57 protein-coding genes and 1 pseudogene (2 of these 58 running past the window's edge) are annotated in these 56638 nt (G+C 67.5%); 28 read left to right on the forward strand and 30 right to left on the reverse strand.

The annotated features are described in order from the left end of the window. Window positions 1-289, forward strand: the final stretch of a protein-coding gene (locus tag ACWDUN_RS07270) for an enoyl-CoA hydratase (protein ID WP_449926622.1). Its footprint begins 506 nt before the window's first position; 289 of the gene's 795 nt are visible here — the last part of the coding sequence; its start codon lies off the left edge, out of view; it ends in the stop codon at window positions 287-289. 41 nt (window positions 290-330) lie between these two features. After that, window positions 331-1593: a tetracycline efflux MFS transporter Tet(V) gene (gene tet(V), locus ACWDUN_RS07275; protein ID WP_449926624.1), complete on the forward strand. Its 1263-nt coding sequence runs from the start codon at window positions 331-333 to the stop codon at window positions 1591-1593. A 3-nt stretch (window positions 1594-1596) separates the two neighbouring features. Here tet(V) and ACWDUN_RS07280 read toward each other — a convergent pair whose 3' ends face one another. Genes ACWDUN_RS07280 through ACWDUN_RS07290 form a run of 3 tightly spaced genes read right to left on the reverse strand, consistent with a single transcriptional unit; the run spans window position 1597 to window position 4002 of the window. Then, complete coding sequence (locus ACWDUN_RS07280) at window positions 1597-2307, reverse strand: CPBP family intramembrane glutamic endopeptidase (RefSeq protein ID WP_449926626.1); 711 nt, start codon at window positions 2305-2307, stop codon at window positions 1597-1599. A 7-nt stretch (window positions 2308-2314) separates the two neighbouring features. Next, window positions 2315-3442 (reverse strand): NAD(P)H-binding protein, encoded by a 1128-nt coding sequence (locus ACWDUN_RS07285; RefSeq protein ID WP_449926629.1) that lies wholly within the window; start codon window positions 3440-3442, stop codon window positions 2315-2317. A 38-nt stretch (window positions 3443-3480) separates the two neighbouring features. Further along, the gene (locus ACWDUN_RS07290; protein ID WP_449926632.1) at window positions 3481-4002 is read right to left on the reverse strand and encodes a gamma carbonic anhydrase family protein; all 522 of its coding nucleotides are present in this window, start codon (window positions 4000-4002) and stop codon (window positions 3481-3483) included. Between the two features lie 26 nt (window positions 4003-4028). On the opposite strand from ACWDUN_RS07290, the gene ACWDUN_RS07295 reads away from it, so the two are divergent. Next, on the forward strand, window positions 4029-4169 hold the full coding sequence (locus tag ACWDUN_RS07295; RefSeq protein ID WP_449926635.1) for a hypothetical protein: 141 nt from the start codon (window positions 4029-4031) through the stop codon (window positions 4167-4169). A 162-nt stretch (window positions 4170-4331) separates the two neighbouring features. Next, on the forward strand, window positions 4332-5093 hold the full coding sequence (locus ACWDUN_RS07300) for a fasciclin domain-containing protein (RefSeq protein WP_449926637.1): 762 nt from the start codon (window positions 4332-4334) through the stop codon (window positions 5091-5093). A 68-nt stretch (window positions 5094-5161) separates the two neighbouring features. Here ACWDUN_RS07300 and ACWDUN_RS07305 read toward each other — a convergent pair whose 3' ends face one another. From ACWDUN_RS07305 to ACWDUN_RS07315, 3 genes are read right to left on the reverse strand one after another with little or no spacing between them, the layout of a single operon-like run. Next, window positions 5162-6304 carry an acyl-CoA dehydrogenase family protein gene (locus ACWDUN_RS07305; protein ID WP_449926640.1) on the reverse strand — a complete coding sequence of 381 codons (1143 nt, stop codon included), beginning with the start codon at window positions 6302-6304 and terminating at the stop codon, window positions 5162-5164. A 2-nt stretch (window positions 6305-6306) separates the two neighbouring features. Continuing rightward, window positions 6307-7101 (reverse strand): crotonase/enoyl-CoA hydratase family protein, encoded by a 795-nt coding sequence (locus ACWDUN_RS07310; protein ID WP_449926643.1) that lies wholly within the window; start codon window positions 7099-7101, stop codon window positions 6307-6309. Further along, complete coding sequence (locus ACWDUN_RS07315) at window positions 7098-8246, reverse strand: thiolase family protein (protein ID WP_449926646.1); 1149 nt, start codon at window positions 8244-8246, stop codon at window positions 7098-7100. Before ACWDUN_RS07315 ends, ACWDUN_RS07310 begins: the two co-directional genes overlap by 4 nt. A gap of 235 nt (window positions 8247-8481) precedes the next feature. On the opposite strand from ACWDUN_RS07315, the gene ACWDUN_RS07320 reads away from it, so the two are divergent. Continuing rightward, window positions 8482-9279: a FadR/GntR family transcriptional regulator gene (locus ACWDUN_RS07320; protein ID WP_449926648.1), complete on the forward strand. Its 798-nt coding sequence runs from the start codon at window positions 8482-8484 to the stop codon at window positions 9277-9279. A 5-nt stretch (window positions 9280-9284) separates the two neighbouring features. On the opposite strand, the gene ACWDUN_RS07325 is transcribed toward ACWDUN_RS07320, so the two are convergent. The 3 genes from ACWDUN_RS07325 to ACWDUN_RS07335 form a co-directional block, all read right to left on the reverse strand. Then, on the reverse strand, window positions 9285-11048 hold the full coding sequence (locus ACWDUN_RS07325) for a DUF3556 domain-containing protein (protein WP_449926651.1): 1764 nt from the start codon (window positions 11046-11048) through the stop codon (window positions 9285-9287). 102 nt (window positions 11049-11150) lie between these two features. Next, window positions 11151-11657 carry a DoxX family protein gene (locus ACWDUN_RS07330; RefSeq protein ID WP_449926654.1) on the reverse strand — a complete coding sequence of 169 codons (507 nt, stop codon included), beginning with the start codon at window positions 11655-11657 and terminating at the stop codon, window positions 11151-11153. 22 nt (window positions 11658-11679) lie between these two features. Then, window positions 11680-12429 carry an SDR family NAD(P)-dependent oxidoreductase gene (locus ACWDUN_RS07335; protein WP_449926657.1) on the reverse strand — a complete coding sequence of 250 codons (750 nt, stop codon included), beginning with the start codon at window positions 12427-12429 and terminating at the stop codon, window positions 11680-11682. A 24-nt stretch (window positions 12430-12453) separates the two neighbouring features. On the opposite strand from ACWDUN_RS07335, the gene ACWDUN_RS07340 reads away from it, so the two are divergent. Beyond that, a complete protein-coding gene (locus tag ACWDUN_RS07340) occupies window positions 12454-13059 on the forward strand; it encodes a TetR/AcrR family transcriptional regulator (RefSeq protein WP_449926660.1) in 606 nt (201 codons plus the stop codon). A 76-nt stretch (window positions 13060-13135) separates the two neighbouring features. On the opposite strand, the gene ACWDUN_RS07345 is transcribed toward ACWDUN_RS07340, so the two are convergent. From ACWDUN_RS07345 to ACWDUN_RS07405, 13 genes are all read right to left on the reverse strand, one after another. Then, window positions 13136-14374, reverse strand: coding sequence for a WS/DGAT domain-containing protein (locus tag ACWDUN_RS07345; protein ID WP_449926663.1), 1239 nt, complete (start codon window positions 14372-14374; stop codon window positions 13136-13138). 4 nt (window positions 14375-14378) lie between these two features. Then, window positions 14379-15287 carry an alpha/beta fold hydrolase gene (locus ACWDUN_RS07350; protein ID WP_449926666.1) on the reverse strand — a complete coding sequence of 303 codons (909 nt, stop codon included), beginning with the start codon at window positions 15285-15287 and terminating at the stop codon, window positions 14379-14381. Between the two features lie 3 nt (window positions 15288-15290). Next, the gene (locus tag ACWDUN_RS07355) at window positions 15291-15908 is read right to left on the reverse strand and encodes a hypothetical protein (RefSeq protein WP_449926669.1); all 618 of its coding nucleotides are present in this window, start codon (window positions 15906-15908) and stop codon (window positions 15291-15293) included. Continuing rightward, window positions 15905-16549: an Mce protein gene (locus ACWDUN_RS07360; protein WP_449926672.1), complete on the reverse strand. Its 645-nt coding sequence runs from the start codon at window positions 16547-16549 to the stop codon at window positions 15905-15907. The genes ACWDUN_RS07355 and ACWDUN_RS07360 overlap by 4 nt, the downstream gene beginning before the upstream one ends. After that, window positions 16513-17988: an MCE family protein gene (locus tag ACWDUN_RS07365; protein WP_449926675.1), complete on the reverse strand. Its 1476-nt coding sequence runs from the start codon at window positions 17986-17988 to the stop codon at window positions 16513-16515. Before ACWDUN_RS07365 ends, ACWDUN_RS07360 begins: the two co-directional genes overlap by 37 nt. 1 nt (window position 17989) lies before the next feature. After that, a complete protein-coding gene (locus ACWDUN_RS07370; RefSeq protein ID WP_449926678.1) occupies window positions 17990-19114 on the reverse strand; it encodes an MCE family protein in 1125 nt (374 codons plus the stop codon). After that, window positions 19111-20451, reverse strand: coding sequence for an MCE family protein (locus tag ACWDUN_RS07375; protein WP_449926681.1), 1341 nt, complete (start codon window positions 20449-20451; stop codon window positions 19111-19113). Before ACWDUN_RS07375 ends, ACWDUN_RS07370 begins: the two co-directional genes overlap by 4 nt. Continuing rightward, the gene (locus ACWDUN_RS07380; RefSeq protein ID WP_449926684.1) at window positions 20448-21812 is read right to left on the reverse strand and encodes an MCE family protein; all 1365 of its coding nucleotides are present in this window, start codon (window positions 21810-21812) and stop codon (window positions 20448-20450) included. Before ACWDUN_RS07380 ends, ACWDUN_RS07375 begins: the two co-directional genes overlap by 4 nt. Beyond that, window positions 21809-22840: a virulence factor Mce family protein gene (locus ACWDUN_RS07385; protein WP_449926687.1), complete on the reverse strand. Its 1032-nt coding sequence runs from the start codon at window positions 22838-22840 to the stop codon at window positions 21809-21811. The genes ACWDUN_RS07380 and ACWDUN_RS07385 overlap by 4 nt, the downstream gene beginning before the upstream one ends. Before the next feature lie 34 nt (window positions 22841-22874). Beyond that, the gene (locus ACWDUN_RS07390; RefSeq protein WP_449926690.1) at window positions 22875-24347 is read right to left on the reverse strand and encodes an MCE family protein; all 1473 of its coding nucleotides are present in this window, start codon (window positions 24345-24347) and stop codon (window positions 22875-22877) included. Window position 24348: 1 nt separating this feature from the next. Then, the gene (locus ACWDUN_RS07395; RefSeq protein WP_449927771.1) at window positions 24349-25182 is read right to left on the reverse strand and encodes an MlaE family ABC transporter permease; all 834 of its coding nucleotides are present in this window, start codon (window positions 25180-25182) and stop codon (window positions 24349-24351) included. Between the two features lie 5 nt (window positions 25183-25187). Then, window positions 25188-25967, reverse strand: a complete 780-nt coding sequence (locus ACWDUN_RS07400) for an MlaE family ABC transporter permease (RefSeq protein WP_449927773.1) — start codon at window positions 25965-25967, stop codon at window positions 25188-25190. A gap of 193 nt (window positions 25968-26160) precedes the next feature. Then, on the reverse strand, window positions 26161-26772 hold the full coding sequence (locus ACWDUN_RS07405; RefSeq protein ID WP_449926693.1) for a TetR/AcrR family transcriptional regulator: 612 nt from the start codon (window positions 26770-26772) through the stop codon (window positions 26161-26163). Between the two features lie 89 nt (window positions 26773-26861). Between ACWDUN_RS07405 and ACWDUN_RS07410 the strand changes: the two genes are divergently transcribed. Together ACWDUN_RS07410 and ACWDUN_RS07415 are read left to right on the forward strand one after the other, a co-directional pair. After that, window positions 26862-27725, forward strand: coding sequence for an alpha/beta fold hydrolase (locus ACWDUN_RS07410; protein WP_449926696.1), 864 nt, complete (start codon window positions 26862-26864; stop codon window positions 27723-27725). 5 nt (window positions 27726-27730) lie between these two features. Further along, complete coding sequence (locus tag ACWDUN_RS07415; protein ID WP_449926699.1) at window positions 27731-30607, forward strand: aminotransferase; 2877 nt, start codon at window positions 27731-27733, stop codon at window positions 30605-30607. Between the two features lie 76 nt (window positions 30608-30683). On the opposite strand, the gene ACWDUN_RS07420 is transcribed toward ACWDUN_RS07415, so the two are convergent. Continuing rightward, window positions 30684-30842, reverse strand: a complete 159-nt coding sequence (locus tag ACWDUN_RS07420; protein ID WP_449926702.1) for a hypothetical protein — start codon at window positions 30840-30842, stop codon at window positions 30684-30686. 26 nt (window positions 30843-30868) lie between these two features. Between ACWDUN_RS07420 and ACWDUN_RS07425 the strand changes: the two genes are divergently transcribed. The 3 genes from ACWDUN_RS07425 to ACWDUN_RS07435 are packed head-to-tail and all read left to right on the forward strand — an operon-like array spanning window position 30869 to window position 33042. Then, window positions 30869-31600, forward strand: coding sequence for a guanylate cyclase (locus tag ACWDUN_RS07425; RefSeq protein WP_449926705.1), 732 nt, complete (start codon window positions 30869-30871; stop codon window positions 31598-31600). 60 nt (window positions 31601-31660) lie between these two features. Beyond that, complete coding sequence (locus ACWDUN_RS07430; RefSeq protein WP_449926707.1) at window positions 31661-32314, forward strand: UdgX family uracil-DNA binding protein; 654 nt, start codon at window positions 31661-31663, stop codon at window positions 32312-32314. Then, window positions 32311-33042, forward strand: coding sequence for a DUF72 domain-containing protein (locus ACWDUN_RS07435; RefSeq protein ID WP_449926710.1), 732 nt, complete (start codon window positions 32311-32313; stop codon window positions 33040-33042). Before ACWDUN_RS07430 ends, ACWDUN_RS07435 begins: the two co-directional genes overlap by 4 nt. Here the strand turns inward: ACWDUN_RS07435 and ACWDUN_RS07440 are convergent. Next, window positions 33029-33976 (reverse strand): DUF1214 domain-containing protein, encoded by a 948-nt coding sequence (locus ACWDUN_RS07440; RefSeq protein ID WP_449926713.1) that lies wholly within the window; start codon window positions 33974-33976, stop codon window positions 33029-33031. The two genes, ACWDUN_RS07435 and ACWDUN_RS07440, sit on opposite strands and share 14 nt — an antisense overlap. A 91-nt stretch (window positions 33977-34067) precedes the next feature. On the opposite strand from ACWDUN_RS07440, the gene ACWDUN_RS07445 reads away from it, so the two are divergent. Continuing rightward, window positions 34068-34562: a nitroreductase/quinone reductase family protein gene (locus tag ACWDUN_RS07445; RefSeq protein ID WP_449926714.1), complete on the forward strand. Its 495-nt coding sequence runs from the start codon at window positions 34068-34070 to the stop codon at window positions 34560-34562. A gap of 12 nt (window positions 34563-34574) precedes the next feature. On the opposite strand, the gene ACWDUN_RS07450 is transcribed toward ACWDUN_RS07445, so the two are convergent. Continuing rightward, window positions 34575-35789 (reverse strand): cytochrome P450, encoded by a 1215-nt coding sequence (locus ACWDUN_RS07450; RefSeq protein WP_449926717.1) that lies wholly within the window; start codon window positions 35787-35789, stop codon window positions 34575-34577. A gap of 162 nt (window positions 35790-35951) precedes the next feature. Here ACWDUN_RS07450 and ACWDUN_RS07455 point away from each other — a divergent pair, with 162 nt between their 5' ends. Further along, the gene (locus ACWDUN_RS07455) at window positions 35952-36524 is read left to right on the forward strand and encodes a TetR/AcrR family transcriptional regulator (protein ID WP_449926720.1); all 573 of its coding nucleotides are present in this window, start codon (window positions 35952-35954) and stop codon (window positions 36522-36524) included. 81 nt (window positions 36525-36605) lie between these two features. On the opposite strand, the gene ychF is transcribed toward ACWDUN_RS07455, so the two are convergent. Beyond that, the gene (gene ychF / locus ACWDUN_RS07460; RefSeq protein ID WP_449926722.1) at window positions 36606-37679 is read right to left on the reverse strand and encodes a redox-regulated ATPase YchF; all 1074 of its coding nucleotides are present in this window, start codon (window positions 37677-37679) and stop codon (window positions 36606-36608) included. A gap of 83 nt (window positions 37680-37762) precedes the next feature. On the opposite strand from ychF, the gene ACWDUN_RS07465 reads away from it, so the two are divergent. Next, on the forward strand, window positions 37763-38836 hold the full coding sequence (locus tag ACWDUN_RS07465) for a DUF6542 domain-containing protein (RefSeq protein WP_449926724.1): 1074 nt from the start codon (window positions 37763-37765) through the stop codon (window positions 38834-38836). Between the two features lie 15 nt (window positions 38837-38851). Here ACWDUN_RS07465 and ACWDUN_RS07470 read toward each other — a convergent pair whose 3' ends face one another. Together ACWDUN_RS07470 and ACWDUN_RS07475 are read right to left on the reverse strand one after the other, a co-directional pair. Continuing rightward, on the reverse strand, window positions 38852-40612 hold the full coding sequence (locus ACWDUN_RS07470) for a penicillin-binding transpeptidase domain-containing protein (protein WP_449926727.1): 1761 nt from the start codon (window positions 40610-40612) through the stop codon (window positions 38852-38854). A 19-nt stretch (window positions 40613-40631) separates the two neighbouring features. After that, complete coding sequence (locus tag ACWDUN_RS07475) at window positions 40632-41633, reverse strand: 4-hydroxy-3-methylbut-2-enyl diphosphate reductase (protein ID WP_449926729.1); 1002 nt, start codon at window positions 41631-41633, stop codon at window positions 40632-40634. A gap of 52 nt (window positions 41634-41685) precedes the next feature. Between ACWDUN_RS07475 and ACWDUN_RS07480 the strand changes: the two genes are divergently transcribed. The 5 genes from ACWDUN_RS07480 (at window position 41686) to ACWDUN_RS07500 (ending at window position 45591) form a co-directional block, all read left to right on the forward strand. Beyond that, entirely contained in the window at window positions 41686-42261 is a 576-nt protein-coding gene (locus ACWDUN_RS07480) for a lipid droplet-associated protein (RefSeq protein ID WP_449926732.1), read from the forward strand. Beyond that, window positions 42258-43487 carry an exodeoxyribonuclease VII large subunit gene (gene xseA / locus ACWDUN_RS07485; protein WP_449926734.1) on the forward strand — a complete coding sequence of 410 codons (1230 nt, stop codon included), beginning with the start codon at window positions 42258-42260 and terminating at the stop codon, window positions 43485-43487. The genes ACWDUN_RS07480 and xseA overlap by 4 nt, the downstream gene beginning before the upstream one ends. Beyond that, window positions 43474-43686 carry an exodeoxyribonuclease VII small subunit gene (locus ACWDUN_RS07490; protein ID WP_449926737.1) on the forward strand — a complete coding sequence of 71 codons (213 nt, stop codon included), beginning with the start codon at window positions 43474-43476 and terminating at the stop codon, window positions 43684-43686. Before xseA ends, ACWDUN_RS07490 begins: the two co-directional genes overlap by 14 nt. A gap of 73 nt (window positions 43687-43759) precedes the next feature. Then, window positions 43760-44866, forward strand: a complete 1107-nt coding sequence (locus ACWDUN_RS07495) for a 3-beta-hydroxysteroid dehydrogenase (RefSeq protein WP_449926740.1) — start codon at window positions 43760-43762, stop codon at window positions 44864-44866. Then, window positions 44866-45591: an alpha/beta fold hydrolase gene (locus tag ACWDUN_RS07500; RefSeq protein ID WP_449926743.1), complete on the forward strand. Its 726-nt coding sequence runs from the start codon at window positions 44866-44868 to the stop codon at window positions 45589-45591. Before ACWDUN_RS07495 ends, ACWDUN_RS07500 begins: the two co-directional genes overlap by 1 nt. A 125-nt stretch (window positions 45592-45716) precedes the next feature. On the opposite strand, the gene ACWDUN_RS07505 is transcribed toward ACWDUN_RS07500, so the two are convergent. Continuing rightward, on the reverse strand, window positions 45717-46163 hold the full coding sequence (locus ACWDUN_RS07505; RefSeq protein WP_449926745.1) for a DUF5994 family protein: 447 nt from the start codon (window positions 46161-46163) through the stop codon (window positions 45717-45719). 259 nt (window positions 46164-46422) lie between these two features. Between ACWDUN_RS07505 and ACWDUN_RS07510 the strand changes: the two genes are divergently transcribed. The 7 genes and pseudogenes from ACWDUN_RS07510 (at window position 46423) to ACWDUN_RS07540 (ending at window position 54621) form a co-directional block, all read left to right on the forward strand. Beyond that, the gene (locus tag ACWDUN_RS07510) at window positions 46423-47964 is read left to right on the forward strand and encodes an arylsulfatase (RefSeq protein WP_449926748.1); all 1542 of its coding nucleotides are present in this window, start codon (window positions 46423-46425) and stop codon (window positions 47962-47964) included. Between the two features lie 81 nt (window positions 47965-48045). Continuing rightward, window positions 48046-49590, forward strand: a complete 1545-nt coding sequence (locus ACWDUN_RS07515; RefSeq protein WP_449926750.1) for an arylsulfatase — start codon at window positions 48046-48048, stop codon at window positions 49588-49590. Next, entirely contained in the window at window positions 49590-50486 is an 897-nt protein-coding gene (locus tag ACWDUN_RS07520; protein WP_449926753.1) for an HAD family hydrolase, read from the forward strand. The genes ACWDUN_RS07515 and ACWDUN_RS07520 overlap by 1 nt, the downstream gene beginning before the upstream one ends. A gap of 79 nt (window positions 50487-50565) precedes the next feature. After that, a pseudogene (locus ACWDUN_RS07525) lies at window positions 50566-51420 on the forward strand (formylglycine-generating enzyme family protein); the annotation flags it as partial. Between the two features lie 145 nt (window positions 51421-51565). Further along, entirely contained in the window at window positions 51566-52636 is a 1071-nt protein-coding gene (locus tag ACWDUN_RS07530) for an NAD-dependent epimerase/dehydratase family protein (protein ID WP_449926755.1), read from the forward strand. Beyond that, a complete protein-coding gene (locus ACWDUN_RS07535) occupies window positions 52633-53382 on the forward strand; it encodes an SDR family NAD(P)-dependent oxidoreductase (protein WP_449926758.1) in 750 nt (249 codons plus the stop codon). The genes ACWDUN_RS07530 and ACWDUN_RS07535 overlap by 4 nt, the downstream gene beginning before the upstream one ends. Before the next feature lie 21 nt (window positions 53383-53403). Next, window positions 53404-54621 (forward strand): AI-2E family transporter, encoded by a 1218-nt coding sequence (locus tag ACWDUN_RS07540; protein ID WP_449926761.1) that lies wholly within the window; start codon window positions 53404-53406, stop codon window positions 54619-54621. A gap of 33 nt (window positions 54622-54654) precedes the next feature. On the opposite strand, the gene ACWDUN_RS07545 is transcribed toward ACWDUN_RS07540, so the two are convergent. After that, the gene (locus tag ACWDUN_RS07545; RefSeq protein WP_449926764.1) at window positions 54655-55314 is read right to left on the reverse strand and encodes a DUF4245 domain-containing protein; all 660 of its coding nucleotides are present in this window, start codon (window positions 55312-55314) and stop codon (window positions 54655-54657) included. Between the two features lie 56 nt (window positions 55315-55370). Here ACWDUN_RS07545 and glpX point away from each other — a divergent pair, with 56 nt between their 5' ends. Further along, the gene (glpX, locus tag ACWDUN_RS07550; protein ID WP_449926767.1) at window positions 55371-56399 is read left to right on the forward strand and encodes a class II fructose-bisphosphatase; all 1029 of its coding nucleotides are present in this window, start codon (window positions 55371-55373) and stop codon (window positions 56397-56399) included. Between the two features lie 30 nt (window positions 56400-56429). Further along, window positions 56430-56638, forward strand: the start of a protein-coding gene (locus tag ACWDUN_RS07555; RefSeq protein WP_449926770.1) for a class II fumarate hydratase. Its footprint extends 1198 nt past the window's final position; the window shows 209 of its 1407 coding nt (coding positions 1-209); the start codon lies at window positions 56430-56432; its stop codon lies beyond the right edge, outside the window.

Here is a 56638-nt window from a genome sequence, read left to right on the forward strand (position 1 = left end):
CGAGCGGATCACCGCCGCCGAGGCCTACGACTGGGGTCTGGTCACCTCGGTGCACGCTCCCGACGAACTGGATGCCGCGGTCGACAAGGTGCTCGGCACGCTGGCCAACGGCCCGGCCGTCGCACTGCGCAAGACCAAGCAGGCCGTCAACGACGCCACCCTGACCGAACTGGAGGCGGCGATCGGGCGCGAGCGCGAGGGCCAGCTGATCCTGCTGACCTCCAAGGATTTCGCCGAGGGCACCAAGGCCTTCCAGGAAGGGCGCGCCGCGAAGTTCAGCGACGCATAATTCGGTGGACTGAGTGCCGCCGCTGCGCGACCATCGATTGCGTGAGTACGCAATTGGGCGGCGGTGGCTGGCGCGTACTCGCCCCCTTCCGGATCCGCGAGTACCGGCTGCTGATCGCGGCGGTGTCGCTGTCCATCTTCGCCGAGGGCATGTGGGCCGTGGTGATGGCGCTGCAGGTCATCGAGCTCGACAACGATCCGACCTCGTTGTCGATCGTCGCGACCTGCCTGGGCGTCGGTCTGGTGAGCTTCGTGCTGATCGGCGGTATCGCCGCCGACCGGCTCGACCAGCGCCGCATCATCATCGCCGTCGAGACGGTCAACGTCATCGCGGTCTCGGTGGTGGCGACGCTCAGTTCGCTTGACCTGCTTAAGGTTTGGCATTTGGCGGTGGCGGCCGGCACGCTCGGCATCGCGGCGGCCTTCTTCTTCCCGGCCTACAGCGCGATCCTGCCGCGCATCCTGCCGCCCGAACAGCTGCTGGCCGCCAATGGTGTCGAGGGCGTGGTGCGCCCGGTGTTCCAGCGGGCGGTCGGACCGGCAGTCGCGGGCATCGTGGTGGGCGCGACCATGCCCTCGGTCGGTGCCGTCGTGGTCGCCGTGCTGTTCGCGATCGGTCTGGCACTGCTGCTGGCCACCCGATCACCGGCCGAACCCGCCGACCCCGATGTCGAGCGCCCGCATGTGCTGCGCGATCTGCGCGACGGATGCGCCTTCGTGGTGCGCACGCCGTGGGTGTTGGCGACGCTACTGTTCGCCAGCGTCTTCGTGCTGGTGGTGCTGGGGCCCATCGAGGTGCTGCTGCCCTTCATCGCCCAGGAGCGGTTCTCCGACGGTGCCCGCAGTTACGGATTCATCCTGGCGTTCTTCGGTGTCGGCAGCGCCGTCGGTGCGCTGGTGGTGTCCTCGCGCCGACTGCCGCGGCGCTACCTGACGGTGATGATGGCGATGTGGGGACTCGGCTCGCTGCCGCTGGTGATCATCGGCACCACATGGTCATTCGGCTGGATGGCGCTGGCATCGTTCGCCGTGGGCATCACCGACGGCGCCGGCATGGTCATCTGGGGCACACTGCTGCAACGACGGGTGCCGCGCGCGATGCTGGGACGGGTGTCCAGCCTGGACTTCTTTGTCTCCCTAGCCTTCATGCCGGTGTCGTTCGCGATCGTCGGCCCGCTGTCGAAGGTGGTGTCGATGGAGGCCATCTTCATCGTCGCCGGCGTGGTGCCCGCGGTGATCGGGACGGTGGCGTGGGCCGCGGCGAAGATGCCCCGCGACGAGATCGCGCATCCGCTCGACCAGTAGCGCTCAGACGCCGAAGATCGGCGGCAACGCCAGCACCATTACCAGTCCCCAGAAGAAGTGGACCAGCATGGACGCCAGCACCCCGCCGGTGGCACGGCGCAGGAACGCACACACCGAACCCAGGATGATCGCGGCGAAACCGAGCATCGGGTTACCCGTGGTGGCCGCGGTGGCGATCACGTACAACACCGTCGACGTCAGCACGGGACGGTGCCGCAGCAGCGCCGTGTACACCGAGCCGCGGAAGAACATCTCCTCGGCGAGTCCGTTGATCACAGTGATGAACACGATCAGATACAGCGGCCCGGCGTTGGAGTACTGCAACACGTCCCGGATGTAGTCGTTGACCCCCGGGATCTCGCGCGCCACCAAGCCGCCCACCACGAACGCCGCGCCGAGGCCCAGCCCGATCGCGGTCCCGGTGATGACGGGACGTCTGGCGCGTCCGTGGAAATCGACCCGACCCATGTGCAATGGGCCGGACAGGTATGCGCCCAGGGCCCACACCCCGGCCAGCGCGAGGGTGAGCCAGATGAACGTGTCGTCTCCGGGCGGTCGACTCAACGAGTAGCCGAGCAACGCCGCGCCGACCAGCAGGACGGCGGCGACCACGAACTTCCTTCTGCCGACCACCGCGGGAGTCTCCTCGGAGGGTGGCGCCTTCCTGGCCGCGATCCTGCGCAGCTCGCCGGTCCAGCCCGTCGGAGAAGTCACGCCGGGATCACCTCGGATCGACCTTCGCCGCGAGATCGGCCAGCACGTCCATCCCGTCGCGCACCGCCGCCCGTGCGGGACCGGGCAGGGGGTTCAGCATGGTCAGCGCCGGCCGCGCGATCCACGGTGTCAGCTGCCGGATACGCGCGGTGTCCCCACCCGCCCAATCCGGATCGGTATCGGCGAGATGATGGGTATCCGCGAGCCGGTTCACCGGGCGGCGCGGATGCATGGCCAACGTCCGCAGCATCGCGTCCTCGACGGTGAGCAGCCCACCCTCGGGATCGGGCACCAGGTCCCGCAGCCCGTCATCGCTGGCCGTCATCGGATAGTCAAGGGAAGCAGTGAGATCCGCGGTCAATCCGCCCGGCACCGGCAGCACGGCCGCCGACACCATCGACACCAGGCCGGTGGGCACGTCGCCGACCGGGATCTCGAACTGGCGGTTACCGCTCAGCCGCGCGTAGGTGGCCAGCAGGTCCCGGTACGTGGTGGTCTCCGGTCCGCTGATGTCATAGGACCCGGCGGGCACCTGCTGCGGATCGGCCGCCGCGACCAGGTAGTGCAGCACATCGCGAATCGAGATCGGATCGATCGGGTTGGACATCCAACTCGGCAGCGGCAGCACCGGGAACCGGTCGCTGACGTAGCGCAGGATCTCGAACGATGTCGACCCCGCGCCGATGATCAGCGCCGCACCCAGCCAGACGACCTCGGCACCGCCGTCGACGTGCAGCGCCTCGGCGACCTCGGCGCGCCCGGCCAGATGGTCGGACAGGGTTTGCGCACCCGGCACGAACCCGCCCAGGTAGACGATGCGGCGCACACCCGCGTCGCGGGCCGCCTCGGCGACGTTGGCCGCGGCGCGGTTGTCGGATTCCCGGAAGCCCGATTCGCCGATACCGTGCAGCAGGTAATACACCACGTCGATCTGACCCGCGGAGGCGAAAGCGGCTGTCACGGAATCGGATTCCTTGGCATCCATCGTGATTGCCGTCACATCGCCGAACCACCCGTAGGCCGCCAGCCGGTTGGGATCTCGGCTGGTCACCAGCACCTGATGGCCGGCTTCGAGGAGTTCGGCGACGAGGCGTGAACCGATATAGCCGGTGGCACCCGTCAGCAGGATCCGCATAGCCCCAACGTACCCACGGCCTCGGCGATGAAAACGGCCTAGCGGTGCAGCTCGATCAGCCCCTGATACACCTGGGCATTCAGCGCGTTGCCCGCCTTCTCCTCATCGCTGAGCTCACGGCGCACCTTGCCCGGCACGCCCGCCACCAACGACCCGGGCGGCACGACAGTGCCCTGCGGCACCACTGCACCGGCCCCGACCAGGGACCCCGCGCCGATGACGGCACCGTTGAGCACGATGGCGCCCATCCCGATCAGGCAGTCGTCCTCGATGGTGCAGCCGTGCAGCACGGCGTTGTGGCCGACACTGACGCCCGAGCCGATGCGGGCCGGAAATCCCGGGTCGACGTGCACCGTGACGCCGTCCTGCAGATTCGAGCCGAACCCCACCTCGATCGGTTCGAACTCGGCACGCAGGGTGGCGTTGTACCAGACGCTGGCCTTCGCGGCGAGGGTCACCTGTCCGATGACGCTGGCGTTGGGCGCCACCCAGGATTCGGCGTGCAATTGCGGGGCACGGCCCTGGATGGGGATGATCAGCGGTTCAGGCATGGGCGTCATCGTAAACGCCGCGGTCAGGTTCCTTGATGCTGACGGCGGCGGGCGCCGGGTGGATCCGCGATCTTCAGGGCGAGTACGACCTGGCGTTTTACCTGGCGGCCGGGCTTTGCCTGCGCGCCATGGTCCTGTGCGCCGCCGTCCGCCACCCGGCGCAGCATTTGGCCTGACCGGCGCCGCCGCATACCATTCAACCGGCGCTGCGGGGACGCCACGACCAGTACACATTCGGTCAGCTGACGGTGAGCAACGCTGAACAAGCCGCGTTCCCGATGATGCGCGCCGAGCAACCCAGGGCACCAGACACCCTGTCTTGAGCGGAGGAAGAACACGTGCACGCTCGCACCGGAAAGATCTTCGGCGTCGCCGTCGCTTCGGCGGCCATCGTCTTCGCGGGAACCGCGGTCACGGCACAGGCCGAGGAGCCGACGACGCCGAACATGGTGATCCCGGAACCCAAGGGACCGGCCTGCGAGGCGGTCAAGTCCGTGCCGTCGGGCCCCGGATCGCTGGCCGTGCTGTCCAAGGCGCAGTCCTCGGTCGCGCTGGCCAACATCCCCGAGATCTCGACGTTCAGCCAGCTCGTGTCGGGGCAGTTGAACCCGGCCGTGAACGTGGCCGCGGTGCTCGACAACGGCCCGTACATCGTGTTCGCGCCCAGCAACGAGGCATTCGCCAAGCTCACCCCCGAGCAGCTGGAGACGCTGAAGACCGATCCGGTCAAGGCCACCGCGACGGTGTACTACCACATGGCGCTCGGCATCCTGACCCCCAACGACATCGAGGGCATCATCTATACCCAGCAGGGTAAGCCGGTGGCCGTCGAGGGCGATGAGAACAACCTGACGGTCAACGAGCAGGCCAAGGTGACGTGCGGCGGGATCGGTGCCGATCACATGCGCGTCTACATCATCGACACCGTGCTCGACCCGGACACCGCGCCGGCGAGCATCACCCCCTCGGGTACCTCGAGCACCTCGACGACGTCGACCACCGCGACGACCTCGGCCGAGAGCACGACCGCCGCACCGCCGAGCCCGGGCGCTGCGGAGACCCCGGTGACCGTCACGGTCACCGAGACCGCGGCCGGCTAGGCCTCACCGCTGCACGAAAACGGCGCCCACTCCCCCGAGTTGGGCGCCGTTCTCGTTGTGCCGGAAGCCTAGAGACCCAGATCGCGGCCGATGATCTCCTTCATGATCTCGGTGGTGCCACCGTAGATCGTCTGGATGCGGACATCGACGTAGTCCTTGGCGACCCGGTACTCGTTCATGTAGCCGTAGCCACCGTGCAGCTGCAGGCACTGGTCGATGACCTTCTTGCCCAACTCGGTGCACCACCACTTGGCCTTGGAGGCCTGCACCGCGGTGAGCTCGCCGTCGACCACGGCGCGCAGACAGCGGTCCACGTACTGCTCGGCGATGTCTAGTTCGGTGTCCAGCTCGGCCATGGTGAAGCGGCTGTTCTGGAAGCTGCCGATCGGCTGCCCGAACGCCTTGCGATCCTTGACGTACTGCAGCGTCTCGTTGAAGGTGGCGCGCGCTCCGGCGACACCGGCGATGGCGATCGACAACCGCTCCGAGGGCAGGTTCTCCATCAGGTGATAGAAACCGCGGCCCTCCTTGCCCAGCAGGTTGGCCGCGGGCACCCGGACATCCTCGAAGTGCAGTTCGGCGGTGTCGGCGGCATGCTGGCCCATCTTGTCCAGCTTGCGGCCGCGGCTGAAGCCCGGCATATCGCGCTCGACGACCAGCAGCGAGAAGCCCTTGTGGCCGGCTTCCGGATCGGTGCGGGCCACCACGACCACCAGGTCGGAGTTGATACCGGCCGAGATGAAGGTCTTGGAGCCGTTGATGATCCAGTCGTCGCCGTCGCGCACCGCGGTGGTGCGGATACCGGCCAGGTCGCTACCGGCGCCCGGCTCGCTCATCGCGATGGCCCCGATCAGCTCGCCGCTGGCAAAGCCCGGCATCCAGCGCTCGAGCTGCTCCTTGGTGGCCAGGTGCTTGAAGTACGGGCCGACGATGTCGTTCTGCAGGCTCACGCCCGGGCAGGCCAGGCCGAACTTGGAGAACTCCTCGACGATGACGGCGTTGAAGCGGAAGTCGTCGACCCCGCCGCCGCCGTACTCCTCGGGCATGTTGAACCCGATCAGCCCGTAATTGCCCGCCGCCACATAGGCTTCCCGGTCGACCAGACGGTTGGCCTCCCACTTCTCGACGTTGGGCAGGCACTCCTTTTCCAGGAACTGCTTGGCGGTCTCCCGGAGCTGCTCGTGCTCGGTTTCGAAAACCAGTCTCTTCACTCTTATTTCGCTTTCCAGACAGGCTCGCGCTTCTGCGCGAAGGCCAACGGTCCCTCTTGGGCGTCCTCGGTCTTGAGCAGCGTGGAGAACTCCCCGAACGTCTGCTTCCAGAACGGCTCGTCGGCGGCGACGACACCGTCGATGGCGCCATAGGACACCCGCTTGCTGGCCCGAACGGCCAACGGCGCGTTGACCGCAATGCGTTCGGCCAGCTCCAGCGCCGCGTCGACGACGGTGCCGTCGGGCACCACCTTGTTGATCAGGCCCCACTTGAGCGCATCCGCCGAGGACAGCGGCTCACCGGTGTACACCAGCTCCAGGGCCAGCTTCTGCGGCAGCTGCTGCACGATGCGGAACACCCCGCCCGCGCCGGCGATCAGACCGCGCTTCACCTCGGGCAGACCGAACTTCGCGCGCTCCTCGGCGACGACGAGGTCGCTGGCCAGGGCCAGTTCGGTACCGCCGCCGAGCGCGGTGCCGTTGACCGCTGCGATGGTCGGCTTGTCGACGAAGTGGCGCACGTAGCCGGCGAAACCCCATTCCGGGTGATCCGGGTGGAAGAGGTTCTCACCGCGCGAGATCGCCTTGAGATCGGCTCCGGCGCAGAACGATTTGTCGCCCGAACCGGTCAGCACGATGGCCCGGACCTCCGGGTCGTCCTGCGCGGACTGCAGGGCGTCGCCCACACCGATGGACACCGACGCGTTGACCGCATTCCGCGCCTCGGGCCGGTTGATCGTGATGATCAGTACGTTGCCGCGCTTCTCGGTGAGCGCGCCGGGCTGCTCGTCGCTCACATCAGCTCCAAGATGGTCGCGTTGGCCTGGCCGCCACCCTCACACATGGTCTGCAGGCCGTACTGAATGTCGTTGTCCCGCATGTGGTAGAGCAGCGTGGTCAGGATGCGCGCGCCGGAGCCGCCGAGCGGGTGGCCGAGCGCGATCGCGCCGCCGTTGGGGTTCAGCTTGCTCTCATCGGCGCCGATGTCCTTGAGCCACGCCATCGGCACCGGCGCGAAGGCCTCGTTGACCTCGAAGACGCCGATCTGGTCGACGCTCAGGCCGGACTTGGCCAGCGCCTTTTGCGTGGCCGGGATGGGCGCGGTGAGCATGATGACCGGGTCTGCGCCGGCCAGCACGGCGGTGTGCACCTTGGCGATCGGCTTGAGGCCCAGTTCTTTTGCCTTCTCGGCCGAGGTGATCAGCAGCGCGGCCGAACCGTCGGAGATCTGGCTGGAGTTACCGGCGTGGATGACACCGTCCTCCCGGAAAGCGGGCTTGATGCCGGCCATCGACTCGACGGTGCCACCGCGGCGGATGCCACCGTCTTCGAGGACCACGTTGCCATCTTGGTCCTTGATGCCGACGATCTGGTCCTTGAAGGCACCGGAATCCTGTGCGGCGGCGGCCTTCTCATGCGAACGCAGGGAGAACTCGTCGAGTTCGGTACGCGAGAGGCCCCACTGCTCGGCGATCATCTCGGCACCGATGCCCTGGTTGGGGGTCTTGTGGTCGTAGCGCGCCTGGAAGGCCTCCGGGTAGGGGTGCCCGCCGTTGGCCAGCGAGGAGCCCATCGGGGTGCGCGACATCGACTCGACGCCGCCGGCGACGACGACGTCATAGTGGCCGGCGACCACGCCGGCGACGGCGAAGTGCAGGGACTGCTGGCTGGAACCGCACTGCCGGTCGACGGTCACACCGGGGACGGTCTCGGGCCAGCCGGCCGTCAGCACCGCGGTGCGGGCGATGTCGAGTGCCTGCTCGCCGGCCTGCATGACGCAACCCCAGATGACATCGTCGACCAACGCCGGGTCGACACCGGCCCGCTGGACCAGGCCGTTGAGCACCTGGGCCGAGAGTTCGGCCGGATGCACTCCGGACAGGGCGCCGTTGCGCTTACCGACTGGTGAGCGAACTGCTTCGACGATGACCGCTTCAGCCATGGACTTCTCCTTCGAAGGTGGTTACGGCTATATATAGGTGAAGGTAGAGCACAAGGTTTACTAGGTCAACCTACTGGTTGGTAGAGCGCCGGCGAAACTCGCGTACCCGGGGTTCGCGCGGGCGAATCCACCCCGGGTACGGGGGTTTCGCCCATTCAGGTGAACACCAGGTGTCCAGCGACATGGTTTACTGAGTTGAATACCTGTTCGCACGTTAGCCAAGAGGAGCCGCACCGTGGCCGGCAGTACCCCGCTCTCACCGATGATCGGCCCGAACGCCGTGCCGTCGGTGGCCGGGTCGCCCATCCGCTCCCCCAAGACCGCCGAGCTGGTGGCCGGGACATTGCGCCGGATGGTGGTCGACGGCCAGCTCAAGGAGGGCGACTTCCTGCCCAACGAGGCCGAGCTGATGGCGCACTTCGGGGTGAGCCGCCCGACGCTGCGCGAGGCGGTGCGGGTGCTGGAATCCGAGCGTCTGGTCGAGGTGCGCCGCGGTTCCCGCACCGGCGCCCGGGTTCGGGTCCCCGGCCCGGAGATCGTGGCCCGTCCGGCCGGTCTGTTGCTGGAGCTCTCCGGCGCGACCATCGCCGACGTCATGACCGCCCGCGCCGGGATCGAACCGATGGCCGTGCGCCTGCTCACCGAGTCCCGCAACACCGCGGCGTTCGACGAGCTCGACACGATGCTCGCCGAGTACGTCCCGTCCGGCCGGGAGACCGGCCGGATGGCCGAGACCTCCGGAGACTTCCATCAGCGGGTGGTGGAGCTGTCCGGTAATGCGACGCTGACCATCATGGCCGGCATGCTGCACGAGATCACGGTGCGGCACACGGCCTTTGCCATGAAGGAGAACCGTCCGCTGTCCAAGTCGGACTACGACCTGTTGATGCGCTCCTACAAGCGGTTGATGACGCTGATGCGCTCCGGTGACGGCGAGGCCGCCGAGGCGCACTGGCGCAAGCATCTGGACACCGCGCGCGAACTGCTACTGAAGGGCATGGAGACCGTCAAGGTCCGCGACGTGATGGGCTGACGGCGTCAGCCACTCGCGTTTTCGCGCCCGGGACGCAGCGTCGGTGAGGTGACGACGTCATACACCGGCACCGTGTCATCCCAGGGCTGCCGCGTCACCATATCGGCGACCTTGACATGGCCGCGTTCGAACTCCCCGGTCGCGGCGTCGACGAGGCGGTACTGCTGGGTCTGCCGATGGATCGGCTGCGCGTCGAGCATGACGATGCGCACCTCGCCGGGCTCGAAATGACACCGCGACTGCAGGGCGGCGACCAACTGCTCGTTGCTCATGTGCCCGTCACCGAAGTTCCAGCCGATCGCGGTGGACACGATCCGTTCCCCGTCGGTCAGCGTGTAGTCGTCCTCGTTCTGCCCCACCATGGCGCGATGGGCCAGGGTGAACAGCGCGCGACCGTGGGTGTTGAAGGAGCGGAAGGCGTATCCCATGTACATCGGGATCTGCGCGGCCTCCTTGCTGCCGTAGAACTTCTCCAGCTGGGCGGCCGGCATGCTCGCGATCGCGACGATGCCGGCGGCGATCTTGGCGTCGGCCGACGGTTTGATGCACCACAGCGAGGTGTCCCAGTTTCCGGCGTAGTACCGCATGCCGGGCAGGAAGGAAACCTTGCGCGGGAACAGGTTTCCCAGCACGACGGTGCCGGCGACGACCGCGAACAGGAGGATCGGCCAGGGGCTGTTCAGATCGCCCAGACCGATCGGTGCCTGGCCGACGAACAGGGTCAGCACGCTGAACATCATGAAGACGTTCCATTCCAGCGGCACCCCCATCGGAATCGAGCTCAGGATGCCGAAGTGGAACACCAGCATGATGAACGCCGCGATCGTGCCCGCCCAGCCGCCGTGGCTGAAGAACAGCACCAGCGGGACCAGACCCTCGACGGCGGTGGAGAAATGTCCGATGAACCGCGAGCGCCATCCGGGCCGCAGATCGTCGGGGAAGTGCTCGAAGAACTTTCGTTTGATCGCCGGCGACCGGAAGATCGGGTTGTTGCTCATCATCGTCGAGATGACGAACGGGAAATGCTTGTTCAGCTTCGAGGTCGCCGCGCCCAACCAGATGACCAGGCAGACCAGCTTGGCCGCGATGATGATGTCGGCGCCGCTGAACAGGAAGCAGAACGCCAGCGACCCGTACACCTCGCCGCGGGCGGCCAGGAAGATCACCTTGTCGCGCAACCCTGCCAGCGCCAACAACCCCAGGATCGTGGCGGTCTGCCAGACCGGCAGCACACCGACGTCGGTGCCCAGTTCCGGGATGGGCCCGGTGCCCTGAGAGAACAGCGCGACGACGAGCATGACCAGCAGTGCGCCGTAGAGCACGACGTCGACGGGTCCGCGGCCGTCCCCCTTGGTCAGCGGGATGCGGTTGGGCCACGGTGGCAGCCGGATGGTGCCGGGACGCAACCAGTACAGGATGGATCCCATCGGCGGGAAGAAGCGGTTGTTCAGTGGCCCGAAGCCACAGCCGAGGCCGACGACCTCGAACAGCATCGTGTAGAAGACGACCTTCTGGTACAGGATCGGCTCGGCGTACCACGAGGTCACGTCGGTGAATCCACCGAGGCCGTCGGTCGTGGACAGCACCAGCACCCAGGCCACCAGAACGTAGGCGAGGATCTTGGCGACATAGAACAGGTGCAGGGCGACCGGCGTGCCGAAGCCGACCTCGGCCCAGTGCCGCGCCATCGGGACGATCCGCTCCGCGCGTGTGCCCTTGCTCCACTCCTCGAAATCGATCACCGGAGTGTTCTGCTTCAGGAATCCCATGCCGGTCAGATTAGAACGTGTTCTAACTCCCCTTGCGCGAACAGACGCAAAACTGTCGGATTTGCGTCGAAATCTGCAGTTTTGTGTCTGGTCGCGGGAGTACTACGTGGTCTTGGCCGGCGGCCGGAAGAAGATGACCAACTGTCCGATACCACCGGCCAGGCCCAGCCCGACGGCGATGGCCAGCCCGCTCCAGCCCGAGAGCCAGTCGGCCCCGGGGAACAGCAGGTGATCCAGGCTGTAGCGGCCCGGCCCCGTCCCGGCGATCGCCACCGCGGTGACCGCGAGGATCAGGTTGTACTCCCAGCCCTCCTTGACGATGAAGAACCCGTTGTGCCGGTGCACCGTCCAGGCGGCGACGAGCATCAGGGCGACGAACCCGGCCGCCGGGATCGGGGTCAGCAGGCCGAGCGCCAGCCCGACGCCCGCGGCGATCTCGGTGCCGGCCGCCACCCGGGCGTGGAACAGGCCGGGCTTCATGCCGATGCTGTCGAACCAGCCGGCCGTGCCCGGTATCCGGCCGCCGCCGAAGAACTTGTTGTAGCCGTGGGCGGCCATGGTCAGGCCGAGTACGACCCGCAGGACGAGGAGCGCTGTATCGGAAGCCACGTGACAGAATCTAGGCCATCTGTCACGTCGCTGCCCACCCCCCGTCCACGCTGAGCACCGCGCCGTGGATGTTGGCGGCCTCGTCGGACGCTAGGAACAGCACCGCTGCGGCGATCTCTTCGGGAGTGCTGATTCGCCGAGACGGGATGCGGGCCAGCACCGGAGCGACATGGTCGGCGGACTCGGCGGCGCGTTCGGTGGCGATCGGTCCGGGCGCCACCGCGTTGACGCGCACCCCGGCGGGCCCGTACTCGGCGGCCCAGGATTTGGTGAGCGAGTGCACCGCGGCCTTGGTCGAGTTGTACAGCGCCGACTTGTCGCCGCCGATCAGTCCGGTGATGGACCCGATGTTCACGATCGCGCCGCCACCGCGGCGGGCCATCGCCGGCGCCAGCGCACCGGTGAGCAGGAAGGGTCCGACGACATTGGCCTGATAGGAAGCCAGCAGCGTCGCCTCGGAGATGTCTTCGGTCGGTTCCGGGGTGGACCAGATGCCGGCATTGTTGACCAGGATGTCGACCTGTCCGGCCTGCGCGGCCAACGCGCGCACCGCGGCCTCCCCTGCGCCGAGATCGGCCGCGATGAAGCTCGCGCTGCCGCCCGCCGCGCGGATGTCGGCGACGACGGCGTCGCCCCGTTCGGCGTTGCGGCCGGTGACGATGACGTGCGCTCCGTCGGCGGCCAACGCGTGCGCGATGGTGACGCCGAGACCGCCGGTGGAACCTGTGACCAGTGCTGTGCGGCCTGCGAACCGCGTAATGTTTGGACTCATGAGTCCATATGTAGGCCGATGAAAATGGACCTGCAAGTCCAAAAACTCACCCGCAAGGGTGCGGCCACCCGGCAACGCATCGTCGAGGGTGCCGCCGCCCTGATCCGCGAGCGCGGCATCGCGTCGACCACCCTTGATGACATCCGGGCCCGCACCGCCACGTCCAAGAGCCAGCTGTTCCACTACTTCCCCGACGGCAAGGAGCAGCTGCTGCTGGAGGTGGCCCGCTACGAGGCCGAACAGGTCCTGTCCGATCAACAGCCACACCTGGGGGCGCTGAACTCCTGGGCCGCCTGGGGTCGCTGGCGCGACGCCGTCGTCGACCGCTATCGCCGACAGGGGCAGAGCTGCCCGCTGAGCACACTGATGTCCGAGATCGGCCGAAGCACACCGGGAGCCCAGGCCGTCACCGAATCGTTGATGCGCCGCTGGCACGGCGAGATTTCCGCGGGCGTGCAGGCCATGCAGGAGCAGGACAAGGTCGACGCGCGCGTCGACGCCGACCGGGCCGCCGCGGCGTTGCTGGCCGGCGTGCAGGGCGGGGTCGGAATCCTGATCGCCACCGGCGACATCAGCTATCTGGAGGCCGCGCTCGATATGGGCATCCACCACCTGCGCGGTGCCGCGTGAGTTCTGTAGCTACCCAGTGGCCAGTTGTTGCACGCGAACGTCACGAATGCGTGTGATAACCGGCCACTCGACGGGACTAGAGGGCGGCCTCCAAGCGCTGCACATACGCGTCGACATCACCGATCGCCGACTCCGCGGCGAACACACTGACGGTGATGGTGTCACCGACACCGGTCACACAGTGCGTCAGTCCGACCATCGGCGACAGCCCGGGGAATGCCGCGGCCATCCGGACCGGTCTGCCGCCGAACGCGAAGTCGGCGGCGCCGCAGTTGACGCTGGACACCACGGTGTTGCCGGTCACCGCCGCCGGGCGCGCCGAGGGATCGAATTGGCCGACGCCCCACCGCAACAGGGGTGCGGGCGTGCCCGCGAACGCCCGCTCGGCAGCGAGCATCGCCGGGTGCGCGGCGCGGGCGCGCCGATCGGCCAACGCGGCGGTGATGGCCGCTGATCGGTCCGCCGCGGCGAGATCGGGATGCAGGTCGACGCCGACGGTGCCGAAGTGGTTGTAGGCCCGCCGCGGACCGGATTTGGCCATGGTGACCTCGGCACCGAGCGTCGAGGTGTCCTCGCCGAGCGCGTCGAGGTGATCGGACAGGGCCTCGCCGATGGCGCTCAGCGCGCTGACCGTCACGGTGGCCCCCGCCATCCGGGCGCGGGACCGCACGATGGTGCGCATACCTCGCTCACCGGCCGGGGCGGCGTTGGTCCGTAACGGGCGGCGCGGCGCGGCGGCCGCCGGTACCCGACCGGCCTCGCTGTCCTGCACCAGCTTTCGGTGTGCGCGGGCCGCCTGCACGGTGTGCAGCGGTAACAACGCCGGGTTGCCGTACCGCGGTTGCACAGGTTCCACCGTCCCCGCCCGGCCGAACATCACCGCCGCCGGGCCGCAAGTGCGTCCACCGCCGCCCAGGGCATGGGTGATCTGCAGGACCGCGACGGTGGCCGGCCCGGCCACCGTCGGCACACCGTCGACACCGACGAACAGGTGCACGCGCCAAGGTGTTTGACGCGGATCGAGCTGATCGTCGACGAGTCGGCTCACCTGCGCCAGGCACTGCGCCCAAGACTGTCCCGCCCCGCGGACGGTGAACTGCGCCGGGCCTGCCCTGAAAGCAACCCACGCCGGGTACCGCAGCCGCGCATCATCACGGATCCGGCGCGAAAGGTCAGGACTGACAACGGCGTTGGCCACCGACTCGGCGATCGCCGCATCGAGATCCTCGGGCACACCCTCGAATGCGAACAGCAGGAAGGTGTCGTTGGGTATCTTGGCCGACATCCAGAAGCTCTGGGCGTCGGTCGCCGTCATCCGGTTAGCGGACACTTCCGATGAAGTCCAGGATGCGCGCGGCGGTGGCCTCGGGCCGGTCGAGCTGCAGGAAGTGCCCGCCACCGTCGACGATATGCGCGGCGCTGCCGGCCGGAAGTACCCGACGCACCCATTCGGTGTAATCGGCGGAGGCACAGCCGTCGTCGCTGCCGTGCAGGTACAACGTCGGCAGCACCGGCGCATCGAGCCAGTGCCGGTGCAGCTCGGCATAACGTGTCGGCGGACGGCTGTTGCGCACCGTCGCCCGGTAGTAGCCCAATGCGGCGCGCCAACGCTCGGGCGCACCGATCGCGTCGAGGACCAGACCCACGTCCTCGGCACCGTCGTAACCCGGAGACCAGTCGCGCCACAGTTTGGGCGCCACCCGTGCCGCGGACTGCTCGGGCAACCACGGCAGCTGGAAGAACAGGATGTACCAGCTGCGCCGCAACTGCCGCGGCAGCTGGGCGGCCAGCCGGCCGGCATCGGACAGGCCACCGGGTGCGCGGAATGCCGCCGATGGTGGCACCGACATGATGGCGGCCTTGCGGAAGGGACTGTTCGGCATCGCGGCCAACCCGGTCGCGGCGATGGCACCCCAGTCGTGGCCGATGACGACGTCACGCCCGGTGGGGCCGGCCGCGTCGAGCACCCGCAGCGCATCGTCCATCAGGGCGCCGATGTGATAGCTGCCCTCGGCCGACAGTGACGACGGCGCGTAGCCGCGCATGAACGGCGCCACCACCCGCCAACCGGCCTCGGCCAGCTTCGGTGCGACCTTGCGCCAGCCGTGCGCGGTATCGGGAAAACCGTGCAGGCACACCGCCACCGGCGCGTCGCTGTCGGTCCAGTCGCCCCAGGTCAACGTGCGCAGCGTGACATCGTCGGTGACGACGTCGACGGAATCGGCCATGTCCTAGACCGGATCGAATCCGGAGATCAGCCAGCGGTCACCCTGCTTCTCCATCGTCACCCGCACGCTGGAGGCGGTGTCGGTGGGCGCATCCGTGCCGACGACCACGGTCTGGTTGACGAAGACCAGCACGACGGCCTTTTCCGGGTCCGCCGACACCGATGCGGCAGCGGGAACCGTTGCCACCGCGGAGATCTGCTTCTCCTTGGCGCCGGGGATCACCACATTGGTGGTCAGATCGGTGTAGGCCGCGGCGAACTCGCCGGTGAGCAGGGCGCGGGCATCGGTGAGCTGTTGTTCGACGGTGTCCGGCTTGTAGGACAGCAGAGCGATGGTGCTGTCCTTGGCGACCTGTACCGACTCGTCGCGCGCCAGATCACCGTCGCGGATCGAGTTGTCCTCGAATTTCAGATAACCGGCGACCAGCGCCAGGATCAACGCCACCCCCGGCAGGATGCCATAGGCCAGCACGCGACCCCACTGGACACCGCGCTTGGCGGGTGCCGCGGCAGGTTCGGTCGACTCGACCGTGTCTTCGTCGACAGCCTCATCGATTTCCACGGCCGTCGGCTCGACGTCGGCGGCGGTGGTCTCTTCGGGCTCGGGCTTGTTCTCGGTCACGGGACGAACTCCACGTTGGCAACCTTCACCTGGTCTTCACCGATGTCCTGCACGGTGACCCGCATCCGCCACAGTCTCGGTTGTTGTTCGGCGGCACCGGCGTTGGAGGTCTGGACGGTCACCGCGACCAGCACGCGCGCTTCGGTGTCGGAATAGGTCTCCAGCCCGGCCTCGGTCACCGAGCCGACGGATTTCGACTGTGCCTGCTTGACGACCTCGATGAACGGACCGGCGCGCTGCTGGAAATCGTCGTAGAACGTGCCGGTGGCCGAATCGAGGATGCGCTGTACGTCGGCCTCGGCGCGCTCGAAGTCGATGGTGGTCAGGTTGATCGCGCCTTGCCTGCCGACCTGGAGGAACAGCTCCCGCTTGGCGTCGAGTTGTTGTGACTCATAGGTCCGGTACCCCATCCAGCCGACCAGGGCCGCCAGCGCGACGACCACGACGAGTCCCAGGATGGTGGCCAGCCGCACATGCGAGATTCCCGCACCGGCCGCGGCGGCCTCGGCCTTGTCGATGTCCTCGGCGTCCGATGTCGCGTCTTCCACGACACCGTCCTCGGTGCCGTCCTCGATCGTCGGTGAGGTTTCGGTTGCGGACTCGCTCACTTCCCCGGTGGGGGTAGCAGCATCGTCTGCCATGTTTGCTCCTCGTTCGCGGTGCGAGCCAGATTCGACTGGGTGTACACCTTGCCGTCCGGTCCAACGTACGTGCCGCTGGTCGGGTCGTACTCGGCGGCCGCGAGCGGCGGCGGTGCCGGCGCCGGCGCGGGTGCCGTTTCTGCAGGTGGCGGCGGCACGGTACCCGGTCGCAGCTGGGGGACGGCCTGTCCGGACAGCGTGGCGTTCGGGTCGCCCTTCCAGTTGTTGCCGTCGTTGAGCGGCACGTAGGTCTCGTCGCTCTCGCACATCGCGGCGCTGGGGGCACGCTTCCCCGGCACCGTGATACACGGCAGGTTCCGGGCGCCGCGGACGTTGTTCGGCGAGTCCTGCGGGATGCGGCAGTACAGGTCACCGGCCGGGCGGTCCGGGTAGTCCTCCAGCGACGGTGCACGCTGCTGCTGGGCGGGCAGGAAGCCGGTGGTACAGGTCGGCGGCAGATTCAGGTTCAGATTGAAGTTCAGGTACGCGCCCTTGTAGTCCTGCTTGGTGTGCCGGTTGGCGGTACCGGTCGCCTGCGTGGTCGCGGTGCCTTGCGGCAGCAACACCAGCAGTTGCTCCAGGGCCGGCTGATACGCGATCGCCACCTCGTTCACGTTCACCAGATTGGCCAGCACGATCGGCAGGGTCGGCTGCAGCCGATCCAGCAGCGCCCGGACCTCTTCGGCCGCACCGGGTCCGCGTTCCAGCAGGCCGCGCACCGCATCGTCGTGGTCGCGCAGTTCGGCGGTGACGGTGGCCAGATTCGACGCCCACGCGCGGATGGAGCCCGCGGTGTCGGTCTGGGTGTCCAGCACCGGCTTGGACTGATCGATCAGCGCGGTCAGCGGATCCAGGTTGGCGCGGGCATCGATGGCCAGCGCCGTGGAACCCTTGACCAGCCGGTTCAGATCCGGGCCCAGCCCGCCGACCGCGAGGTAGGCCTCGTCGACCGCGGTGCGCAGGTTGTCCCCCGGAATCGCCTGCAGGCCACGGTTGGTCGCATCGAGCAGGGTGTTGACGTCCATCGGCACCGAGGTGCGATCCAGCGGGATGACGTCGCCGTCACGCAGTTCCGGGCCGGCGCCACTGCGTGGCAGCAGTTCGACGAACAGCTCGCCGACCGCGGTCTGGCTGTGCACCTGCGCGTCCAGGTCGGCCGGGATCGGCACGTCGGACTCCAGCGAGAGCAACGCCTCGACGGTGCCGTTATCAGTCAGACCCACCTTCTCGACGCGGCCCACCTGCGACCCGCGGTAGGTGACATTGGCGCGCTCGTACAGGCCACCGGTCTCCGGCAGTTCCACGGTGACGCGGTAGTGCCCGGCCCCGAAGAGCAGATTCGGCAGGCGCATATAGCTGAAGGCCATGATGCCGATCGCGATGATCGAGATGGCGATGAAGACCGCCATCTGCATGAGGATTCGTCTGGTCAGCACCATGTCAACGCCCCTGATCCCAACGGTACGGCGCGACAAGCGGATTCACCGCGGTGTATGGGCTGGGCAGCTGGCCGATGGTGCGGCCCCACTGCATCTCCAGCTCGGTGAGGTCGCCCTCCCACCGAGTCCCGGTGAACAGACCCTGGTCCATCCGGCTCAACGTCAGGTCGACGACCAGGGTCAGGTTCGCGTAGTCACCGCGCATCCAGTTGGTGATCGTCTCCTTCGGGAACGGGTAGGTGGTCAAAAAGCTCAACCCGCGGGTCAGCGCCGGACCGGCATCGGCCAGCGATTCCAGGGTCGGGCCGAGGGCCTTGAGCTCCGCGACGAGCGCCTCCCGGGTCTGGTTCGTCGAGTCGGCGGCGAGCGCGCTGAACCGGCCGAGTTGCACGAGCGCCTCGGCGAGTATCTCGCGCTGGTCCTTGAGCACCTCCAACGCCTCGGGAAGCGTCTGCAACGCCTTGTCCACCACCGGTTTCTGTTCGGCAACCTGACCGACCAGAGAGTTCAGGCTCTCGGCCGCGGCGATGATGTCGTCCTTCTGATCGTTGTTGTAGGCGATGAACTTGTCGAGCTGCTCGATCAGGCTGCGCAGGTCGGCTTCCCGCCCGGTGAAGGCCTGACTGAAGGCCGCGGTGATGTCCTGCACGTTGCCCAGCCCACCGCCGTTGAGCAGCAACGAGATCGCGGCCAGCGTCTGCTCGGTGGTCGGATAGGCGCCGCTGTGCTCCAGCGGGATCACCGCACCGGCCTGCAACCGGCCCTCGGGCTCGGCGGGCGCGGCCAACTCGATGTGCTGAGATCCGAGCAGGCTGGTCTGACCGAGTGTCGCCGTCGCATTGGCGGGCAGCACCACATCGGCGTTGAGGCTCATGGTGACCAGTGCGTGCCAGCCCTGACGTTCGATACCGGTGACGTTGCCGACGGTCACATCGTTGACCCGCACCCGTGAGTTCGGAGACAGGTGGTCGATATCGGGCATCTGCGCCTGAATGGTGTATGAGCCGGGGCCGCGGCCCTCCACGCCCGGCAGCGCCACCGAGTTCAGGCCCTTCCACTCACACCCCGTCGCGGTGGCCGCGGCGGCGATCACCAGGGCCACAGCGGCGATGTCGGCGCGCCTCATGATCCGGCTCCCGGCGGCACCATCAGACCCGACAGCCCGTCGGCCGGATTCGTGGGTGCGGCCATCTCGGCCGCCAACGGCGGACCGGGCAGCGGCCCACCCGGATTCGCCGGCGGCGCGGCGGGCGGCGGCGGACCGGCAGGCGGGATGTAATCCGGCCGCAACCAATCCTCGCTCCAGGTCAGCTCATTCGGCCGCGCCGACGCGGTGACGCCGAGGTTCTGGCCGATCGGCAGGAAGTTGTACTGCCGGTTCTTGACGATCGGCGCAAGGTACTGCACGCAGAGTTTCGCCGACTGTTCTGCGCCCATCCGCGAGGCCGCCTGCACCGCACCGCACAGGAAGTTGATCGGATTGGCGAAGTTGTTGATCACCGGGACGCTGGAGACCGCGCCCTGAGCGGGTTGGTAGATGTTGATGTAATTCTGGAACGTCGTCGGTGCGACGTGCAGGAACTGCTTGACGTCGGCCAGGCTGTCGTTGAGCGCCTGGGTCACCCCAGCGAGCTTGTCCGATGTGGTGCCGAGGCTTTCGCGGTTCTCGGCGACAAAGTTCTGCACCAGGCCGACGGTGTCGGACAGATCCTGAATGGCGGTGCCGACCTCGTCGGGGTTGTCGGCCAGGGTGCCGGTGACCGAGGCGAGGTTCTGGTTCAGCGCTCGCATCACATCGGTGCTGTCCTGCAGCGCCGACACCAGGATGGACAGGTTCTTCACCGTGGCGAACACATCGGTGCTGTGATCACCCACCGCCGAGATCGCCTGGGACAGTTTGACCAACGTGGCGCGGATGTCGGCGCCCTGACCGCGCAGGTTGTCCGCGGCGGTGTTGATGAACGCCCCGAGCTCGCTGACGCCCCCGGGCTCGGTCGGCTGCAGCGTCTCGGTGATGCGGTGCAGCTGCTCGCGGACATCGTCGTATTCGACCGGGACCACGGTGCGGTCCTGGCTGATGACGGCGTTGTCCTGCAACACCGGTCCCTCGGAATAGGTCGGGGTCAGCTGAATGGCGCGCGAGGTCACCAGCATCGGCGACAGGATGGCTGCATTGACGTTCTCGGGCACCTTGTGGCTGCCGTCGTACCAGAACGAGATCTTGACCCGCTCGGGCTCGGGCTCGATCTTCTCGATCCGGCCGACCGGCACCCCGAGGATCACCACATCGTCACCGACGAAGATGCCGTTGCTGCTGTCGAAATAGGCGACGACGTTGACCCGGTTGAGGGTCTCGGTGGTGCGCACCACCAGATAGATGCCCGCGGCCAGGATCGCGACGAGCACCAGGGCCAACGTGACGCGTCCGGCGTTGTGCCGCGACGGTGCTGACGATGTGGTCACTGGCCTGCTCCCGGTTGTGCGCCGGTCCCGTGTGTGACGGGTTCACCGGGGGCGGGTACGAACACCGGCCCGGGCGGGGTCGGCGTGGACGCCAGACCCGGCGGGGCGATGGCCGGCGGGCCCGGCGGCGGCCCGCCCGGCGGCGGTGCGGGCGGCGGTTCGCGGTACGGGTAGCAGCCGGTCGGGCCGGGCAGCGGGATTCCCGGTGGGCCACAACCGAGATCGCCCGGGTTGCCGGTGATGGCGTCGGGCAGGGTCAAGCGCGGTTCGCCGCCCTGTCCGGTACGCGGGTACGGAAGCGGCATCGCCGGGGTGCCCGGCTGGCCGACCTGCGGATCGGTGCGCTCCGAGGGGAGCAGCACGTTGGGGTCCAGGCCCAGATCGGAGAACGCGGCGTCGATGAAGGGCTGCACGAACTGGCCGGGCAGCAGGTTGGCCACGTAGGACTTGAAGAACGGTCCGCCCGAGACGGATTCGCCCAGCGACATCGCGTAGTCACTCATCAGCTTCAACGACCGCTGCAACCGATCCTTGCGGTTGTCCAGCATGGTGAGTACACCGTTGAGCTTGTCGATGGCCGGCTTGAGGGTCTCGTCGTTCTCGGCGATCAGGCCCTGCAACTGGCGGCTCAGCGCCGAGATGTTGCCCGAGATCGCGTCCAGCGCCGCGGTCTGCGTGCGCAGTTCGGCCAGCAGCGCATTGCTGCTGCGCACCAGCGTGACGATCTGATCGCTGCGCTCGGCGAGCACCGTGGTGGCCTTGTTGGCATTGCCCAGCAGACTGCGCAGTTCGGCGTCACGTTCGTTGAGTGTCTCGGAGAACCGCGACACGCCCTCGATCGCCACCCGCAGTTCTGGCGGGGTCTCGGCGAAGGTTTCCGACAGCACCCGCAGCGAGTCGGAGAGCTGGTCGGTGTTCAATCCGCTGATGGTCGAGGCCAGATCGCCCAGGGCATCGGGCAATTGGTAGGCCGGCGTGGTGCGGTCCATGGGGATGGTGCCCTCTTGCCAACCCTCACCGCGCGGGGTGACCTCCAGGTACTTGGTGCCCAGCAGGCTCTTGGTCTTGACCGCGGCCTCGCTGCGGTCACCGATGCGCACACCGTTGTCGATCTTGAAGCTGACCAGCACCTGCTGGCCCTGCAACTCGACACCCGAGACGTGGCCCACCCGCATACCGGAGACCTGCACGGCGGCACCGTCGCGGATACCACCGGCTTCGGCGAAGAACGCCGAGTAGTCACGGCCGCGGTCCAGGAACGGCAGCTTGTCGTAGTTCAGCGCGCCCAGGATGATCGCGGTGATGACGGTCAATCCGATTGCGCCGACCACCATCTGGTTACGTTCAGCGAAGGACTTCATCGCGGGGTGCACCTCCCGCTGTTCTGCCCGGCGGCCTTGACGTACACCGGCTGGCCACCCTTGCCATTGAGCTTGAGCACGATATCGCAGAGGTAGAAGCTGAAGAAGTCACCGTAGATGCCCTGGCGCGCCAACGCCTGGTAGGCGTCGGGCAGCGTGTTGATCAGGTTGTCGAAGTAGTCCGCGTCGGCGACGACGATGCCTGCGGCGCGGTCGGTTTCGGTGACGGTCTTGGTCAGCGGGGGCCGCGCCTGATCCAGCAGTTCGGCGATGCTGCCGGCCGCCTCGCTGACGTAGGCGACACCGTTGGCGATGTCGGTGCGGCGCGCGGCCAGCCCGTCGACCAGCTGGCTCAGTCCGTCGACGCCCTTGGCGAACTGCTCGTTCTGGTCGCCGAGGGAGCCCATCACGGTGTTGAGGTTGACGATGACCTCTCCGATCAGCTGGTCACGGTCGGCCAGCGTGTTGGTCAGTGCGGCGGTCTGGTTCAGAAACGACCCGATGGTCGCGCCCTGACCCTGCAGCGCGCTGATCAGGGTGCCCGACAGCGCGTTGATCTGATCGGGTTCCAGCGCCTTGAACAACGGCCGGAAACCACCGATCAGCGCGTCCAGATCCAGCGCAGGGGCGGTGCGCGCCAACGGGATCGTGGACCCGGGCTGCAACCGGCCGGTGTCCCCGGCGCCCTCCTGCAGGCCCAGGTACCGGCCGCCGATCAGGTCGTCGTAGCGGATGACCGCACGGGTTCCCTGGGTCAGCACCACCGACGAGTCGGCGGTGAAGTTGACCAGCACCGTGCCGTCGTCGCGGATGTGCATGTCGCCGACCTTGCCGACCTCGACACCGGCGATGCGGACGAAGTCGCCGGGCTCCATGCCGCTGACATTGGTGAATTCGGCCTTGTAGTTCTGTTCCGTCTCACCGAAGCGCAACTGCGAGAAGATCGCGAACAGCCCGAAGACACCCAGCAGGCACACTGCCAGGAAGATGGTGAGCCGCCAGATGGCGCCTCCCAAGTTGTCTTTCATGACGGGTTGTTTCTCCTAGTGCTGGTTCGGTGGATCAGGACGGCGGGCCGGGTGCGGCCGGAACTGGTAGCGGTTGCGGCGGCAGCGGGGTCGGCTGCACACCGGGGTTGGTCACGATGAACGGTTCCGAGCCGGGCCGCGGGCCGGGGTCACGCGGCGCCCCCGGTGGCGGGGCCGGCGGCAGTCCCGGCCACAGCGGGGTCCCGTCGGGCGCGTACAGCTGGGCACCGTAGGCCGGTGCGCCCGGGTACGGGATCGGGCCGATCGCCGGGCCGCCGAAGGTGTTGCGGATGCTCGGTGGTTCCGGAACCGCACGGGTGACGGGCAACCAGTTGCCGTAGAACGGGAACGAGATGCCCGGGTTGGGCCGCCAGTCGATACCGCTGCCGAAGCCGGTGTTGGTGACCAGCTGGCGCACCGGCCAGTTCTCGTCGACGTTGGGCAGCGAGCCGCAGCTGGGTTTGCCACCGGGGCCGCCCTTGGCACCGACGATCGGCAGATGCCGCGGGTAGGCGTACGGGTCGTCGCCCAGCATCAGCGCGGTGTCGAGGATGAAGGACTTGCCGTTGCCGCCGGTGGCGTCGTAACCACCGTGGTCGAGCAGGTACTTCGCGCCGGTCAGCAGACAGGTGTAGGTCGGGCTGTACTTGAACAGCAGGTCCGTCGTCGGCTGCAGCGTGTTGACGGCCTTGATCAGGTTGGCCTGGTTCGGCGCCAGCAGCTCGATGCCCTTGTTGGACAGACCCGTGGTGGCCAGCAGCAGCGCGTCGAGCTGTCGGGCGTTGCTGCTGATGGTGGTCGCGGTGGTGCTGGCGGCGTCCAGGGTGGCCAGGATGTCCTGTGCCGCAGCGCTGTAGGCGTCACTGAAGCCGGCCAGCGCCTGCCAGTCCTCGCGGATGGTGTCAGTGCGGGCGTTGAGCGCCATCAGCACCTGGTTGGCGTCGGTGGTGGCCCGGCCGATGGTTTCGCCGCGTCCGCGCACACCCTCGGCCAGCGCGGACAGCGTGCTGTTCAGCTTCGCGGTGTCCACCTGGTCGAGCACCCCGACGAGGTTCTCGAAGACGGTGTTGACCTCGGTGGTGACGTTCTGCGACTCCAGGATCTGGCCGGATTGCAGCCGTTCGGCGCTGGGGTTGTCCGGGTAGACCAGGTCGACGAACTTGGCGCCGAAGATGGTGGTCGACCGGATCCTGGCCTCGACATTGGCGGGGATGAAACGGATCTGGTCGGGATCGATGTCCAGGCGCAGCTTGACCGGTGACGCGCTCTCGGAGTCGCCGCCGCTGATCGCGGCGACCTTGCCGACCTGCACGCCCCGCAGTTTCACCTTGGCGTTGGTCTCCATCACCAGACCGGACCGGTCGGAGGTGAGGGTGACCGGGACCGTGCTGCGCAGGCTGCCTGTGAACAGCGAATACGACAGCCAGATCGAGGCGATGACGAACACCACCAGCAGCAGCGTCCACCAGCCGGGGGCGATTCCTGAGTTGCGTTTCGTGGCTGCCATGTCAACCGGCCAGATTGAAGTTGCCGGACTGTCCGTACACCGCAAGCGAAATCATCACGACGACGAACGCGGAGATCACCAGGGAGGTCCGCACCGCGCGGCCGACGGCCTCGCCCACACCGGCCGGGCCGCCGCTGGCGGTGAACCCGTAATAGGTGTGCACCAGCATGATCACGATCGCCATGGCGATGGACTGCACGAACGACCAGATGAGATCGATCGGGTTGAGGAACGTGTCGAAGTAGTGGTCGTAGACACCGCTGGACTGCCCATAGATCACGGTCGTACCGATCTTGGCCGCGTAGAACGACATCAGCACGCCCACGCAGTACAGCGGGATGACCACGATGACACCGGCGATGACCCGACTCGACGCCAGATAGGCGATGCTGCGGATGCCGATGACCTCCAGCGCATCGATCTCCTCGTTGATGCGCATGGCGCCCAGTTGCGCGGTCGCGCCGGCGCCGATGGTGGCCGACAACGCGATAGCGGTGGTGGCCGGTGCGATGAGGCGCACGTTGAAGAACGCCGAGGCGAAACCGGTCAGCGCCTCGACACCGATCTCGGAGAACTGGTTGTAACCCTGCACGGCGACCAGCGCACCGGTACTGACCGTCAGGAAGCCGACGATCGCGACCGTGCCGCCGATGATCGCCAAAGCGCCGGTGCCCAGCCCCATCTGGGCGATCAGCCGGATCAGTTCCTTCGGATAACGGATGAAGACGTCACCGATGGAGACCAGGGTGCGGCCGAAGAACTGCGTCTGCTCACCGACCTGATTCCAGGAATCGACGACACTGCTCACGCCCCGTTTGACCCGGTGCCCCACCATGCTCGTCACATCGTCGCCTTTACGCCCACCGCGGTCGCGACCACGTTGATGGCGAACAACGCCATGAAGGTGAACACCACGGTCTCGTTGACGGCGTTACCGACACCGGCCGGGCCACCGCCCACCGAAATGCCCTTGTAGCAGGCGATCAGACCGGCGGTCAGACCGAACAGGGCGGCCTTGACCAGCGCGATCATCACGTCCGACGGCCCGGTGATGAGCGTCAGACCGGCGATGAAGGCACCCGGTGACACGTGCTGGACGTAGACACAGAACAGGTAGGCACCGGTGAGCCCGACCAGCACCACTGTCGCCGACAATGCCAGCGACACGGTCGTGGCGGCAAGCACCCGCGGAATGACCAACGCCTGGATCGGATTCACGCCCATGACGCGCAGGGCGTCGAGTTCCTCGCGGATGGTGCGCGCACCCAGGTCGGCGCACATCGCGGTGGCGCCGGCACCGGCGATCACCAAAACCGTGACGATCGGCCCGATCTGGGTGACGGTGCCCAGCGCGGCACCCGTTCCGGAGAAGTCCGCCGCACCGAACTCAGTGAGCAGGATGTTGAACGTGAACGTCAGCAGGACCGTGTACGGGACGGTGAGCATCAGCGTCGGCAGCAACGAAACCCGTGCCACGAACCACGACTGGAGGATGTATTCCCGCCAGGCGAACGGCGGCCGGAACATCAGGGTGAAGACGTCCAGCGTCATCGAGAAGAAGCCGCCGAAGGACCGTACGGGCTTGGCAACGATGTTGGGGATTGCGTCCTGCGCAGCCATCAGCGGGTCGACCCCGCGCTGCGCGACATCCGCATAGCCATGCAATCCCTTCGACGATGCCCGCCGACGGCGGGGCCGGCGCAACTCACCCGGTCCGAACACGATATGACCACAGGCCCCGCTATGGATGCGGAAGAACGTACATAAGGAAACTCACAGTCACAACCGGGCCCTCCCCTTGCCGCGAACGCCGTCATGCGGTATCACCGCCGACGACTCCGAGGGCGCGCAGGGAGAATCCTTCGACCCGGGCCCGCGACACCGGGATCTGGGCGGGATCGAAGATCCGGGCCGACGTCAGCTCGCGGCTGACGAGCGCGGCGATCGCGATCGCATCGGATTCGGGATCGGTCAGCGGGAACGATCCGTCGGCCCGGCCGGCGGCCAGGATGGCCGCCAGCGACGACTCGCGGCGTGACCGCGACAGTTCGCGCGCCTGCCGGTATCCCTTGGCCGAGCGCATCTCATCGCAGTCCAGCACGGCCAGATACCGGTGCAGCGTGTGGTCGGAGGCCAGTGTGAACATCTGGTCCAGCCAGGCGTTGAGCTGGGCGACCGGATCCGGGGCGGCGGTGCCGGCGATCTCGTCGAGCCGGGCCGCCAGACGCTGCGTGACCTGGTCCAACATCGCCAGGAACAGGTCGTCCTTGGACTGGAAATACCGGTAGAAGGCGCGACTGGACACCCCGGCGCGGGCCAGGATGGCCGATACCGGGACGGGGCCCTCGTGCGGTTCGGCCAGACAGGCGAAGGTCGCCTCGACAATGCTGTCGCGCTCGTCGACTCCAGGATCCTCGGACGGCACGGTTGGCAGTCTAGAGACCGCCTTTCCGACCCAACCGACCGGTCAGTAACGTGAGTCACAGATCCCGTGTGGATGGCGAGAGGATGCCCGTGAGCACTGCCGACAGCGCACCGCAGACCGTGACGTTCCGTGGCGTCGACGACCTGAACCTCGTCGCCGACGAATGGAACGGCCCCACCGCGACAGAGGACGCCGGGCACACCATCCTGCTGTTGCACGGCGGTGGTCAGAACCGGCATTCCTGGAAGAACACCGGCACCATCCTGGCCTCCCGCGGCAAGCACGTCATCGCCCTGGACAGCCGCGGACACGGGGACAGCGACTACTCCCCCACCGCGAACTACTCGGTGGAGACGCTGAGCGCCGACACACTGCAGGTGCTCTACCAGATCGGCAGGCCGGTGGTGCTCATCGGCGCCAGCATGGGCGGGCTGACCGGCATCCTGGCCGCCCACGAGGCCGGACCCGAGATCGTCACCAAGCTGGTACTCGTCGACGTGGTGCCGCGGTTCGAGAAGGACGGCAGCGCACGCATCCGCGATTTCATGTTCAACCACGTGCACGGGTTCGATTCGCTGGAGCAGGCGGCCGACGCGGTGGCCGCCTACCTGCCGCATCGGCCGAAACCGCGCAGCGTGGAAGGGTTGAAGAAGAACCTGCGACTACGCGACGGGCGGTGGTACTGGCATTGGGATCCGGCCTTCCTCACCAAACCCGGCGATGACCCGTTCGCGCGGGTGGACATGCTGGAGTCCGCGGCCGAGAATCTGAGCGTGCCGATTCTGCTGATCCGCGGAAAGCTCTCCGATGTCGTCTCCGTCGAGGGCGTACAGGACTTCCTGACCAAGGTGCCCTCCGCGGAATTCGTCGAACTGTCCGATGCCGGCCACACCGCCGCCGGTGACGACAACGACGCTTTCACCGACGCCGTCGTCGCCTTCGTCGACAAGTGAGCGATATGACGACCGGTTGCTCGGGCTTTAATTTCCTGGAGCAGCCCGCGCTGCCCGCCCCGCAGATCACCGAAGACCAGGCCACTGAGCTGCTGGCCACCCATTACGCGTTTCGCAAGGCGGTGAGATCGCTTGGCAGTCAACAGGACTGCAACTTCACCGTGATCGAGGAAGGCGTACCGGTGGCGGTGCTCAAGATCGCCAACCCAGCCTTCACCGAGCCCGAACTCACCGCCCAGGACGCCGCGGCCGAACTGATCGCCCGCGCCGAACCGGACCTGCGGGTCGCGGTCCCGCTCGACACCGCCGATGGCCAGAAGTTCGCGGTCGCGGCCGACGGTTCGGGCGCCGGCCAGATCCGGCTGCTGCCCTACCTGTCCGGCGGCACCCTCAACGAGCGCGGGCACCTCCCGCCGCCGGCGGTGGCGGCGCTGGGCGATATCGCGGGTCGGGTCAGCCGGGCGCTGGCCGGGTTCGACCATCCCGGTCTGGACCGGATCGTGCAGTGGGACCTGCGGTATGGCAACAAGGTGGTCGACGAGCTACTGGCCCACGTGCCACGCCGGCACGCCGAGATCGCCGCCGCAGCCCACGCGGCGTGGGACCGGATCACGGCCGTGGCCGGCGATCTACCGCAGCAGGCCGTCCATCTGGATCTCACCGACGCGAACGTCATCGTGGGTCCCTCGGGCGCACCCGACGGCGTCATCGACTTCGGTGACCTCTCGCGGACCTGGGCGGTATCGGAGATCGCGATCACGCTGTCCTCGGTGCTCGGGCATGCGGGCAATGACGCGATGTCGATCCTGCCCGGGCTCAAGGCCTTTCACGCGCTCCGTCCGCTGCAGGCCGCCGAGGCCGAGGCACTGTGGCCGCTGCTCGTGCTGCGCACCGCGGTGCTGATCGTCAGCGGCGCACAGCAGGCCACGCTGGACCCGGACAACACCTACATCACCGACCAGTCCGAGGAAGAGTGGCGGATGTTCGCCGAGGCGACGGCCGTCCCGATGGACGTGATGACGTCGCTCATCCTCACCGAACTCGGTCTGTTCGGTGCGCCGAACCGGCCCGAGGTACAGTGCCGACTGATCTCCGATCTGGATCCCGATCAGGTTGTCGCGCTGGACCTGTCGGACACCCGCGATGACGCGGACGCGCTGGCCGCCGCGGCGGTACGCGACGACGCGAAACTGGTGCTGACCCGATTCGGCAGGCCGCGACTGGGCCGTGCCCCGCTGTTGTCATCGGTCAGCCCGGACGTGGTGGAAACCGGGATCGCCATGTGGCCGGCGGCGACCACCCGGGTGCTGGCACCCTGGGACGGTGAGGTCGTCGACCGTACCGATGACCGGATCACCCTGCGCGGCACCGAATTCGAGTTGACCCTGACCGGTGTCGCATCGAGCACCGCACCCGGACACCTGCACGCCGGAGAGCATCTCGGCGTGATCGGCGCCGACGGCTGGACCCAGCTGGCGGTGCGTCCGGTCGGGGCACCACCGGCACCGCAGTTCACCACCGCGGAGTTGGCGCCGGGCTGGTTGGCGCTGTGCTGTGATCCCAGGACGGTGCTCGGCCTCGACGCGCCGGAGACAGCCCCCGAGCGCGACCTGCTGGCCCGGCGCGACGACAGTTTCGCCTCGGTGCAGGAGCACTACTACCGCACGCCGCCGCAGATCGAACGCGGTCACCGACACCACCTGATGTCCACCGCCGGCCGGGTGTACCTGGACATGGTCAACAACGTCACCGTGCTGGGGCATGCCCACCCGCGGGTGGCCGACGCGGCGTCGCGACAGCTGCGCCGGCTGAACACCAACTCGCGTTTCAACTATGCGGCGGTGGTGGAGTTCAGCGAGCGCATCGCCGCCACCCTGCCGGATGCCCTGGACACCGTGTTCCTGGTCAACTCCGGCTCGGAGGCCAGCGATCTGGCGATCCGGCTGGCCACCGCCTCCACCGGTCGCCGCGATATCGTCGCGGTGCGCGAGGCCTATCACGGCTGGACCTATGCCACCGACGCGGTCTCGACGTCGACGGCGGACAACCCGAATGCGCTGTCCACCCGCCCCGATTGGGTGCACACGGTGGAATCACCGAACAGCTTCCGCGGTAAGTACCGCGGCGCCGAGGCATCGCGGTACGCCGAGGATGCCGTGGCCCAGATCGAGGCGATGGTGGCGGCCGGGCGTCCGCCCGCGGGTTTCATCTGTGAACCGGTGTACGGCAACGCCGGCGGGATGGCGCTGCCCGACGGTTACCTGTCGCAGGTGTATGCGGCCGTCCGCGCGGCCGGCGGAGTCGCGATCGCCGACGAGGTTCAGGTGGGTTACGGCCGTCTGGGCCACTGGTTCTGGGGTTTCCCGCAGCAGCAGGTGGTCCCCGACATCGTGTCGGTGGCCAAGGCGACCGGCAACGGGTATCCGCTGGGCGCGGTGATCACCACCCGCGCCATCGCCGAGGGGTTCCGGTCACAGGGTTACTTCTTCTCCTCGACCGGCGGCAGCCCGCTGTCCTGCGCGATCGGGCTGACCGTGCTCGATGTGCTGCGCGACGAGGGCCTGCAGGAGAACGCGCTTCGCGTCGGCGGGCATCTGAAGGAGCGGTTGCTGGGGCTGCGTGAGAAGCACCCGATCATCGGGACGGTGCACGGGATGGGGCTGTATCTGGGGGTCGAGATGATCCGCGATGCCGACACCCTGGAACCGGCCACCGAGGAGACCATGGCCATCTGCGAGCGGATGTTGGATCTGGGCGTGGTGATCCAGCCGACCGGCGAGCACCAGAACATCCTGAAGACCAAGCCGCCGTTGTGCATCGACGAGGCGGGCGCCGACTTCTACGTCGACATGCTGGACCGCACGCTCACCGAACTCTTCTGATCCACCGCGACCGTGCGCGTCTGCTCCCCGACACGCCGTCGCGCACCGGGAGTTCACGCACGCTCGCGGCCACAAGTCAGGCGTTCTCGGCCTCGGCGAGCCGCTGGTGCAACCGGGCCCGGATGTCATCGGGCGTGTAGGACTTGCGGATGCGTTGATCGCGGGCGACCAGCACGCCGCCGGCCACCACGCCGGCGACACCGGCCAGCCCGACCCACTTCCAGATGCTTCGCATGCAGCGATTGTGCCTAAGCTGCCCACGTGGACGCACACACGGTGGACTTGGCCCGGGCGCTGGAGGAGACCCGCACCGGTGACATCTGGTTGTTCCGGGGTGGCTCCGGACCGGACCGGGCCATCCAGACGCTGACCAACGCCCCGGTCAACCACGTCGGGATGACCGTCGCCATCGACGACCTGCCGCCGCTGATCTGGCACGCCGAACTCGGGCAGAAGCTGCTGGACCTGTGGACCGGAACCCATCACCGCGGGGTCCAGCTCAACGACGCCCGCGCGGTCGTCGAGCGCTGGGTGCACGAGTACGGGCAGCGCTGTTGGCTGCGTCAGCTGACACCACCGGCCAACCGGGAGCAGGAGGACCGGATGCTCAAGGTGATCGCCCGGATGAACGGCACCGCGTTCCCCTCGACGGCCCGGCTGACCGGGCGCTGGCTGCGCGGCCGGCTGCCATTGGTCAGCGACTTCACCCGCGGGCTGCCGATCATCCACCGGAAGGTCCGCGAGTCGGCCGAGCGCGACAAGGTCAGGCGCCGCTCGGCCGGCCTGGAAACGGCCTACTGCGCCGAGACGGTCGCCATCACCTATGAGGAGATGGGTCTGCTGACCACCGAGAAGCGGGAGAACTACTTCGATCCCGGGAAGTTCTGGAGCGGTGACCGGCTGACCTTGGCGCCCGGACACACGCTGGGCGACGAAATCGTCGTCACGGTCGACGGGCCGCCACCCGGCGACTCGATCAGTGCGCGGACATAGTCCCGATCGTGCGCGTTTCGGCCGGGTATAGGCGCCGGTCGTCGCGGGTACCCGACAGGCATGGCCGCGACGACACACCGAAGCGCCGAGGAGTTCCTGCCGGATTCCCGGGATCTGCGTGCGTTGGCCGACGCCGCGCGCAGCTGCCGCGGATGCGATCTGTACCGCGACGCCGATCAGACCGTGTTCGGGGCCGGTCCGGCATCGGCGCGGCTGTTGTTGGTGGGCGAACAACCCGGTGATCGCGAGGACCGCGCCGGCCGGCCATTCGTCGGGCCCGCGGGCCGGCTGCTGGACAAGGCGCTCGACGCCGCCGACATCGATCGCGAACACGTGTACCTGACCAACGCGGTTAAGCATTTCAAGTTCACCCGCGCGGCGGGCAACAAGCGGCGCATCCACAAGACACCCAGCCGGACCGAGGTGGTGGCCTGCCGGCCCTGGTTGTTCGCCGAACTGCAGGCGATCGAGCCCGAGGTGGTGGTGCTGTTGGGTGCGACCGCGGCAAAAGGTCTGCTGGGTAATGATTTTCGGCTCACCGAACAGCGCGGGCAGGTGCTGCGACCACCCGAGGGTGACTTCGAGGTGGTGGCCACCCCGCATCCGAGTTCGGTTCTGCGCGGTCCACCCGAGCAGCGGGACCGCGCGTTCGACGGCCTGGTCACCGATCTGGGTACCGCCGCGAGCCTGCTGTCGGGCGGCCGCCGCGGATGACGGTGCGCATCGGCACCTCGGGCTGGTCCTACGACCATTGGGCCGATGTGCTCTATCCACCGAATCTGCCCGCGGCGCGCCGCCTCGGGGTGTACGTGGCCGAGTTCGACACCGTCGAGTTGAATGCCAGTTTCTATCGGTGGCCCAAGCCCGCGACGTTCGCCCAATGGCGCGACCGCTTGCCGGATGGATTCTCCATGACGGTGAAGGCACCGCGAGGACTGACACATGCCCGCCGGTTGGGCTCCCCCGAGCAGTGGATCGAACGGATCGCCGCGGGTTGGACCGAACTCGGGAACCGGCGCGCGGCTCTGCTGGTGCAGTTGCATCCGGCACAGCAGCGCGATGACGAGCGCCTGGATCATTTCCTGACCGTCATGCCCGACGAGATCCCGGTGGCCATGGAGCTGCGGCACCCGTCCTGGGATGACCCGTCGGTCTATGACATGTTGCGCGAGCACGGCGCCGCGTACGTGGTGATGAGCGGCCCGGGGCTGCCGTGCGTGGAGGCGGCCACCGCAAAACTGGCCTATCTGCGCCTGCACGGACCCGGCGATCACGCCATCTACACGGGTAGCTACGACACCGCCGAGCTGCATCGCTGGGCCGCTCTCATCCGCGCCTGGGATGCCGAGGACCGAGATGTGTTGGTGTACTTCAACAATGACCTCGGTGGGCACGCGGTGTGCAACGCGCGGGAGTTGCGCTCGATGCTCAGACCGCCGTGAGGGTGGGCGGCGTCCAGCTGCCGTCGAGGATCTGCGGCCGCGGCCGATACAACCTGATGGTGTAGTTCCAGCCGTCGGGAGTGACGATGGCGTTCGGCGGCACGTCGCCGTCGGTCGGCGGCACGAATCGGACGGTGACCGAACCGTCTTCGTTGCGCAGACCGGTCACGCTGTTCACCGAGTACCGCCCCTGCGGGTTGGGCTCGAAGAACCCTTGACGGTTGTACACCGACACCGACCAGAACGCGTCGACCGGGACGTCGCGGAACACCATCTCGTAGACGCCTGCGGCGACATCCGGTTGGGCACCGACATAGGTGGCCTCCGATGTCGGCAACCCGCCCCAGCCGGCCGCGCACCCGATCAGGTGGCGCACGGGGTCGACCTCGTCGCGGCGCCCGAACATCTTGTCGTAATCGCCCAGCCCGACGGCGAGGCGCAGCAGTGCATCTCGGGTGTCGTCCATCGACGCGATGTCATAGTCGGGCATCACGAAATCACCGCTGCCGCCGCCGCTGAGTCGCAGCCCTTCCTGCAGCAGGGCGACCGCGGCCACATCGTCGGGATCGTTGGGGTCGACCAGGATCCGGATTCCGACCGCGACGTAGCGCGATTCGTATTCGCCAGCGGTGAGGACGTGCTCGCCGGCATCGTGGATGACCCTGTTGACGTAATGGTCCTCGTTGACGACCATCGCCGACAGGTAGCGCTGCCCGGGGTCGGGCAGCGTGAGGGTGACCGGCTCGACGAGATCCACGAGGGCGAAACTGTAGAGGGTGTCCCGGTTCAGCCGGATGACGGTCTGCGCGTCGATCTCGGCGGGCGTGCGGTTGTGGTGGAACCGGCCGAGACCGCCGGCGACCACCGCATTGTCGCGGAACATCCGGTGCGTTTCGGCGCGGACGAAGTTGTCGGTGTTCACGCGGATCGACATGCCCGCATTGTCCACCATGGGCATGAACCCTGCGGTCGAACCGACATCGCATCACCACGGCCGAGGGTCGGTTGGGCGTACGGTGCTCTACATGCCGTTGCGATATGTGGATCCCGAGAAGCCCCGTGGTTCCAAGTATCACGCCAGTGTGCGCTTCGGGCGCTCACCCCTCGGGCAGTTCGTCGCCCGGCACATCGCCCGCCGCACCGATCCGTATCTGTTCCGACTGACCGGCGGGCGGATCAACATGGGCCCCATCATCAACGCCCCACTGGTGACGACCGGAGCGAAATCCGGGAAGCGCCGCCAGGTGCAACTGACGTACTTCCACGACGGCGCGGATGTCATCCTGCTCGCCTCGAACTACGGCGGCGCCAAGCACCCGCAGTGGTATCACAACCTGAAGGCCAATCCGGACTGCCGATTCGGCATGGAACCGTTCACCGCCGCCGAGGTCACCGATCCGGATGATTACGAACGGCTGTTCGGCTTGGCCGAACGCGTGTACGCCGGGTACGACGACTACCGGGACAAGACGGCTCCGGCCGGGCGCACGATCCCGATCTTCCGGCTCACCCCACGCTGATCGCGCATCCGGTCATCTGACCGCCAGCGTCAAGCTGTCCAGCCGGCGGACCAGGATGCTGGGCAGCCACTGACCCATATCCTCGGCGTCGATCCAGTCGGTCTGATCCAGCAACATCTGCAGGACGATCTTGGCCTCCAATCGGGCCAGCGCCGCTCCGACACAGAAATGCGCGCCCTTGCCGAATGTGATGTGGCCCTTGGCGCCGGGCCGGTCGAGCCGGAACCGGTCGGGATCGTCGAAGTGCTGCGGGTCGCGGTTGGCGGCTCCCCACAACAGCAGCAGGCGCGAGCCCTCGGGCACCTGCACTCCCGACAGTGTGGTGTCTCGCAGTACGTGCCGATAGTGGCCGCGGAACGGCGACTCATAACGCAGCACCTCCTCGATGAATACGCCGAGCAGTTCGGGGTGCTCGCGGACCTGTCGCTGGATATCGCAGTGGTTCACCAGAATCGATGCCGCGCTGCCCAGCAGCGAGGCGGTCGATTCACCGGCCGCGCTGAACAGCGTGATCATGATGGCCAGCGCCGGTAGCTGTTCCAGTTCACCGGTGGCGCAGCGGGCCGCGAGGTCCCCCATCAGACCCGGCGCGGGATCGTCAACGGCCTCGGCGAAATGGTCCATCACATACCCGGAGAGCTCCATGGCCGCCACACCGGCAGCTTCCAGTTGATCCGCGCTGACGATTCCGTCGAGCAACGTCGTGGTGGCATAGCCCAATCGGATGAGCGTGTCGACGTCGTCGTCGGGCAGGCCGAGCAGCCGGGCGACGACCATCATCGGCAACCGGTTGGCGACGGCACTCATCCATTCGATGCGGCCGCCGGCCAGACCGGCTTCCCAGAGCTGGACGGCGGTGGCTTGCGCGAACTCTTCGATGACCCGTATCCGTCGTGCCGACAGGTGCGGCAGGAGTAGTTTGCGGTGCACGTCGTGGACGGGATCGTCGGCGGTGGCCAGCGCGTGTATCGGGTCTCCGGGGGCGCCCATGTCGAACGGGGTGACGCGGCCGTCGTCGTGGTAGACCATCGTCGCGGTCAGGTTGGACGAGAAGTCCTCGGCGCGACCGACGGCCTCGGTCACTGCGTCCCAGCCGCATACCGCGTAGAAGCAGGAGTCGCCGATCCGCTGGACGGGTGCGTCAGATCGCATCTGGGCGTAGAGCGGGTAGGGATCTTGCAGGGCCTGCGCACCGAAGAAGGCCGCGGCGTCCGCCAGTGGGGTCATGCGCCCAGCGTGGACACCCTCCGACGCGAGGTCAACGGTGCACGGCGAACACGAAAACCGCCGGGCTGCGAGCGTGCCGGCGGGGTTCTCATCGCACACTGCCGACCAGTGATTTCACTGAGAAAGGACGCCGCTTTTCTCTCACAGTGATAAATGTGCTGAATGGACTCGCGGCAGCGCACCACACGTCCCGATGACTGGTTGCTCGGGCGGGACCGTCACGACGAGGCGGCCGAGCGGATCTACGCCGCGGCCGCCGATCTGTTGACGCGGCACGGCTACGACGCCTTCAGCATCGACGCGCTGGCCGCCGCCGTGCACTGTTCACCGGCGACCATCTACCGCCACACCGGCGGCAAGGTGGCCATCCGTGATGTCGTGCTCACCCGGCACGCCGAACGCATCCTCGACTCCGTCCGCGGGGCGATCACCGACCTGACCGGCTCCGAGCGGGTCGTCATGGCGACGACGGTCGCACTGCGCCGCATGCGCGCCGATCCGCTGGCCAGGATCATGCAGTCGATGGTCACGCCTGCCGGCGATGGCTGGATCGTCGATTCGCCCGTCGTCTCGGACTTCGCGGCCGAGATGGTCGGACTGAGTACGCCCGATCCACTTGCCGCACAATGGCTGATCCGCGCATTCCTGGCGCTGTGGTACTGGCCGTTGGGCGATCCCGACGCCGAGGAGCAGATGGTGCGCCGATTCCTCGGACCCGCGTACGCGGACGGCTGACACGGCGCGCAATGTACGGCTGACAGCTTCGTTATCGATATATACGGTCAGCGACGCTGTCAGCCCGACATTGCGATCGGCCTACACGTTGAAGCGGAACTCCACCACGTCCCCGTCGGCCATCACGTAGTCCTTGCCCTCCATCCGGACCTTGCCCGCCGCCTTGGCCGCGGCCATCGAGCCGGCCTCCACCAGGTCGTCGAAGGACACGATCTCGGCCTTGATGAAGCCCTTCTCGAAATCGGTGTGGATCACCCCGGCCGCCTTGGGTGCGGTGTCGCCTCGGTGAATCGTCCACGCCCGCGCCTCTTTCGGGCCCGCGGTCAGGTAGGTCTGCAAGTTCAGGGTGTGGAACCCGGCCCGCGCCAACGCGTCGAGCCCACGCTCGGTCTGACCGATCGACTCCAGCAACTCGGCGGCCGACTCGTCGTCGAGCTCGATCAGCTCGGACTCGATCTTGGCGTCCAGGAACACCGCGTCGGCCGGAGCCACCATCTCGCGCAATTCGGCCTGGCGAGCCGGATCGGTCAGCACCGACTCGTCGGCGTTGAACACGTACAGGAACGGCTTGGTGGTCATCAGGTTGAGCTCGCGCAGCAGCGACACGTCTGTTCCGGCCGAGAAAAGGGTCTTGCCCGAATCGAGCACCGCCTGCGCGGCCACCGCCGCGTCGAGCACCGGCTTGCGGTCCTTGTTGTTGCGGGCTTCCTTCTCCAGCCGCGGGATGGCCTTCTCCAGGGTCTGCATATCAGCCAGGATCAGCTCGGTCTCGATCACCTCGATGTCCGAGCGGGGGTCCACCCGGCCGTCGACGTGCACCACATCGTCGTCGGCGAAGGCGCGGACCACCTGACAGATGGCATCGCATTCGCGGATGTTGGCCAGGAACTTGTTGCCCAGACCGGCGCCCTCGGACGCGCCCTTGACGATGCCGGCGATGTCGACGAACGTCACCGGCGCGGGCACGGTCTTCTCCGAGGAGAAGATCTCGGCGAGCTTGTCCAGCCGGGGGTCGGGCAGTGCCACCACACCTTCGTTGGGTTCGATGGTCGCGAACGGATAGTTCGCGGCCAAAACGTCGTTCCGGGTCAACGCGTTGAAGAGGGTCGACTTGCCGACATTGGGGAGTCCGACGATTCCGAGGTTCAAGCTCACGGACTCCAGAGTCTAGAGGGTGTGACGGGCTCGCCAGCGCGTGCTGGCAGCGGCCACCCAGCAACAGCCGGTACGGTCAACATGTGTCAGGTCTGCCCGAGCCGACGGAGTCGGTGTCCCACCGAACCGCGCTCCCCCGTATCCCGGGCTGGCCGTCGGGTTTGCTGCCCTGGTGGGGCGCGACCCTGGTGGCCGTCACCGCGACGCTGATCGGCTTCGCGTATCACGCCGGCGCCGGCAATCAAGAACTCGGCGCGGTGTTCGCGACGTTCTACGTGCTGGGCTGTCTGGCCGCCGTCGTGCTGGTCCGCCGCTCGGGAATCTTCACGGCCGTCATCCAGCCGCCGCTGATCCTCTTCGTCGCCGTTCCCGCCTCGTACTTCCTGATGCACAGCGGCCAGATCAACGGTCTCAAGGACATCGTCATCAACTGCGGCTACCCGCTGATCGAGCGGTTTCCGCTGATGTTCTTCACCTCGGCGGCGGTGCTGCTGTTCGGGGTGGCGCGCTGGTATCTGGACAAGCAGAGCGCCGATTCCGCCGAGTCGGGTACCACCGCGGCCGACCTGGCCGAGAAGGTGTCCCGCCGGTTGCGTCGGTCCACCGAGCCCGACGCCGAGGACGAGCCGCGCGCGGCCCGCAAGCCGCGCCGCCCCCGCGAGTCCGGTGCGCGCGAGGCACGGGCGCCGCGTGAACCTCGTCGCACCCGCGCCGGTGAACCGTCGCGTGCCCGGCACAACCGCCCGCCGGACTCCGATATCGCCGCCTCGGCGGCCGCCGCCGACCGGCGCGAGCGTGCCGCCGCGCGGGAGCGCTACCGCCCGCGACGCGATGACGAACCGCCCATGCCCGGCGAACGCCGCCAGCCGCGCCGCCGTGATCCGCGCGATCTGCGCGAGCCCCGGCGCCGGACACCGCCCCCGCCCCGGGGATACGACGGCCCCGACTACGACCGTGACCGTCGCGACCATGACCGCCCGCGCCGGCGCCCGACCCGGGACAGCTACGACAGCGGCTATGCGGACAGCTATGCCGATTACGAGCCCCGCTACCGCGCCCGCCCCGACGAACGCCGCCCGGAGCCGCCGCGCCGTAGCCGCGAGCCCGACGACAGCCACCTGCCCTACACCCGGGTGCGCTACCGCCGCGAGGACTGACGCCGCAAAAGCGTCCTAGGGCACCGCTCGCAGGAACCCGCCCGCCGCATCCACGGCCGGCGTCGAGCTGCCCGCATCGCTGACGAACACCGCCAGCGCCAAATCGCCCCGGATGCCGACGAACCAGCCGTGTGCGTGTGTGTCATCGATATATTCGGCGGTCCCGGTCTTGCCGAGCAGATCCGGGATGTCCTGCAGCGCGGTGGCGGTTCCGCCGGTGATCGTCTCGCGCATCATGGCCCGCACCTGTTCGTCGACCGACTGCGGCAACGGCTCCGGTGTGCGGTCGGCGACTCCCGGGGAGCCCTGCACGATCGTCGGCGACGGCACCGAGCCATTGGCCAGTGTCGCGGCCACCAGGGCCATCCCGAACGGTGACGCGGTCACCTTGCCCTGACCGATGCCCTCCTCCACCCGCAGCGCCGAGGTGTCGGCGACCGGCACCGATCCGGTCACCGTCGTCATCCCCGGCGCGACGAAGTCGATGCCCAGGCCCAGCTGGGCGGCGGCCTTGGTCAGGCCATCGGGCGGCAGGTTGACCGCCAGCCGGCCCATGGTGGTGTTGCACGACCGGGCGAACGCGGTGTGCAGCGGCACGTCACCGAGTTCGAAGTTGTCATCGTTGGGGATCTGCCGGCCCTCGATGTTCTCGGTGCCGGGGCAGGCCACGATGCTGTCGGGGGTGACCTGCCCGTCCTGCAGCGCCGCCGAGACGGTGACCGTCTTGAAGGTCGAGCCCGGCGGATACAGACCGGTCAGCGCGATCGGCCCCTGCGCGTCGGCGGGCGCGTTCTGCGCCACCGCGAGCAGGTTGCCGGTGGACGGCTGGATCGCGACGATGGCGGCCGGCGTGGTCAGCGGGGCCAGCGCGTTCTCGGCGGCCAGCTGCATCCCGATGTCGACGGTGCTGGCGATGTCCCCGACCGCCGCGGCGTCCTGCCCGCCGACCCGCTCGGCACCGGTGGCGGTCGCCGCGGACACCGCCCAGCCGGCGGCCTCATCGGTGCGCTGCTGCCACAGCTCCGACAGACCGTTCAGCGTCGGCGAGGTCAGGGCGCGGTCGGCCGCCAACAGCCGGGTCTGCGGGCGCAGGGTCACATTCGGCAGCGCGGCCAGCTGCTCCTGGATCGGCGCCAGATCCTCCTCGCGCAGTGTCACGGCGGTGACGGGTTGACCCTTGGCCAGTTCACCGCTGAGCCACTGCGGGGTGACCGTCGGGGCAACCGGATTGATCAGCGCGGCAACGGTATTGACATCCGCTCCGGGAGCGACGTCGATCAGCGTGACGATGTGCTGGGTCAGCAGGTCGGCACCGGTGCGGTCGAGCACCCGGGCGGCCGGTTGGGGGGCCAACGTGCTGTAGGACAGCGGTCCCTCGTCGAGGCCGGGAGCCACGGCGGCCGGATCCCACCGGATCGTCCAGTCGTCACCGGCGGCCTCGGCGTTGCCCTGGGTGGTGTAGGTCCACTCGTTGGCCTTCTCCGGGCCGAACTTCCAGGTCGCCGCAAGTGTGAACGTCGCCGTGTTCTCCTCGAGCCGGGACTCGGTCACCTCGAACCGCACGTCCTTGCCGAGGCTGGCGTACAGCTTGCCAAGAGTGTCGGCGGCCGCGGACTGGTCACTGGTCAGTGCGGCCGCCGCGGCGGCATCACCGCGACTCAGCGCATCGGCGAATCCGTCGGTGGTAGAGGTCAACCGGTCCTCGGCGTCACCGCAGCCGGCGAGCAGCAGGGTGACGGCAAGGAAACCGGGCAGGACACGTCGCAGTTCGGCCACGAGGCCCGAACGTACCTCGTTATCCGCGCGCCGGACGGATCTCCCGCGGCAGGGCGAACACCAGAGTCTCATTGGCCGTGGTCACGGGCTGCACAGTGGCGAAACCGTATTCGGCGAGTCGGTCCAGCACGCCGCGGACCAGGATCTCGGGCACCGAGGCGCCGGAGGTGACGCCGACCGTCGTCACACCGGAGAACCAGGCGGGATCGATATCGTCGGCGTAGTCGACCAGATGGGCGGCCTTGGCGCCGGCGAGCAACGCCACCTCGACCAGCCGCACCGAGTTCGACGAGTTCTTCGACCCCACGACGATGACGAGCTCGCATTCGGGGGCCATCGCCTTGACCGCCACCTGACGGTTCTGGGTGGCGTAGCAGATGTCATCGCTCGGCGGATCCTGCAGGGTGGGGAACTTCTCCCGCAGCCGGCGCACGGTCTCCATGGTCTCGTCGACGCTCAGCGTGGTCTGCGACAGCCAGATCACCTTGTTCGGGTCGCGCACGGTGACCTGGTCGACGGCATCGGGATTGTCGACGACCTGCACGTGGTCGGGGGCCTCACCGGCGGTGCCGACGACCTCCTCGTGGCCCTCGTGGCCGACCAGCAGGATGTCGTAGTCGTCGCGGGCGAACCGCTTGGCCTCGTTGTGCACCTTGGTCACCAGCGGGCAGGTCGCGTCGATGGTCTGCAGGTTGCGGGCCGCGGCTTCCTCGTGCACCGTCGGCGCCACGCCGTGCGCGGAGAACACCACGATGGCGCCCTCGGGCACCTCGTCGGTCTGTTCGACGAAGACGGCGCCGGCCTTGGCCAGCGTGTCCACCACGTAGCGGTTGTGCACGATCTCGTGCCGCACGTAGATGGGGGCGCCGTGCTTTTCCAGCGCCCGTTCGACGGTCTCGACGGCCCGGTCGACGCCGGCGCAGTATCCGCGTGGCTCGGCCAGCAGCACGCGCTTGCCGTCAACCCGCGCGGCCACCGCGCTCGTGGCACCGGGAATTCCCATGTTGACGGTTGGAGGCATACATCCAGGGTACTTACCGGCACCCCGGCCCGGCCAGCCGTAGGCTGACCACATGGCAACAGCACCATACGGAGTACGACTGCTGGTGGGCGCGGCGGTGACCGCTCTGGATGAGACGCGCAAGCTTCCCCAGACCATCCTCACCTACCCGATGACGGTGGCCAGCCAGCTGGCGCATCTGGTGATGAAGGTGCAGCAGGACGTCGCCGACCTGGTGAATCGCGGTGACGAGGCGCTCGAGGAACTGTTCCCGCCCAAGGACGAGCAGCCGGCGTGGGCGACCTTCGACGAGGACGAGGACAGCGACCCGTACCGCAACCTGTCCGACGACGATGACGACCAGGCGCCCGTGACGCGTCTCACCGAGGGCCGGTTCGCATTGTTCAGCGAGGGCGAGGGTTCCCCGGAGGTCGTCGAACCGACGAGCAACGGCAGCAGCGGCGCCACCCCGGACGTCGTCGACAAGATCGGTTACGAGACGCTGACCCTCGCGCAGCTGCGCGCACGCCTGACGTCGCTGAAGCTCGACGAGCTGGAGGCGCTGCTGGCCTTCGAGGAGGCCAACAAGGCTCGCGCCCCGTTCCAGACGCTGCTCGCCAACAGGATCACCCGCGCGTCGGCCAAGTGAGCGAACCCGGCCAGTCCCCGGAGAATCCGTGGCCGGTGCGCGCCGTCGCGACCCGGGTGGCCAAGTGGATCGATCGGCTGGGCACCGTGTGGGTCGAGGGGCAGATCGCCCAGCTGACCATGCGGCCGGGCTCAAACACCGCGTGGCTGGTGCTGCGTGACCCGGCGGCGGACATGTCGCTGTCCATCACCTGTCCCCGCGACCTGGTGACGAACGCCCCGGTGAAACTGGCCGAGGGTGTGCAGGTCATCGTGTTCGGCAAGCCGCAGTTCTACACCGGCCGGGGCACCTTCTCCCTGCGGGTGACCGATATCCGCGCGGTCGGTATCGGTGAGCTGCTGGCCCGTATCGAGCGACTGCGCCGGCTGCTGGAGGCCGAGGGCCTCTTCGATGCCCGGCTCAAACGCCCGATTCCGTTCCTGCCCAACACGATCGGCCTGATCACCGGGCGTGCGTCGGCGGCCGAGCACGATGTCGTCGCGGTCGCCTCGGCCCGCTGGCCCGCGGTGCGTTTCGCCGTTCACAACACCGCGGTGCAGGGACCCAACGCGGTCGCGCAGATCGTCGAGGCGCTCGAGGCGCTGGACGCCGACGCAGGCGTCGACGTCATCATCATGGCCCGCGGCGGCGGCAGCGTGGAGGATCTGTTGCCGTTCTCCGATGAGACGCTGTGCCGCGCCATCGCTGCGTGCACGACGCCGGTGATCAGTGCGGTGGGCCACGAACCGGACAACCCGGTCTGCGACCTGGTCGCCGACCTGCGGGCCGCCACCCCCACCGACGCCGCCAAACGGGTGGTCCCCGATGCCGCCGCCGAGCAGGCCGGTGTCGACGACATGCGCCGCCGCAGTGCACAGGCGCTGCGCAACTGGGTGCGCCGCGAGGCCCACATCATCGAGGGTCTGCGCTCACGACCGGTGCTGGCCCACCCGCTGCGGGCGCTCGATGTGCGCACCGAGGAGATCGAGCGGGCCCGGGCGACGGCGCGCCGCGATGTCAACCGGATGATCGCCGTCGAGACCGACCGACTGGAACACCTGTCGGCGCGGTTGAGCACGCTGGGGCCCGCGGCCACCCTGGCCCGCGGCTATGCGGTGGTGCAGGTGGTCGGGGACGGGCACGTGTTGCGCTCGGTCACCGACGCCCCGGCCGGAACACAACTCAGGGTGCGCGTCGCGGACGGTGCCGTCATCACAACCAGCGAGGGGTCAGATGAAGCCCATTAGTAAGTTGGGGTACGAGGAGGCCCGGGACGAACTGATCGAGGTGGTACGCCAGCTCGAACACGGCGGGCTCGACCTCGATGCGTCGCTCAAGCTTTGGGAAAGAGGCGAAGAACTGGCCAAACGGTGTGAGGAACACCTGGCGGGGGCGCGCCAGAAGGTGGCCGACACGCTCGCTGCCGGCAGCACCGAGGACGATTGACAACGCAATCAGGTTGTCGCTCGATCCGAGCCAGGGCTTCAAAACTGGAACACGTTTCAGTTATCCTGACCGCATGGGTGACCCTTCATTGCGCACTGACCTGGGCCGAGTCCTGGTGACCGGCGGCTCCGGATTCGTCGGCGCCAACCTGGTGACCACGCTGCTCGACCGGGGATTCGAGGTCCGATCGTTCGACCGGGTGCCCTCCCCGCTGCCCGGCCATCCCAGGCTGTCCACCGTCGTCGGCGATATCACCAGCGCCGAGGACGTCGCCACGGCCGTCGCGGGTATCGACACGATCTTCCACACCGCGGCGATCATCGACCTGATGGGTGGCGCCACCGTCACCGAGGAGTACCGCACACGCAGTTTCTCGGTCAACGTCGAGGGCACCCAGAACCTGGTGCACGCCGGCCAACAGGCCGGAGTCAAACGCTTCGTCTACACCGCCTCCAACAGCGTCGTGATGGGCGGCCAGGACATCGTCGACGGTGACGAAACCATGCCGTACACGGCGCGATTCAATGATCTGTACACCGAGACGAAGGTCGTCGCCGAGAAGTTCGTCCTGGCCCAGAACGGCGAGCACGGCATGCTCACGTGTTCCGTGCGGCCCAGCGGGATCTGGGGCCGGGGAGATCAGACGATGTTCCGCAAGGTGTTCGAGAACGTGCTGGCCGGTCACGTCAAGGTGCTGGTCGGCAGCAAGAACATCAAGCTGGACAACTCCTACGTGCACAACCTGATTCACGGTTTCATCCTCGCCGCCGAGCACCTGGTGCCGGGCGGGACGGCACCGGGCCAGGCCTATTTCATCAACGACGGTGAACCGTTGAACATGTTCGAATTCGCCCGACCGGTGGTCGCCGCGTGCGGCCGCAAGCTGCCCAACTTCCGGGTGTCCGGGCGACTGGTGCACAAGGCGATGACGGGCTGGCAGTGGTTGCACTTCAAGTACGGCATCCGCGAGCCCTTGGTCGAACCCCTTGCCGTGGAACGGCTTTACCTGAACAACTACTTCTCGATCGCCAAGGCGCGCCGCGACCTCGGCTACGAGCCGTTGTACACCACCGAGCAGGCCATGAAAGAGTGCCTGCCGTACTACACCGAGTTGTTCCACAAGATGGAGAGCCAGGCGCTCGCACCGGTGGCGGCCGCGGATTCCCCGTCGAAGGACTGATGCACGAGTTCCGCTTCGTCACCCGCGGCGACGTCCGCCTCCGCTGCCTGGACAGTGGCGGCGGCGACGACGCCGGCGCGCCCGTGGTGTTCGTACCGGGATTCACCTGTGTCGCCGACGACTACCTGGAGGTGCTGCCGCACTTCGGCCGACGCACCGTCGTCGCCGAACTGCGCGGCCATGGACACAGCGTGGCACCGCACGGCCCATATGACTCCGCGGCAATCGCGGCAGACGTCGCGGCGGTGGTCGATGCGGTGACCGCCGGCCCGGTCCATCTGGTGACCTTCTCGCGCGGCACGTGTTACGCCCTGATCTGGGCGCTCGCAAATCGCCGACGGGTGCGCTCGATCTCCATCGGTGATTATGTTCCCGAAGAGATCGTGCTGCCCGACGAGCATGCGGCCATCGTGCTCGACGGACGCTGGCGCGGCACGATGGTGCACCAACGTGTCGACCGCGCCGCAGCCGTCGCCACCTTGAGTTCCGCCGTGGCACAGTCACTTTGGGAGCCACTGGCGCGGTGGGCTCCCCCGCTGCTGGCGGTACGCAGCCCCAACGCACCGATCGTCGACGACGCCGCCTGGGCGCGCTATCACCGGTTGTTTCCCGGTGCACGCCTGCACGAGTTCGCCGACTCCCCGCACGACATCTTCCGACCGGACCGCGGGCGCTTTCCGCGTTTGGTGCGCGAGCACATCGAGGCCGTCGACGCCGATTACTGAATGCCCAAGAACTGGACAAGGCCGGTGGCGCTGTAGCGCCCCGGCCTCTGGCTTCCCGCGCGGCGTCTACAGTGCCGGGGAAGCTTGCCGCCAAGACTACGGCACCGAGCGCACGAAGACCAAACTCACCCCATCTCGCTGCGGGTCATCGGGTCTGCGCCGACAATCGCCCGCAGCCGGCGCACGGTCATCGATTGGGCAGCCTCCGACACCGCGGCCAGCAACCGCCGCGCGTCGTCGGTCGGTGTCTCCGGCGGCATCACCCACAGCAGTGCGGTGCGGGAATGCGTGCCCACCAGGTAGATCGTGTCGCGGGCGACCAGTGCATAGCGATCGACCGCGATCGCCGAGTTACCGCGGATGATGCGCGACGGCGCGGTCGGAAAGACACTGCCGTCATAGAGCACCCGGTGCACCGGTCCCAGCCACCGTCCCATGACCGAGACCAGATCCGGCAGCGTCGCGCGCAAATCAAGGTTCGGTGGCCACCACGCGCCGTCGACCGAGCCGTGTTGCTCGGTGCGGCCGCAGATTGCCAGTCGGGTGGCAGGGGAAGTGTCGGCATCGACCATCGGCGATGCTCCCGTCAGTATGCGAAGCGATCGCAGACGGCCACCGAATGCTCGGCGCGCGAGGAACCCACGACCATTTCAGGGTAGCCCGCCCACGGCACCGGCCACGGCCAGCCCCGCGCCGGCAGCTACCCCTGCGGTATTTGCCTGATGCACAAGGTCATTAGAAACAACGGCCGGACTGTGCCGAATGCTCCCCGGCATTCCGTCGAACTCCTACTATTTCCGGATAGGTGCTCGATCGAACGAGGGAGCCGCCATGCCCGACGGAAAGCCGAACATCCTGGTCATCTGGGGTGACGATATCGGGATCAGCAATCTCAGTTGCTACAGCGACGGCCTGATGGGTTATCGCACCCCGAACATCGACCGCATCGCCGACGAGGGCATGCGCTTCACCGACTCCTACGGTGAGCAAAGCTGCACCGCCGGTCGTGCGGCCTTCATCAGTGGACAAAGCGTTTACCGCACCGGTATGAGCAAGGTCGGTGTGCCCGGAGTCGATATCGGTTGGGCCGCCGAAGATCCCACCATCGCCGAACTCTTGAAGCCGCTGGGTTACGCGACGGGTCAGTTCGGCAAGAACCACTTCGGCGATCTGAACAAGTTCCTGCCCACCGTGCACGGGTTCGACGAGTTCTTCGGAAACCTCTATCACCTCAATGCCGAGGAGGAGCCGGAGAACTTCGACTATCCGCACGAGGACCGCTACCCCAGGCTGTACCAGCTGGCCAAACCGCGCGGCGTCCTCAAGTGCAAGGCCACCGAGGAGGTGTCCGTCGAGCCCGATGACCCGAAGTTCGGTCCGGTCGGCAAGCAGACCATCGAGGACACCGGTCCGCTGACCGCCAAGCGCATGGAGACCATCGACGACGACATCGCCGACGCGACCGTCGACTACATCAAGCGCCAACACGCCGCGGGCAATCCGTTCTTCGTCTGGTGCAATTTCACCCACATGCACCTCTACACGCACACCAAGCCAGAGAGCCGCGGCCAGGCGGGGCTGTGGCAGTCGCCGTACCACGACACCATGATCGACCACGACCGCAACGTGGGTACCGTGCTCGACGTGCTCGATGAACTCGGCATCTCCGAGGACACCATCGTGGTCTACTCCACCGACAACGGCCCGCACCGCAACACCTGGCCCGACGGCGGCACCACCCCGTTCCGCAGCGAGAAGAACACCAACTGGGAAGGTGCCTTCCGCATCCCTGAGCTGATCCGCTGGCCCGGGAAGATCAAGGCGGGCAGCGTCTCCAACGAGATCATCCAGCACCACGACTGGCTGCCCACCCTGCTGGCCGCCGCCGGCGACCCGGACATCTCCGAGAAGCTGAAGTCCGGCCTCACCATCGGCGAGACCACGTACAAGGTGCACATCGACGGGTTCAATCTGCTGCCGTATCTCACCGGTGCGGTGCAGGACAGCCCGCGGCGCGGTTTCTTCTACTTCTCCGATGACGGCGACCTGGTCGCGCTGCGGTTCGAGAACTGGAAGATCGTGTTCGCCGAGCAGCGCGCGCAGGGCACGCTGCGGGTGTGGGCCGAACCGTTCACACCGTTGCGGGTACCGAAGCTCTACAACCTGCGCACCGACCCGTACGAGTTCGCCGACATCACCTCGAACACCTATTACGAGTGGCTGTTACGCCACGACTTCTTCGTGTTCTACGCGACGGCCATGGCGACCAAATTCCTGGAGACCTTCAAGGACTTCCCGCCGCGCCACGCCCCGGCCAGCTTCAGCGTCGATCAGGCCGTCGACAAGCTGCATGAGTTCCTGGCCAAGGATTGACGCGCAGCGTTCACCCGCGGCGCTTAGCCTGTGCCGAAATCGCGATCTGCACACGGACACCTACGGAGAGGCGCAGACACCATGCCCGGCGGTAAACCGAACATCCTGGTCATCTGGGGCGACGATATCGGCGTCTGGAACCTGAGCTGCTACAGCCAGGGCATGATGGGCTACCGCACTCCCAATATCGACCGGATCGCGCGCGAGGGGATGTTGTTCACCGACTCCTACGGTGAACAGAGTTGCACGGCGGGGCGCGCCTCGTTCATCACCGGCCAGAGCGTGTACCGCACCGGCATGAGCAAGGTGGGCATGCCCGGCGTGGATATCGGCCTGCAGGCGCAGGACCCGACGATCGCCGAACTGCTCAAGCCCCTCGGCTATGCCACCGGCCAGTTCGGCAAGAACCATCTCGGCGACCTCAACAAGTACCTGCCCACCGCGCACGGGTTCGACGAGTTCTATGGCAACCTCTATCACCTCAACGCCGAGGAAGAGCCCGAGCACGAGGACTACCCGACCGAAGCGGAGGCACCGCTGCTGCGCAAGGCGCTGCTGCCCCGCGGGGTCATCCACTCCTGGGCCACCGACGAGGAGTCCGACGAGGTCGACCCGCGCTACGGGCCGGTCGGCAAACAGCGCATCGAGGACACCGGCCCGCTGACCCGCAAACGGATGGAAACCATCGACGACGAAACAACAGCCGCGGCAGCCGATTTCATCAGGCGCCAGCACGATTCGGACACGCCGTTCTTCGTGTGGATGAACACCACCCACATGCATTTCCGTACCCACACCAAACCGGAGAGCCAGGGCCAGGCCGGTCGCTGGCAGTCGCCGTACCACGACACCATGGTCGACCACGACGGCCACGTCGGGATCCTGCTGGATCTGGTCGACGAACTCGGCATCGCCGAGGACACCATCGTCGTCTACTCCACCGACAACGGACCGCACGCCAACAGTTGGCCCGACGGCGCCACCACTCCGTTCCGTAGCGAGAAGAACACCAACTGGGAGGGCGCCTTCCGCGTCCCGGAGATGATCCGCTGGCCGGGAAAGATCAAGGCGGGCAGCGTCTCCAACGAGATCATCCAGCACCACGACTGGCTGCCGACCTTCCTGGCCGCCGCCGGCGACCCCGATGTCGTGGAGAAACTGAAGGCCGGCCACCAGGCCGGGGACACCACGTTCAAGGTGCACATCGACGGCTACAACCTGTTGCCGTACCTGACCGGTGAGGTCGACGAGTGCCCCCGTCGCGGGCTCATCTACTTCTCCGATGACGGTGATGTGCTGGGCATCCGGTTCGACAATTGGAAGATCGTGTTCATGGAGCAGCGCCGCCAGGGGACGCTGGAGGTGTGGTTCGAACCGTTCACCAAACTGCGGGCACCGAAACTGTTCAACCTGCGCACGGATCCGTTCGAGCATGCCGACGTCACCTCGAACACCTACTGGGACTGGGTGATCGACCGGCTGTACCTGATGTTCTACGGTTCCGCGCTGGTCACCCGCTTCCTGGAAACCTTCAAGGAGTTCCCGCCGCGGCAGGAACCGGCGTCGTTCACCATCAGCAACGCCGTCGAGGAACTGGAGAAGTTCCTGGCGAACCGGGGCGGCTGATGCTGGAATCGTGGCGGGACGGCCCGACGAAGTCGGCGATCATCGACTTCGTCGGGCGAGCGGCAGCCGAGGTCCCGCTCGAGGAACGGGTGGCCGTCTTCGACAATGACGGCACGCTGTGGGTGGAGAAGCCCGCCTACGTCCAGTTGGACTTCCTGGTGCGGCGACTGGCCGAGCAGGCGGCGGCCGATTCCGCGTTGCGGGACAACCCGCCCTACCGGGCCGCGGCAGCAGGTGATCTGAACTGGTTCGGTGATGCCGTCACCCGGCACTACAACGGTGATGATTCGGCCATGAAACTGCTTGCGGGGGCCATCCTTTCGGCCTACGCCGGTTTGACCGTCGACGAGCATTCCGCGCGGGTGCGGGGGTTCTTCGACGATGCCCATCACCCCACACTCGGCCGCCCGTACACCGATTGCGGATACGCGCCGATGGTGGAGCTGCTGCGCTACCTGGAGGACAACGGATTCACCAATTACATCGTCTCCGGCGGTGGTCGTGACTTCATGCGGCCCGTCACCACCCGGATGTACGGGATTCCCCCCGAACGCGTGATCGGCAGCTCGGTCGGATTGGACTTCGTCGACGGGCATCTGCGCACCACGAACCGGCCGGAATTCCTCGACGACGGCCCGGTGAAACCGGTGCGAATCTGGGGCCGGACCGGACGGCGCCCGATCTTCGCGGCCGGTAACTCCAACGGTGACATCGAGATGCTGCAGTTCAGCCAGGCCGGCTCGCATCCGTCCCTACAACTGCTGGTGCGCCACGACGACGCCGAGCGTGAATTCGACTACGTCGCCGGAGCGGAGAAATCGCTGCAGCTGGCCGACTCCAGCGGGTGGACCGTCGCCAGCATCAAGCACGACTGGACCCATGTCTTCACTTCCTGACCCCCTTCCGCCCAAACGAACAAACGGGCCCCAAAGTGCGAGTGAAAATCACCAGAACGTCAAGTTCGGTGACGGATGGGTAGCGATACCCGCCCAGACCCTCCGGTTGGGTTCCGATGATCACTACCCGGAGGAGGCACCGGCCCACGAGGTCACCGTCGACGGTTTCTGGATGCAGAAGTATCCGGTGACCAACGCCGAGTACGCCGAGTTCGTCGCCGATACCGGCTACATCACCGTCGCCGAGCGCCCCCTGGACCCGGCGCAGTATCCGGGGGCACCACCACAGCACCTGGTCCCCGGCTCCATGGTGTTCACCCGCACCGCCGGCCCCGTCGACCTGCGCCATCTGAGTCAGTGGTGGACGTGGACACCGGGTGCGTGCTGGAGCCATCCGCGGGGTCCGAAATCCTCACTGCGCAACCGGGATAACCATCCGGTCGTGCACATCGCGTTCGAGGATGCCCAGGCCTACGCCGACTGGGCCGGTTCGGCGCTGCCGACCGAGGCCCAATGGGAAACCGCCGCCCGAGCAGGACTACCGCACGCCGCCTACACCTGGGGCGACGATCCCGAAGCCCCGGGCCGACCGCTCGCCAACTACTGGCACGGCGAGTTTCCCTACCTCCCGGACAAGGGCTACGGCACCACCACGCCGGTCGGCACCTTCCCCGCCAACGACTACGGCCTGTTCGACATGGCCGGCAACGTCTGGGAATGGACCACCGACTGGTACGGCGACGACCGTTCCGACACCCCGTGTTGTGCCGCCGACAGTCGCGATCCACAGTTCGGCATCCCACGCAAGGTCATCAAGGGTGGCTCGTTCCTGTGCGCCGACAGCTACTGTCAGCGCTACCGACCCGCCGCCCGAAGGCCGCAACAGATCGATACCGGGATGAGCCACATCGGTTTTCGCTGCGTGCGCTCCTGACGGTCAGTAGGCGGCGGTTACGGCATCACCGCCGATGCCGGTGGCTACCAAGGGGCGAACCCGCCGAACCGCCCGAATGATCCTCCGAATGCGGTGCAGGTTCGCTAGGGTTCGCAAGACGTCCTAACTAACTCATGGAGGGTCCATGCCCGACACCGTCCTGGTGACCGGCGCCTTCGGCCTGGTCGGATCCGCGACCGTGCAGCGATTGGTCGCCGATGGGCGTCGGGTCGTCGCCACCGATCTGGACAACGACGCCAACCGCAGGGCCGCCGAGAATCTGCCCGTGGGGGTCACCGTCCGGTGGGCCGATCTGACCGACCCGACGGCCGTCGGTGCCCTGATCCACGAGACGGCACCGTCGGCGATCATCCATCTGGCGGCGGTCATCCCGCCGTTCATCTACCAGCGCCGCGGACTGGCAGTAAAGGTCAACGTCGAGGCCACCGCCAGCCTGGTCCGCGCCGCCGAAAAGCTCTCCGATCCACCACGTTTCGTCCTCGCCTCCAGTATCGCGGTGTACGGGTCACGCAACCCGCACACCGTCGACGGCGTGCTCACCGCCGACACCCCGGTCAATCCGGCGGACGTCTACGGCGACCACAAGGTCCAGGCCGAAAAGATCGTGCGCACCTCGAATCTGGACTGGGTGATCCTGCGATTGGGCGGCGTGCTGACCGCCACGCCGGGCTCCTACATGAAGATCGACAACTTCTTCTTCGAGGCGATGCTGCCCACCGACGGCCGGCTGCAAACCGTCGACGTGCGCGACGTCGCAACAGCATTCGCGGCCGCAACCACCGCCGATGCGCTCGGTGAAACGCTGTTGATCGGCGGTGACGACGCCACCCACCGGCTGATCCAGGGCGATGTGGCGCCGGCCATGGCGGCAGCGCTCGGGTTGGTGGGCGGACTGCCGGCCGGCCTGAAGGGCGATCCGGGTGATGACGACGCCTGGTTCAACACCGACTGGATGGACACCACCCGGGCTCAGCAGGTGCTCAAGTTCCAGCAGCATTCCTGGCCCGACATGCTGATCGAGACGGCCGAGAACGCCGGGCTCAAGCGCCCGCTGCTGCGACTCGTCGCACCGCTGGCCAAGCAGATTCTCAAACGGCAGAGCCCTTATCACGGCAGCGGTCGCCGCTACGCCAACCCGTGGGCGGCCATCACCGAGAAATGGGGCGACCCCCGACCGGACGGAGCACAGGCATGAGGACAGCGATCATCGTCGGCGGCGCCTCGGGCATCGGCTGGGCGTCGGCACAGGCGCTCGCCGCCGAGGGATACCGCGTCGTCGTCGCCGACCGCAATGGTGACGGTGCCGCATCCCGCGCCGCCGAACTCGGCGCACCGCACACCTCGGCGACCGTCGACGTCACCGATGAGGCCTCGGTGGCAACACTTTTCGAGACCGCCGGTCCGATCGATACCGTCGTGAGCTGCGCCGGCTTCTCCAATATCGGACTCATCGTCGACCTGGCGGTACAGGATTTCCGCGACGTCGTCGACGTCTGCCTCACCGGCGCCTTCATCGTCGCCAAATACGCGGGCCGGCAACTGAGCGAGGGTGGCTCGCTGATCTCCATCTCCTCCCTCAACGGCCGCCAACCCGCCGCCGGGATGAGCGCCTACTGTTCGGCGAAGGCCGGCCTGTCGATGCTCACCCAGGTCGCCGCGCTGGAAATGGCGCCACGCGGCATCCGCGTCAACGCCGTCGCGCCCGGGTTCGTGCACACCCCGCTCACCGAGGGCGCCGCCCTGGTACCAGGCGTCGTCGAGGAGTATGTCGAGAACACCCCGCTGGGCCGCGCGGGCACTCCGCAGGACATCGCCGAGGCCGTCGTCTTCCTCACCAAGGCCTCCTGGCTGACCGGCGAGGTGCTCGATCTCAACGGCGGAGCGCACATGAAGCGCTACCCCGATCTGCTCGGACACATCATGAAGCTCGCGCAACAGTGACCGAACCTGTCAAATAGACCCGTGAAAACTGAGTTCACTCTCAGCCAGAAGCGGGCCCTGGCCATCGCGACGGTCATCGCACTGGCGTTCGGCGCGTACTTCCTGCGCGGATTCTTCATCCTCATCGTGGTGGCCGCGGTGGTGGCCTACCTGTTCGACCCGCTGTACGACCGACTGAACAAGCGGCTGAGTACCGGGCTGTCGGCGACACTGACGCTGCTCGCGGCGCTGGCCATCGTGATCATCCCGATCAGCGGGGCGATCGCCCTCGGCGTCGTGCAGATCACCACCATGGTGCGCAGCGTCGCCGACTGGGTGGGCCGCACCGATCTCAGTGCCCTCGGTGAGCGGTCACTGAAGGTGGTCAACGAACTGCTCGACCGGGTGCCGTTCCTCTCAAGCACCGACATCACCCCCGAGCAGCTGCAGAAGTGGGTCGTGACGTTCGCGCAGCGCGCCGGCGAATGGGGCCTGGAGTTCCTGCAGGGCGCGGCCGGTGGCCTGTTCGGTGGCCTGACCGCCGCCATCATCTTCCTGTACGTGTTCATCTCGTTGCTGGTCAACGGCGATCAGGTGCGACTGCTGATCCGCCGCCTCAACCCGCTGGGCGAGGAGGCCACCGACCTCTATCTGGCCAAGATGGCCGCCATGGTCCGCGGCACGGTCCGCGGTCAGTTCGTCATCGCGCTGGCCCAGGGTGTGGCGGGTGCCATCTCGATCTACATCGCCGGATTCCACGACGGGTTCTTCATCTTCGCGATCCTGTTGTCGGCGCTGTCGGTCATCCCGTTGGGCGGCGGCATCGTCACGATCCCGTTCGGCATCGGTCTGGCGTTGTTCGGCAACGTCATCGGCGGCATCTTCGTCATCGTCTTCCACATCGTCGTGGTGACCAATATCGACAATGTGCTGCGCCCGATCCTGGTGCCCAAGGAGGCCAAGCTGGATTCGGCGCTGATGCTGCTGTCGGTCTTCGCCGGCATCACCATGTTCGGTTTCCTGGGCATCGTGATCGGGCCGGTGGTGATGATCGTGATCGTCACGACGATCAGCGTCTATCTGTGGGTCTACAAGGGTGTCCCGATGGACATGGGCACCGAGGCCGAGGACGAGCCGGACAAGCCGAGCCGGCTCAAACAGTCGATTGCCCGCGCCCGTGCCGCACGTCATGCGCCGCCGAAGGCCGCGGCCCCGGTGGACGACGACGCGACGGTGCAATCAGAACGAGAAAACGGCTGAGAATTCGATCCGTGTGCACCGTCGGTGTACGGGTCAGCTCGTCGGCAGCGGTTCCTGGGTCTGCACGGCCTTCGCCAGCGTGCGGAAGTCCTCCGGGGTGCCCGCTCCGGTGATGGCCAGCTGCACCGGACCGGACAGCCGCGTCGTCCAGATCGGCTCACCCTCGCCGGACTCGTAGACCACCCAGGTGACACCGTCGATGTCCTGCGCACCGGTGGGCACGGCCTCGACGTCGATCGACCCGATCAGCCGGGCCTCGTCGGCGTTGCTCTGGGTCAGGCTCACATACATACCGGAGGGGGCCAGGTAACCGACCCGCGAGCTCACCGCCCGCACGGCCTGCCCGGTCGCGGGGTCGGTGCGTCCGCCCTCGATACCGCCGCGACCTCCGGAGTTGGCCTGCCACCCCTGCGGCAGCGCCGGCATCCGGACCGGCAACTTCAGCGTCTGCGCATCCGAGTTCAGCGCCGCGGGCACATCGAATGTCGGCACCTCGCCCTGACCTGGGCCGCTGGGCTGGAACGAGCACATCCCGAGCAGGCCGGCCAGCACGATGCAGGCCACCACCAGCGGTGCCATCGACCAGAACATGTCGCGGCCGTCGTGCAGGAGCCGGTCCTTGGCAGGGCGGGCCACCGGCACGACGACGGCGTCGTCGCCACCGGCGCCGGAGTCCGGTTCCTGGGTGCTCATGACAGCCAGTATCCCAGTTCCCAAACTTCGACCCGCTAATGGGACAATCTGCAGCCATGACGCCTTCGCGCCGGGAAGCACCGGACCGCAACCTTGCCCTCGAACTCGTCCGTGTCACCGAGGCCGGCGCCATGGCCGCCGGCCGGTGGGTCGGCCGCGGCGACAAGGAGGGCGGCGACGGAGCGGCCGTCGACGCCATGCGCGAGCTGGTCAACTCGGTGTCGATGAAGGGCGTCGTGGTCATCGGTGAGGGCGAGAAGGACAACGCCCCGATGCTCTACAACGGTGAAGAGGTCGGCAACGGCGACGGGCCGGACTGCGATTTCGCCGTCGACCCGGTGGACGGCACCACCCTGATGAGCAAGGGCATGCCGAACGCCATCTCGGTGCTGGCGGTGGCTGAGCGCGGCGCCATGTTCGACCCGTCGGCGGTGTTCTACATGAACAAGATCGCCGGTGGGCCCGATGTCGCCGACTTCATCGACATCACCTCACCCATCGCAGCGAACATCCAACGCATCGCCAAGGTGCGCAAGGCCTCGGTCGCCGACGTCGCGGTCTGCATCCTGGACCGCCCGCGGCACGCCAAGCTGATCGAGGAGGTCCGCTCGGCCGGTGCCCGGATCCGGCTGATCTCCGACGGAGACGTCGCCGGTGCCATCGCGGCCTGCCGCCCCGACTCGGGCACCGACCTGCTGGTCGGTATCGGCGGCACCCCCGAGGGCATCATCGCCGCGGCCGCCATCCGCTGTATGGGCGGGGAAATCCAGGCCACGCTGGCCCCCACCGACGACGAGGAACGCCAGCGGGCACTCGACCGCGGCCACGACCTCGACCGCGTGCTGACCACGACCGATCTGGTCTCCGGTGAGAACGTCTTCTTCTGCGCCACCGGCGTCACCGATGGTGACCTGCTCAAGGGTGTCCGCTACTTCGGTGGCGGCTGCACCACGCAGTCCATCGTGATGCGGTCCAAGTCCGGCACCGTCCGGATGATCGACGCCTACCACCGGCTGGCCAAGCTCAACGAGTACTCCGCGGTCAACTTCACCGGCGACAGCTCGGCCGCGTACCCACTGCCGTAACCACCGCACACCAACACGAACAGGGAGCCAATGTCCGACGACGCTGTCGAATACCGCATCGAGCACGACACCATGGGCGAGGTCCGGGTGCCCAAGAACGCGCTCTGGCGCGCCCAGACCCAACGTGCCGTGGAGAATTTCCCGATCTCCTTCCGCGGGCTGGAGCGCACCCAGATCCGCGCCATGGGGCTGCTCAAAGGTGCTTGCGCACAGGTCAACAAGGACCTGGGACTGCTGGC

It is taken from the genome of Mycobacterium sp. NPDC003323 (genome assembly GCF_053589535.1).

Bases quoted from the DNA above. Each gene is read 5' to 3' on its own strand.
- ACWDUN_RS07285 (WP_449926629.1), bottom strand. From the start codon at position 3,442: ATGCGGATCCTGCTGACGGGTGCCACCGGCTATATCGGTTCACGCCTC.
- ACWDUN_RS07350 (WP_449926666.1), bottom strand. From the start codon at position 15,287: ATGGCCGATTCCGTCGACGTCGTCACCGACGATGTCACGCTGCGCACG.
- ACWDUN_RS07370 (WP_449926678.1), bottom strand. From the start codon at position 19,114: ATGAGGCGCGCCGACATCGCCGCTGTGGCCCTGGTGATCGCCGCCGCG.
- ACWDUN_RS07535 (WP_449926758.1), top strand. From the start codon at position 52,633: ATGAGGACAGCGATCATCGTCGGCGGCGCCTCGGGCATCGGCTGGGCG.
- ACWDUN_RS07545 (WP_449926764.1), bottom strand. From the start codon at position 55,314: ATGAGCACCCAGGAACCGGACTCCGGCGCCGGTGGCGACGACGCCGTC.
- ACWDUN_RS07400 (WP_449927773.1), bottom strand. From the start codon at position 25,967: ATGGCTGCGCAGGACGCAATCCCCAACATCGTTGCCAAGCCCGTACGG.
- ACWDUN_RS07530 (WP_449926755.1), top strand. From the start codon at position 51,566: ATGCCCGACACCGTCCTGGTGACCGGCGCCTTCGGCCTGGTCGGATCC.
- ACWDUN_RS07475 (WP_449926729.1), bottom strand. From the start codon at position 41,633: ATGCCTCCAACCGTCAACATGGGAATTCCCGGTGCCACGAGCGCGGTG.
- ACWDUN_RS07385 (WP_449926687.1), bottom strand. From the start codon at position 22,840: ATGAAAGACAACTTGGGAGGCGCCATCTGGCGGCTCACCATCTTCCTG.
- ACWDUN_RS07345 (WP_449926663.1), bottom strand. From the start codon at position 14,374: ATGACGGCGACCGACGCCCAGAGCTTCTGGATGTCGGCCAAGATACCC.
- ACWDUN_RS07495 (WP_449926740.1), top strand. From the start codon at position 43,760: ATGGGTGACCCTTCATTGCGCACTGACCTGGGCCGAGTCCTGGTGACC.
- ACWDUN_RS07450 (WP_449926717.1), bottom strand. From the start codon at position 35,789: ATGACCCCACTGGCGGACGCCGCGGCCTTCTTCGGTGCGCAGGCCCTG.
- ACWDUN_RS07420 (WP_449926702.1), bottom strand. From the start codon at position 30,842: ATGCGAAGCATCTGGAAGTGGGTCGGGCTGGCCGGTGTCGCCGGCGTG.
- ACWDUN_RS07490 (WP_449926737.1), top strand. From the start codon at position 43,474: ATGAAGCCCATTAGTAAGTTGGGGTACGAGGAGGCCCGGGACGAACTG.
- ACWDUN_RS07290 (WP_449926632.1), bottom strand. From the start codon at position 4,002: ATGACGCCCATGCCTGAACCGCTGATCATCCCCATCCAGGGCCGTGCC.
- ACWDUN_RS07505 (WP_449926745.1), bottom strand. From the start codon at position 46,163: ATGGTCGATGCCGACACTTCCCCTGCCACCCGACTGGCAATCTGCGGC.
- ACWDUN_RS07435 (WP_449926710.1), top strand. From the start codon at position 32,311: ATGACGGTGCGCATCGGCACCTCGGGCTGGTCCTACGACCATTGGGCC.
- ACWDUN_RS07415 (WP_449926699.1), top strand. From the start codon at position 27,731: ATGACGACCGGTTGCTCGGGCTTTAATTTCCTGGAGCAGCCCGCGCTG.
- ACWDUN_RS07335 (WP_449926657.1), bottom strand. From the start codon at position 12,429: ATGAGTCCAAACATTACGCGGTTCGCAGGCCGCACAGCACTGGTCACA.
- ACWDUN_RS07395 (WP_449927771.1), bottom strand. From the start codon at position 25,182: ATGGTGGGGCACCGGGTCAAACGGGGCGTGAGCAGTGTCGTCGATTCC.
- ACWDUN_RS07325 (WP_449926651.1), bottom strand. From the start codon at position 11,048: ATGGGATTCCTGAAGCAGAACACTCCGGTGATCGATTTCGAGGAGTGG.
- ACWDUN_RS07520 (WP_449926753.1), top strand. From the start codon at position 49,590: ATGCTGGAATCGTGGCGGGACGGCCCGACGAAGTCGGCGATCATCGAC.
- ACWDUN_RS07455 (WP_449926720.1), top strand. From the start codon at position 35,952: ATGGACTCGCGGCAGCGCACCACACGTCCCGATGACTGGTTGCTCGGG.
- ACWDUN_RS07445 (WP_449926714.1), top strand. From the start codon at position 34,068: ATGCCGTTGCGATATGTGGATCCCGAGAAGCCCCGTGGTTCCAAGTAT.
- ACWDUN_RS07295 (WP_449926635.1), top strand. From the start codon at position 4,029: ATGCTGACGGCGGCGGGCGCCGGGTGGATCCGCGATCTTCAGGGCGAG.
- glpX (WP_449926767.1), top strand. From the start codon at position 55,371: ATGACGCCTTCGCGCCGGGAAGCACCGGACCGCAACCTTGCCCTCGAA.
- ACWDUN_RS07430 (WP_449926707.1), top strand. From the start codon at position 31,661: ATGGCCGCGACGACACACCGAAGCGCCGAGGAGTTCCTGCCGGATTCC.
- ACWDUN_RS07365 (WP_449926675.1), bottom strand. From the start codon at position 17,988: ATGGTGCTGACCAGACGAATCCTCATGCAGATGGCGGTCTTCATCGCC.
- ACWDUN_RS07515 (WP_449926750.1), top strand. From the start codon at position 48,046: ATGCCCGGCGGTAAACCGAACATCCTGGTCATCTGGGGCGACGATATC.
- ACWDUN_RS07340 (WP_449926660.1), top strand. From the start codon at position 12,454: ATGGACCTGCAAGTCCAAAAACTCACCCGCAAGGGTGCGGCCACCCGG.
- ACWDUN_RS07390 (WP_449926690.1), bottom strand. From the start codon at position 24,347: ATGGCAGCCACGAAACGCAACTCAGGAATCGCCCCCGGCTGGTGGACG.
- ACWDUN_RS07360 (WP_449926672.1), bottom strand. From the start codon at position 16,549: ATGGCAGACGATGCTGCTACCCCCACCGGGGAAGTGAGCGAGTCCGCA.
- ACWDUN_RS07440 (WP_449926713.1), bottom strand. From the start codon at position 33,976: ATGTCGATCCGCGTGAACACCGACAACTTCGTCCGCGCCGAAACGCAC.
- ACWDUN_RS07315 (WP_449926646.1), bottom strand. From the start codon at position 8,246: ATGGCTGAAGCGGTCATCGTCGAAGCAGTTCGCTCACCAGTCGGTAAG.
- ACWDUN_RS07480 (WP_449926732.1), top strand. From the start codon at position 41,686: ATGGCAACAGCACCATACGGAGTACGACTGCTGGTGGGCGCGGCGGTG.
- ACWDUN_RS07380 (WP_449926684.1), bottom strand. From the start codon at position 21,812: ATGAAGTCCTTCGCTGAACGTAACCAGATGGTGGTCGGCGCAATCGGA.
- ACWDUN_RS07510 (WP_449926748.1), top strand. From the start codon at position 46,423: ATGCCCGACGGAAAGCCGAACATCCTGGTCATCTGGGGTGACGATATC.
- ACWDUN_RS07500 (WP_449926743.1), top strand. From the start codon at position 44,866: ATGCACGAGTTCCGCTTCGTCACCCGCGGCGACGTCCGCCTCCGCTGC.